Raw genomic sequence first — 57,671 nt, 5'->3', positions numbered from 1 at the left:
TCGACATCGGCTTTGCGTTCGCCGGCGGCGGCATAGACCTGCTCCGCCAGCGCATCCAGCAATTCATAGCGGCGACGATACTCAGCCCGCTTCTTACTGGCAATTTCCTCCAGCGTTTTGCGCGGCAGGCTCAGCGGCAGGATAAACATCCCATCCCTGCGCGCCTCGCCACTCAGCGACAGCCAGAACTCACTGTAGCTGGCAAAGAACTTATCTCCTTTGCTGTGGCGGTAACGCAGGCTGCGGAAGACATGAGTCTCATCGCCTACCGCCAGAATATTCTCCACACCGCACTGCTTCGCCACAATAAATACCGCTTCCATTAACAGGCGTTTCGGAAAGAGACCCTGCGCCGCCTTGGTCGCCTCGCGGATCACCTCATTATTGATATGTTTCCGCGGACCCTGTAATCCGCCAATTAATAATGTGCGCTGGTTATTTTCATTGAGAATTGAAAATGAAAGTGAAGCAATAATTTCGTCGTTATAACGTAATACCAGCGTCACTTCCCCTTCCCGATCGAAATAACCGGAACTGCAGGAAAGTAAAAAGGTTTCGCCATTTTTACCGGTCAGCGTAGCCAGCGGATTATCCGTGGCGCTTTGCAGCAGCTGACGCAGCGCAGGGTTCTCCAGATTATTCATCAGGCTGTAATGATCAAGTATCGCCTGCGCGCGCGCAGCAATGCTCAACCCTGAGCGCAGATAGGGCCGGTGCAGCTTGGCTGGCAGCAATCCCTGCGTACTCATCAACAGAGGGAGTTGCGGTAAATGCGACAGCTCATCCAGATAACGCAGCGTAGTCAGCGGCGATATTAAGGTTCTTAACACAAATTTCAGCCGGAAACGTTTACTTATCCAGAGTTTATTTGGAACGTATTTTCCGCTAATTAACTGAAAAAAAAGCGATGCAGAAGAATCGGTCGTGGTTTCGTGAGTAGTTATAATTGACATAATCATCGACACACAGTGAGCAGGAATGTCACTGAGCATAAGACAACGAGTATCAACGGCGTGTTAATGTGGCAGAAGGTTAAAAGCGCGGCGGTTAAAAAGCGAGATCCGTTTATTTTTGGTTTAATCTGGGACAACAAAGTTTAAAGATAAAAAAACCGGCGAAATAAATTCCACCGGTTTATCGTTATCACGTTAACACTGGGTTAACTTACTGGGCAGCTGCGAAGCGGGCTGCTGCTTCGTCCCAGTTGACCACGTTCCAGAATGCTTTGATGTAATCAGGACGTTTGTTCTGATACTTCAGGTAGTAGGCGTGTTCCCACACGTCCAGACCGATGATTGGGAAGCCAGAAACGCCAGCAACCGCTTCACCCATCAGCGGGTTGTCCTGGTTTGCGGTAGATACCACAGCCAGTTTGTCGCCTTTTTTAACCAGCCACGCCCAGCCTGAGCCGAAACGGGTCGCAGCCGCTTTCTCGAACTCTTCCTGGAATTTTTCCACGCTACCGAAATCTTTCTCGATAGCCGCTTTCAGGTCGCCCTGCAGCGTGGTGCCGGTTTTCAGGCCTTTCCAGAACAGGCTATGGTTAGCGTGGCCGCCTGCGTTGTTACGCAGTGGGCCTTTTTTGTCTGCTGGCAGCTGATCCAGTTTGGTGATCAGCTCTTCTACCGGCAGATTGGCAAATTCAGTGCCTTCCAGCGCCGCGTTAGCGTTGTTCACGTAGGTCTGGTGATGTTTGGTGTGATGGATTTCCATCGTCTGCTTGTCGAAATGCGGTTCCAGTGCGTCGTATGCGTAAGGCAGGGATGGCAGTGAATAACTCATGTTCTTCCTCTCCATTTAGTTTGAGCAGCACGACGAATTCGGGACGTGCCGCGTAAGCAGTCGAATCATTATAGTTAAATTCATGTAGCGTAAAAGGGTAATCAATGCCCTATTAACCATAAGGATTTGAGAAATCTGGCAAAAGCAACCTGTTGTTTTTACAGCTTGCTGCTGCTGACTCCGCCTTTTCAGCTTTATCAGACAGGGAGAGCGAAGCACTCTGCCAGCACCACCAGCAGGCACTCATCTCGCCCGAACGCCGCATCTGCCCTGCCCTGCGCGTTACCTGCCGAGTTCGCGCAGCCCACTGTCGAGCGCGCCGACCAGCCAGTCGATATCACCTTCCTGGAACGCCAGTGGCGGACGCAGTTTCAGCACATTCCCATACGGGCCGGCGACCGAGGTCAGCACGCGATGTTCACGCAGCTTCTCGATTAAATCCAGCGCCAGCGTTTTGTCCGGCGTTTTGCTGTGACGATCGGTGACCAGCTCAAAACCGATAAACAGTCCGGCACCGCGCACATCCCCCACGCACTCATAGCGATCCATCAGGGTTCGCAACTCCGCCAGCAGCTTCGCGCCGACCACGCGGCTGTGTTCCTGTAACCCCTCTTCGGTGATCACTTTCAGTACCGCCTGCGCCGCCGCCATCGCGACCGGATTACCACCAAAGGTATTGAAGTAGGGAATTGAGTCGCTGAAGGCGGCCAGCACTTCACTTTTTGCCAGCAGGCCGGAAACCGGAATGCCGTTGCCCATTGGCTTGCCGGTGGTAATGATGTCAGGCACCACATCGTGGCGGCCAAAGCCCCAGAACGCGTCGCCGGTACGGCCAAAACCAGGCTGCACTTCATCAGCAATAAAGATGCCGCCGTTGGCATGCACCACCTCGACCGCTTTTTTCAGGAAGCCGCGCGGATCGGGCAACACGCCGTCCGAGGAGAAGATTGAGTCCGCCAGGAAACCGGCAAATTTAATGCCGTGCGCCGCCATATCATCAATCTGCTGCTGAATCTGGTCAGCGAACCAGTCGCCCAGGTCAGGCGCATCCACACGATACGCATCCGGTGGCATCACCAGCCGCGTGGTGGGCGCAAGCGGCTGGCCACTGCCCAACGCCGGAGAAGCGCCGGATGTCAGCTCACTGGTGCCGTGATAGGCCTCTTTACTGACAATAATCCCGCTGCCGCCGCTAAAGGCGCGCGCCACGCGAATCGCCAGGTCGTTAGCTTCCGATCCGGTGCACATATACATCGCGCGATCGATCGCCGTGGGCGTAGTCGCCAGCAGCGCTTCACTGTAGTCCAGAATATTTTCATGCAGATAACGGGTGTGGGTGTTCAGCATTTTCATCTGCTGCGTCACCGCCTCAGTCACGGCCGGATGGCAATGACCGATGCTCGCCACGTTATTGTAGACGTCGAGATATTTATCGCCCGCCGCATCCCACAGATATTGCCCCTCACCCCGCACCAGATGCACCGGTTTGCGATAGAACAGGCGATAAGATTCGCCAAGCACTTTGCTGCGTTTATCGGTCAGTTTGCGCGTCTCGCTGTCGAGCGCATCGGCATGTTCGGCGCGGAAACTGTTGGTATCCATAATAGTGGAACGCGTGGCCATAATGACTCCCGTTACAAGGATGAAGGAGGAAGAGCTGACGCCTTTATCATGCCTGCCTGAATCTAAAATGCAACCAAATACACAAATACAATAAAATACACATGACGCAGGCAGATCGCCGCGCTAAGCTTGCTCTCTGATTCAGACGGAATCTTTCGCTTCACAGGCGTATCATCCGTGCTCTTCGCGCTTTATAAGGAAACCTTTATGCTGCAGGAAACGCGCCTTCATCGCATCCGTGCCTTACTGACCCGGCTTAACCAGGTGAGTACCGAGCGCATTATCAGGGAGCTGGGGGTCTCACGCGAAACCGCGCGCCGCGATATCATTGAGCTGGAAGCCCTGGGTCTGGCACGCCGCGTTCACGGCGGGCTGGTGGCGATTGAAACGCGGACTGAACCGCCGCTGACGGAACGCCGCAGTAATCAGGCCCGGGAGAAGCGCGCCATCGCCCGCGCCGCTGCGCAGTTGCTGCAGCCCGGACAGACGCTGTTTCTGGATGCGGGCAGCACCACCACGCTGCTGGCAGAGGAGTTGCACGCCCTTTCCGGCCTGACGATTGTGACCAACAGCCTGCAGGCCGCGCTGGCGCTGAGCGCCGGAGAAGAAGATCAGCCGCTGAATAATCAGATTATTTTGCTGGGCGGGACGATGTCGGCGGGCGCACAACAGACGCGCGGCGAAATTACCGTGGGTGAGATTATCCGCTACCGCGCCGATGTGGCGCTGCTGTCGCCGGTCGGCATTGAGGCGGGTTGTGGTGCCAGCAGTTTTCATCCGCACGAAGCGGCCATCGCCAGGGCGATGGTGCAGCAATCCACTTCCTGCTATCTGCTGGCCGATCACACTAAACTGGGCGTAGTCAGCCGCACGGTTTACGCGCCGTCACCGGCGATCAACCTGCTGATTACGGATAGTGGCGGCGACAACAGTGCCGCCCTTGAGGCGTTGCAGCAGACGCTGCCAGAGGTGATGGTGGTTTAACGCAGTCGCTGAGGATGGCTGTAAACCGTAGCGCGTCCAGGTTTACTGAATCCGACCAGCGTCAGATTGCAGCGCTCAGCCACCTCAACCGCCAGGCGGGTTGCTGCCGAGACTGCGAACAGGATCTCAACCCCGCACATGGCAGACTTCTGCACCATCTCATAGCTGGCACGGCTGGAGACCAGCACCGCGCCTGGCCCCCACTCAGCCTGGCTGCGATAGCCCAGCAGCTTATCCAGTGCCACATGGCGACCCACATCTTCACAGCCACCGGCCAGCTGACCATCGGGCTGGATCCACGCGGCGGCGTGGGTGCAGCCGGTTCTCTGTCCGACCGGCTGATACGCTTTCAGCTGGCCCAGCGCCCGATCCAGCTGATCCAGCGCAAAGGTCTGGGTAAACGGCAACGGAGAGAGCGGCTTGCCAATCTGGTCCAGCTGTTCAACACCGCATACGCCGCAACCAGTACGGCCTGCCAGCGCACGACGCTGCTCTTTCAGCGCCATAAAACGGCGGCTGGAAAGCTCAATCTGAACCTCAATGCCGTGACAGCCCGGCACGATGTCCATGCCGAAAATGTCACCTGGCGCGTCGATAATGCCCTCTGACAGCGAAAAACCCAGCGCAAACGCCTCCAGATCTTTAGGCGTGGTCATCATCACCACGTGAGAGATGCCGTTGTAAACCAGTGCCACCGGCACCTCGTCCGCCAGCCAGTCAGATTCTGCTGCGGTCAAATCGGCACGCTGCCATACCTGCGTTCTGCTGACGCCGGCCTGAATTGTTAAATCTTCGCCTGAGTCAGGCTGAATAGCTTTCAAAAATTACGACCTGTTGTTAATAAATAATGAAATGCGACAGTCAGTACGGCTGCACAGCGGCGATCAGACGCAGACTAATTTTGCCTTCTGGCCCGGTGCGGCGCAAATAAACAGCGGGGCAATTCATGCGGTTTTCTCATCGGAAAAGGCGCAGCCACGCCTGCTGGCGGGACGCATGCGAATAGGTATCTTTCAGGCTTTAACATCGGTAAGCATAAAACAACAGTAATTATCTGCCGCTACGGGAAATCTGCTTGCGCCGGGGATCCGTTGCCGAGGATTTTTAACAAAATTTAGAAAAAGAATTACTAATGACTAACCTGTTGACCCTGGTCAACTTACAGGCAGATAGGGCTGCTATTTTGCAAGGCTTCGCAATGGAGCCAATAAAGAAGAACGATAAAATGCAAATTAACAGACGGAGTTTTTTCAAAATCTGTGCTGGCGGGTTGGCGGGCACCAGCGCGGCGTTACTCGGTTTTGCCCCCACCACAGCCTTAGCCAGCGTCAGAGAGTTCAAACTCATACGCGCCAGAGAAACCCGTAATAACTGCACCTACTGCTCAGTCGGCTGCGGCATGCTGATTTACAGCCTGGGTGATGGAGCTAAAAATGCCCGCGCCTCGATTTACCATATTGAAGGCGACCCTGACCATCCGGTCAGTCGCGGATCGCTCTGCCCCAAAGGCGCGGGCGTGCTCGACTTTATTCACAGTGAACAGCGACTGAAATACCCGGAATACCGCGCGCCAGGCTCGGATAAATGGCAGCGCATCAGCTGGGATGAGGCATTTGACCGTATTGCCCGTCTGATGAAGCAGGATCGCGATGCCAATTTCCAGGCCACCAACGCCGCTGGCGTCACGGTAAACCGCTGGCCGACTACCGCCATGCTCTGCTCTTCCGCCGCCAGTAATGAAACCGGCCTGCTCGATCAGAAATTTGCCCGCTCGCTGGGTATTCTGGCGCTGGAAAACCAGGCGCGCCTGTGTCATGGCCCGACCGTGGCCGCGCTGGCCCCCAGCTTTGGTCGTGGTGCAATGACCAATAACTGGAACGACATCAAAAACGCCAATGTGGTGATGATCATGGGCGGCAACCCCGCCGAGGCGCATCCGGTTGGCTTTAAATGGGTGATTGAAGCCAAAACCCATAACAATGCGCAGGTCATCGTGGTCGATCCACGCTTTAACCGCTCTGCGGCGGTCGCCGATCTCTACGCGCCACTGCGTGCGGGCAGCGACGTGGTTTTCCTGATGGGGGTGATCAACTATCTGCTGCAACACAATCAGATTCAGCAGGAGTATGTTCGCGCCTTCACCAATGCCGCCCTGATTGTCAGCGAAGGCTTCAGCTTCAGCGACGGTTTGTTCAGCGGCTACGATGCTGAAACCCGTCAGTACGATCGTCAGAGCTGGCACTATGAGCTGGATGAAAACGGCCATGCGAAACGCGATGAGAGCTTCACTCACCCACGCTGCGTGCTGAACCTGCTGAAAACCCATGCCAGCCGTTACACTCCGGAAATGGTGACGCGCCTGTGCGGCACTTCGCAGGACGCCTTTATTACGGTGTGCGAGCAGCTCGCTTCCACCTGTGTGCCGAATCGCACCGCGACTATTCTCTATGCGCTGGGCTGGACTCACCACACCAACGGTTCGCAGATTATCCGCACGGCGGCAATGATTCAGCTGCTGCTGGGTAATATCGGTATGCCAGGCGGCGGTATTAACGCGCTGCGCGGCCACTCCAATGTGCAGGGCTATACCGATCTCGGCCTGCTGGCGCAGAGTCTGCCGGGCTATCTGCCACTGCCCTCAGAGAAGATGACCACCCTGGCAACCTACCTGCAGCAGGCCACGCCGGTTGCGACACTGCCGGATCAGGTCAACTACTGGCAGAACACCGACAAATTTTTCGTCAGCCTGATGAAGAGCTTCTACGGCGATAAAGCCACAGCGGAAAACCAGTGGGGCTACGACTGGCTGCCGAAGTGGGATAAGAGCTACGACTGCATGGCGCAGGCGGAGATGATGGAACAGGGCGCGCTGAACGGCTGTCTGATTCAGGGCTTCAACCTGCTGGCCGCCTTCCCGGACAAAAATAAAGCGGTCCGGGCACTGTCCCGCCTCAAATATATGGTGGTGATCGATCCGCTGCGCACTGAAACCGCCAGCTTCTGGCAGCATCACGACGAGTTTAATGACGTCGATCCGTCGACAATCCAGACCGAAGTGTTCCGTCTGCCCTCTTCCTGCTTCGCTGAAGAGTCGGGATCGGTGGCTAACTCGTCACGCTGGCTGCAGTGGCACTGGGCGGCCGCGGAGCCGCCCGCTGAAGCGCTGCACGACGGTAAAATTCTCGGCAATCTGTTCATGCGTCTGCGCGCGCTCTATCGCCTGGAAGGCGGTGCAGCCCCAGAGCCGCTGATGGCAATGCGCTGGGACTACCGCGATCCGTCTAATCCTGAGCCGGAAGAGGTGGCGCAGGAGAACAACGGTCAGGCGCTGGCCGACATTTACGATGCCAGCGGCAAGCTGTTGCTGAAAAAAGGCCAGCAGCTCAACGGCTTCTCAGAGCTGCGTAACGACGGCACCACCGCCAGCGCCTGCTGGATCTACAGCGGCAGCTGGACGCCGGAAGGCAACCAGATGGCACGACGCGACAACGCCGACCCATCGGGGCTGGGCGCGGTCTCCGGCTGGGCCTGGGCGTGGCCGGCTAACCGCCGCATTCTCTATAACCGCGCCTCCGCCGATGCGCAGGGTAAAGCCTGGGATCCGCAGCGCCGCCTGATTGAGTGGGATGGCACTCGCTGGCACGGCATCGACGTGCCGGATTATCCGGTAACGCTGTCGCCGCAGCAGCAGGCCGGTCCGTTTATCATGCAGCCCGATGGTCTTGGCCACCTGTTTGCGCTCGATAAGATGGCCGACGGCCCCTTCCCGGAACATTACGAACCGATGGAAAGCCCGCTCGCCGACAATCCTATGAATCCGCAGCAGCGTCATAGTCCGGTCGTTCGACTGTTCAGCAGCGACGCCGCGCAACTGGGCGAGGCCGCTGACTATCCCTGCGTCGCCACCACCTATTCCATCACCGAACTGTTCCGCCACTGGACCAAACATGCCCTGCTGAACGCGATTGCGCAGCCGGAGCAGTTTGTTGAAATCGGCACCGAACTGGCAGAGGAGAAAGGCATCAAGGCCGGAGACAGCGTCAAAGTCTCGTCGCGCCGTGGCTATATCAAAGCCAAAGCGGTGGTAACACGTCGTCTGCAGCGTCTGATGATTGACGGCAAGCCGGTTGATACCGTGGGTATTCCCTGTCACTGGGGCTTTGAAGGCACCACGCGTAAAGGCTTCCTCGCCAATACGCTGACGCCGTCGGTTGGCGATGCCAACTCGCAGACCCCGGAGTACAAGGGATTTTTAGTGAAAGTGGAAAAAGCGTAACGGTAGATGACAATGGCTTATCAATCACAAGATATTATCCGTCGCTCAGCGACCAACAGCTTTACCCCACCGCCACAGGCGCGCGATCACCAGCGTGAAGTCGCGAAGCTGATCGACGTCACCACCTGTATTGGCTGCAAAGGCTGTCAGGTCGCCTGCTCCGAATGGAACGACATCCGCGATGAAGTCGGTCATAACATCGGGATCTATGACAACCCTACCGATTTGACCGCCAAATCATGGACGGTGATGCGTTTCTCGGAAGTTGAAGAGAACGGCAAGCTGGCCTGGCTGATTCGCAAAGATGGCTGCATGCACTGCGCCGATCCCGGCTGCCTGAAAGCCTGTCCGTCGGCAGGTGCCATTATTCAGTACGCCAACGGCATCGTCGATTTTCAGTCTGAGCAGTGTATCGGCTGCGGCTACTGCATTGCGGGTTGCCCGTTCAACGTGCCCCGGCTCAATAAAGAGGATAACCGCGCCTACAAATGCACCCTGTGCGTGGATCGCGTCAGCGTCGGCCAGGAGCCTGCCTGTGTGAAGACCTGTCCGACCGGTGCCATTCATTTCGGCAGCAAAAGCGACATGCTGACGCTGGCGGAGGAACGTGTAGCGGAGCTGAAGTCGCGCGGCTTTGCGCAGGCTGGCCTCTACAACCCGGAAGGCGTGGGCGGCACCCATGTAATGTATGTGCTGCATCATGCCGACAAGCCTCAGCTCTATCACGGGCTGCCTGCTGACCCAGGCATCAGCCCGACGGTGACCTTCTGGAAGGGGATCTGGAAACCGCTGGCGGCGGTGGGTTTTGCCGCTACGTTCGCCGCCTCTATTTTTCACTATGTTGGCGTTGGCCCGAATCGCGTCACTGAAGAGCACGACGACAACGACGATCACCCTGAGGAGCGCAAATAATGAAAAAGCCCGATCATCTGGTGCGTTACCGCGCCCCCGAACGCATCAATCACTGGATTGTCGCGATTTGCTTTGTCATGGCCGCATTAAGTGGATTAGGGTTTTTCTTTCCGTCGTTCAACTGGCTGATGCAGATATTTGGCACACCACAGCTGGCGCGTATCCTGCATCCTTTTGTCGGTGTGGTGATGTTCGTTGCTTTTATGCTGATGTTTTTGCGTTACTGGAAACACAACCTGATTAATCGCGATGACCTTTACTGGGCCAGAAACATTCACCGGATTGCGCTGAATGAAGAAGTAGGTGATACCGGTAAATATAACTTTGGTCAGAAGTGTGTGTTCTGGGCTGCTATTATCAGCTTAGTGTTGCTGCTTGCCAGTGGCATCGTGATCTGGCGACCTTACTTTGCCGATGCCTTCGCCATTCCGCTGATTCGTCTGGCGTTGGTGGTACATTCGGTGTCAGCGGTGGCGCTGATCATCGTCATTATGGTGCACATTTATGCTGCGTTGTGGGTCAAAGGCACACTGACCGCGATGGTGGAAGGCTGGGTCAGCGCCGAATGGGCCAGGCAGCACCATCCTCGCTGGTATCGTGAGCAGCGTAATCCGCCAATAAAACAGGAAAAACGCCCCTGATGAGTATTCGCATAATCCCGCAAGATCAGCTGGAGAAAGGCGAAAAGACAACGGCGGAGATGATTCCGCCGTTACTTTTTCCACGGCTGAAAAATTTATACAGCCGTCGTGCTGCGCGACTGCGTGACCTGGCGGCGAAAAACCCACTCGGCGACTACCTGCGCTTTGCGGCGGTGATCGCTGAAGCGCAGGAGATTGTGCTGTATGACCATCCGCTGCACATCGACCTGCATGCCCGCCTGACGCAGAGCGCCAGCGAGGGCAAGCCGCCGCTGAATATTCATACCCTGCCGCGCGATCCCCACTGGCAAAGACTGCTGCATTCACTGATTGCCGAGCTGAAGCCGGAGATGAGCGGTCAGGCACTGGCGGTGCTGGAGAATCTGGAGAAGGCGTCCGCCACCGAGCTGGAGACGCTGGCCAGTGCGCTGTTTACCGGCGAGTATGCGCTGGTCAGCAGCGACAAAGCGCCCTTTATCTGGGCAGCACTCTCGCTCTACTGGGCGCAGATGGCGGCCCTGATCCCAGGCAAAGCCCGCGCTGAGATGGGCGATCAGCGCCAGTTCTGTCCGGTCTGCGCTAGTATGCCGGTCGCCAGCGTGGTGCATATGGGCAGTCATGAAGGCGCGCGCTATCTGCACTGTAATCTGTGCGAAAGTGAATGGCATGTGGTGCGCAGCAAATGTACCCAGTGCGAACAGTCCCGTGATCTGCACTACTGGTCAATCGACAGCGAACGGGCGGCGGTGAAAGCAGAGAGCTGTGGCGACTGCGGCACTTACCTGAAGATGCTCTATCAGGAGAAAGATCCGGCCATTGAACCGGTGGCAGATGACCTGGCATCGCTGATACTGGATGCCAGAATGGAGCAGGAAGGCTTCGCACGCAGCAGTCTCAATCCCTTTATGTTTCCTGGCGAATAGTCACTGACTCTGGAGAACCCGATGAAACTGATTGGCAGCTATACCAGCCCGTTTGTGCGTAAGATTTCGATTATCATGCTGGAAAAAGGCATTATTTTTGAATTCGTTAACGCATCGCCTTACAGCGATGACAGCCATGTGCCGCACTACAATCCGCTGGGCAAAGTCCCGGCGCTGGTCGCTGACGATAAGCAAATCTGGTTCGATTCCAGCATCATTGCGGAGTTTCTGGAACTGCGTGGCGTGGAGCCTGCTCTGCTGCCTGCCGATCTGCTTGAATCGCTTAACATCCGTCAGCTGGAGAAGCTGGCGGATGGCGTCAGCGATGCCGCGCTGGTGATCGTGCGCGAGCAGATGCGTCCGGGGGATTTGCAGTCGGAAGAGGTGCTGCTGCGCAATCGTGAAAAGATTCAGCGCAGCCTCGACATGCTGGAAGCGAAGGCGGCAGAGGGGAAATGGCTTAACAACGGCCAGCTCAATCTGGCGGATATCGCCACCGGTTGCATGATCGGCTACCTCAATTTCCGCCGCGTAGTGCCGAACTGGTGTGTTGAACGACCGGCGCTGGTGAAGCTGGCGGAAACGCTGTTTCAGCGCGAGAGCTTTGCGCGGACGACGCCGCCTGCGGCGTGATGGGTGCTGTGGCTGGCAGGTGACAAGGTTAACGAGATTCGGTTTTGGGGCTAATTGTCTAATCCAGCTCTGAAGCGTGCCGTTCTGTCTGACGACGTTCTTATGCCTGACAATCTGATGCTGGATGAACAGGCTAACTATCTTTGATAGCGGCCTGATATTTTCCGGGATGTATGAAGTACCCGCAGGATGCGAACGCCATCTGTTTCGGCAACATAGATGATGATGAACGGAAAGCGTGGCACCACCAGTTTATATTGTTTTTCTGTGCCGACTTTTGTTCCGGCCCGCGGGTTTTCGCTAAGCAGACTGGCCATACGGGTAAACTTATCGTCTGTTGCACTGGCTACCAGCAGGCCAGCCTCACGATACAGATAACGAAATATCGTCTCCCTGTCTGCCTGCGCCTGTTTTTCCCATTGAACGGCTGATATCACAACATTCCCCGCGCGGCCTGCGCTTTCAGTTCTTCCATGCGGGCATTCATTTCATCGTTACTGATGAACTCGCTATCACCGGCTTCATAACGACTGAATGCCGCCGTGATTTGCTCTTCCAGCCATGCATCATGTTGGCCATCCTGATATTGCCGCTCTTCAGCAGCCAGCTCTTCCGCTCGCTGACGCATAACCTCTGTCAGCGTCATCTTCTGGCGCTCTGCTGCCCGCATCGCCAGCCGTTTAACCTCCTCATCAATCCTGAAGTGGATAGTACTCATAACCTGACTCTCGCGTGGTGTCATTTGTGGTGTCATCATGCCTGTCATCCTTTTCCCTGTCATCATCATTTCACTCTTATGCGATGCCGGAAATCGCCATACCCATATAAACAAATGGCTGGCTGCAGATGCTGAAGAGAGTATTGAGAAGAGGATGTAAACGAAATAGTAAATGGAAAAAACAATCCGTTTTTCAGAGGCGCCTCGCAGTTTTTTACCTGGCTTTTTGGGATTAAAGGTTATTGTTTTCAGGCAAATTTTTACCCACCTGCATACCCACCACCGCATGCACAATCAGGTTTGCTTCAGTATTTCACCACATCTTTTCTGTCAGCCCCTTTCGTGATAGTCAGCGTATGTATCTGCTCTGCAGGATAGGGTGCCGCTGCGGCGTGAGAGCTTTATAAGCCAGCCCACTTAAGAAGGACAATGGTGTCTGGCACGGCAGGACGCTTTATCTGCTGGTCAGCAGCAGAGCTGATCAGAGGAGGCGATACAGCAGTCGGGAGCATGATAACCGTGCGTACGAACAGGTTCTTTCAACTCGATCACCGATACGGATTCCTGAAATTTCATCTCACGCTTGCCCAATAAATTCCTTCGGATTATCTCTTTAAAAATACGCTCAGGGATATTCTCAGCATCGGATGTTTTATCATCATGAACAATGATGTGGCTTGCGTTTTCATAGCCTGGCGCCCACATATTATTATTAGGCGCATTTTTGTAAACGGCGATAAGAGGTTTTTTCCACGCAGCAGAGATATGTACAATTGATGTATCTGGCGTTATCACCACGTCCGATTCTTTAATTAATGCCATCACATGATGCAAAGTATAAAAGGGATTTTTCACAACATTTCCAGGAAGCGGCACCGCTATTTCATTACGATGATCCAGAATGATGACTTTCACCTCTCTGCTGTTATTATTAATCATATTAATAATTTCCAGCAATTGCTGTTGTGAGAAGTTCCTTTCCGGCGTGCCAGCAAAAGCATTAATAACAATTTTTTTCTTATTTTCCCACGGACTAAGAAAGTGCCTCACCTCATCAAGCACAACATCAGGAAAATGAAGACTGTAAGAGAAATTGCCTGTCGCTTTAACGCCAATGCTTTTACTTATCAAAGAAAGTAACTCTGTAACATGCTGCTTTTCATTTTTATAGGGAACCGAAACTGTGTAATGGCTGATGTCAGATTTCTTATTTAGGCCAATAACGAATCTGGCATTGATATCCCGAAATAACTTCATCCGATGCACCGGCGTTTCGGATAAGCAAGGATCGATAATCAGATCATACTTATTTCTATTTAGCTTCTTCATCGTTGCTTTTGAAACGGTATGATAAAAAGACTTCAGGTAATGGTTATAACTGCAATCTGCTGCCTTATAGATATGTCTGATAAAAGGGCTGTATTTTATTACGTCGTAACAGGCTTCAGTTACCAGCAAATCTACTGCATAGCCATCCTGATGAAGCGACCTGATGAGTGGCATCGAAACGATGATATCACCCAGCTTACCTTCATTGCGAACAAGCAGTATAGTTTTCACGGAGTCAGGTTCAAAGGAGACTTTTTTCCGTTTATCCCACAGAAGCTTTGCAATAGACTTTCTTGCCTCGAGTTTCACCTCTTTGAGATAGTAGTTTTTTCTTCGATTCCATTCGCGTATTTTTTTGAATGGTCCCTTTGATACGGTGATCCTCACATCCTTATTCATTTCACCCTTCCTGCTTCCTGAGCAGATCATTCATTTGATACAAAAAAATCACTTGAACCAATCGTCTTTTATTTATATTAACCTTTAAATAATCGTGTGATTCTACAACATCCTGAAACGCTTACGCTATACAATAATATTTAATCGTTCTGCAGGATCATCATTCAATTAACATCACTGATTGGATTTTTGCTAAAAATACCCAGCCATTATCGTTCCCATTAACCTTACTGCATCATACGCCGCGATATGACAACTCAGGTTGCTAAATATAAGTTATTCACTGAAATTTCACTAATGGTAAGCTCTGATAAATAATCCACTCAAAGGTAATCATAGAATAGAATCAACTATTTTTAACATTACTTCCCGAATACTTATTACGGACATAGCGCCAGGATAAACGCTTTCAGGGATAATGGCGAGTTGATTATTGACGGGAAAGCCTGTTTTTTATGTGGGCCGTTCAACCTGATCCACTTTGGGGTCCCGGGGCGAAGCCCAGACCAGGTTATTTTGTCATTACCGCCACGGCATGGCGGTAATGACAAAACATTTCCTGTCCTTCACTTTACCTACGATTGAAGATACCAGTTGGTCGATATCGGTATGGTGAATAGATGATGGATGGCGACTGGATCATCGAGTCCGATATTACCGACGCTGAACAACAGGAGGTCACCGCTGCACCCGGCGCACGTCGGTCATGGCGGCGGGAGGATGGGGTTTTTAGGGCGTAAAAGCACAAATCCCGGCCAACTGGCCGGGATTTTTGTACTAATTCCATTCCACATTAAAATCAGCTAACTGATTATCTAGGAACTGTCTTTTCTCAAACCAATAATCAAAAACCTCAGCCTCTCCGCTACTTAAAATTAGGTAGAACCCTCCTGTTTCACCCTCTGTATCATCGACAATTTGGATTTCCCATCCAGCATATTCGCCATCATTAACGATGCCTTTCTTTAAGAGCATTTTGCTTCCTTAGTCTTTATAAGGAACATGGTTGTTCGAAATATACTTGCCTGTTGTAGGATTTTTTACACCAAAATGTACGTGTGGAACTCCCGGCGCATGGGCACCACCAATTGAACCTGAGTCAATCCTAAATTCTTTTGTCCCATCAGCACTATGGTAAACACCAGATCCTGGTTTTCCAATCTCTTTATATCCCGTTCCTAAGAATTTTAAACCAGCAGCTAACGCTTCATCTGAACTCAAAGTTGTTGAACTGGTGAAGTTTTTCTTACCAGATAAGGTCTCATTAATGACAGTATCTATCTTGCTGTTTGAATTCTCTGAAAGATAAACTATGTCTTTCTTCGTGAGAGGATCGGCTCCCGGATTGACTAAGATATTCCCAACAGTATCAGGTTTTCCTTCCGTATTACCGGTATTAGTAGCTCCCTGTCCTGAAGCCTGATTATTACCAGTGTTGGTCGGCGTATCATTTGGATCTAACTGCTGATTTCCACCTGTGTTGGCTGGACCTGACCCAGCTATCTGGTCACCACCGGTATGAACAGGCGCGTATTTATCATGAAGCGAACTGAGATACTTTCTTGTGTTCTCGTCGTTACCCATCATTTGCAGGGTAACAAGATGCTCCAGTTCGTCGGAGGTCATTTTATCAGCTACATCTTTAATGGCCAGTCCGGCAAGCCCTGTGATTCCGGCTTTCGCCCCGATTTCCAGCAGCTGCTCTGCAACCTTATTCCGGCACGGTGAAAGTGCGGCACAACCACGCGCAACCAGTGCAAGATTATTGTTTTCAACCGCGTTCTTACCCGCCTGAGCCCCCGCAACAATATCCGCCGTGCTGTCACCAACCACGCCGCCCGCCAGACCCGCCGCCAGCGTTCCCAGCGCACTTATCGTCTGGCGCTGCTCCTCAGACAGGTCTTTACGTTTAACGCCCGGATACAGCTGCTGCGCGATGTACTCGCCCATCACCGCGCCCGAGGCGCCCGCCAGCGCAGCATTGCCCGCCGCGTACGAGGTTACCGCACCCAGCACCGCATGCGCCATCAGGTTCGCTTCAGTGTTCACCTTACCCGTTATCGGATCCGTGGTCAGCTCGTGTATCTTTTCCGCCAGATACGGCGCTGCCGCACCGCTCAGCGCCTGCGCCAGGTTCCCGCCCGACAGGCCCTGCACCGCCGCCGTCACCGCGCTGATGGCACGCTGCACCTTACCGCCGGTCCCGAACGGTTTCTGCGCCGTGTCGTAAGCCTGCTTCGCCACCTCATCAGCGGTCGGATTCAGTTTTCCTTTTCCGGCCAGCTCTTCTCTCGCCGCCTGAAGCGCCGCCGGGTCCTGCTGCGCCTTCAGGCCCGCTATCTGGCCCTGCGTCCGGGCGATATCCCCCGCCTGAGCCCCGATTTCCCCGATAAGCTGCGCCGCCTTCAGCCGGTTCTGCTCCTTCTCCTTGTCGAAGATGACGTCCAGCCCCGGATTGGCGTTCGCCACGTCGCGGCTTAAACCGGCAACGTCCTGCTTCTGCTTTTCCTTATCGCGGATAACTATCGTGCCTTCACTCACAGCGGATTTCGTGGTGCTGTCCGCGCTGCCGCTGTCGTTCAGACCCGCCAGCATCCCGTTTGCCATGTTCCCGGCGAACTGACCGCCGATGCTGCCGCCGGTGCTCATGCCCGCGCTCTGGTGCTCCACCTCATATTCCGCGTGGTTCTCTATGTCGCCGAAGCCCAGCGTGCCGGTGTCGAGCCGGTTTTTATCCGCCGTCGCCGTCGAGCTGATGACTGCACCGTTCAGCTGCGTGTGCTCACCCACCGTGACGTCAAAGCCGCCCTTCCCGGCAAAGATACCGGTCTGCTCGGCCACGCTCTGCCAGGTGCTGTGCATCTTATCCCGGCTCACGTTCACGTTCGCCGACCCGGTCATTGAGCCGAAGGTGAAGCTGCCGCCCGCGCTGGCGCTCTGCTGTTTGCTGTCGTAGCGGTCGCTGTCCTGCTCTGAGGTCAGCGTCAGGTTGCGGCCCGCGTCCACCTTCACGCTCTCACCGCTCGCCTGCGCGCCCGTGAGCGTCGTGTCGCGCCCGCTGGTCAGGCTGAGTCGGTTGCCCGCGTCCAGCGTGGTCTCGCTGTGCGTCAGCCCGTTGCCTTTTTCGCTGCCCTTCGCCGCGTTGACGCTCGCCGACACGCTGATGCCGTAGCCGCCCGACCCCACGCCGATGCCGACACCGACGCTGCCGCCCTTGCTGCTGTTTTTCCCATCGGTGCTCTGCGTGTTCTGCGCCGACTGCAGCAGGATGTCCCGTGACGCATCCAGGCTCAGGTCGCCGCCCGCCTTCAGCTGGCTGCCGGTGATGCTGATGTCGCCGCTCTGCGCCGTGCCGTTTTTGCCGGTTGCCGTGACGGTCAGATTCCGGCCCGCCGTCAGCGTACTGCCCTGCGACTGACTGCTCTCAGTACGCGCTTCGCTTTTCGACGACTGGCTGCCGTACGAGGCGCTGACGCCGATGGTGTTGGTCGATCCCGCCTGATAGCCGTCCTGCCCGGGCTTCAGGTCGCCGGCTGCATTGTGCGCGTCCGCGGCGGCAGTGTTCAGCCCGTCCATCTGATACGCCTGCGCCGCCTGCACCCCGTTCAGCGCCGCCTGGGTGTTCTGCAGCGCGCTGACCCGCCCGTCACCCGACTTCCTGGCCTGCTGCGCGGTGCTGACCGCCGTGTTGAGCGCGCTGCCTGCCGTGCCTGACAGGGCGATGCTAAGACCGCTCTGTTTCTGCTCGAAGGTTTCCTTACGGCTGCGTGAATCAAAGCCCGGGTCGATAGTTACGCTGTCGCCCGTCAGGTTCATGTCTTTACCCGCCACCAGGTCTGCGCCGCCGACGTGCAGCCGGTTGCCCGCCGTGATGTCCACGCTGCCCTGGCTGCTGCCGATGGTGCTGACGCTCTGGCTCTGGGTGGTGCCTTTCTCATCAATTTCGTGCCGCGTGGACTGCTTGCCGACGGTGAAGCCGATGCCGCCGCTGCTCATCAGCCCGCTTTTTTTCTTTTCTTTCAGCTGGTAGTGGCTGTCGGTCTCGGTCGCCGCGCCGATCTCCACGTCGCGCCCGGCCCGGAGATTGACGTCCTGGTCGGCAGCCACCGCCGATCCGGTCACCGTCAGGTCGCGTCCGGCGATGACCGTGACGCTTTCGCCGCTCAGCAGGCTACCGTTCTCACGCGTGGTGACGTCCCGCGTCACGCTGTGACCGCTGCTTTTGTTCAGCAGACCTTTATTCTCTGAGCGTTCTTCACTGTAGAGCGACTCACGTTCGGTGGCGGTGTTCAGTACCACGTCCTGTTTTGCCTGCAACCCGACCGCGCCCTGTTCGCTGTGCAGCGTACTGCCGGTAACGGTGACGTCGCCCTCGCGCCCGATCACCGTCACGCCCAGCTGCCCGCTGAAGGTGCTGCCGGTGCTGCTCTCACGTGCAGTTTCCTCTTCACGGTGGGTGCGGGTATTACCCTCGCGCTTGTTTTCGCTGTCCTGAGCTACCAGGCTGGCGCGTGCGTCTTTAATGGTAACGTTCTGCGCGCTGACGCCAATGCGGCCCTCTGTACTGTCAACCTGCGCGCCTTCGGCCAGCAGGTTATTACCCGCCACCAGCGTCACACCCTGAGCGCCGCTCAGGGTGCTGAGCAACAGACGATCTTCCTGGCGACTATTGCTGACCGACGAGGTCCGGCTGTCGGCCTCAAGATGGGTGGTATTGGTGGTGGTTTCAGCACCGATGCGAATGTCTCCGCCAGCCTGAACCCGGGCGGAGCCGGAGGCGCTGGCCTGACTACCGGTCAGCGTCAGATCACGACCGGCCGAGAGCAGAAGATTGCCACCGGCGTTAAGCTCGCTGCCCTGCGCCTGCTGCCACTCGCCGCTGACCTGGGCCATGCGCCTGCCCGCTTCTTCCATGCCGCTGCTGGTGCGGTTACCCATCGCCCCGGAGATAACGCTCAGACTGCCGCTGTGGCTGCTTTTTGCCGCGCTAATCGACAGGTCGTTGCGCGCACTCAGGCTAAGGTTACTGGTGGCATTGAGCTTCGCGCCCTGTAGCCGGATATCAGTGCCGCTGAGGCTGATATCCTCAGCGCTCATCGTCGCCTGACGCAGGGCATTCTGCAGATCGGTACTGATCGTCAGCGTCTCCGTCTTCACATCAATGCTGCCCGCCGTGATGTCGCCGCCCAGGTGCTGAAACTGCCCGCTGTCGATGGAGAGCGCCTGGTCCGCAAAGAGGTTACCGGCATTGGTCACGCTGTCTGCCGAGAGCTGCAAAGTACCGCCGCCAATCACCGCGCCCGCGCCGGTCAGGCGCAGCGTGGTCTGAGCCAGATAAACCTTCGGCACCCACACCGTCTGAGGGCCGTCTGCCGTATCAACCGTTTCGCTGACCAGCCAGACGATATCCTGTTGCAGCGCCGCAATCTGTTGCGGCGTCAACGCCACGCCCGGCACCAGATGGAAATCCTGCGCCACTTTAGAGCCGTTGTTCATTAGCTCCTGATACTGCGCCATCGCATCCCAGCCGTTAACGGAAGGCCTGCCAGTCAGTTTCAGGACCTGCTCGCGAACCAGACGCTGCTCATAAAAACCGTCGCCCAGGCGTTTATGCACCTGTGACGGATCGTAACCCACCCGTTCAAGCAGATAGTCGCTGCTGATAAATTTGCTCTGACTGGTAAAGCGCTCGTCAGTCACAATCAGGAACGGACTACCCGCAGCAGTGTGCTGGCTGAACAGACCATTATTGGGGATGGTTGTGGCGACCTTCTCCAGCTATTGTAGAGCCGTCAGAGCCAGTTCAGCCGGTAACAGTGGGCGACCCGATGTGTTATCACCCGTCGTAAGTTCTGTGTCGCCGTCATGACGGGCGACGCCGTCTACGGCAAAGGCCAGGCCACACGGTATTAGCTGGTCAATGATTGAGAATATTAAATACCCTTGTTAAAACCCCTATTACCAAACTGATGCCCAAAACATTTTCCGGTTTTCATATCGACGTAAATATTCACGGGAGTAGAGGTCTCAATCTCCATCCATGACTTGTTTTCTACATCTTCGCTAGAAGTCTCAACGATATAGCATTCAACACCATCATAAAAAGCCGTTTGAATGAAAGTAAATTTCTCACTCCATCCCATTTTATGCCGGGATGCGTAGTCACGAGCGGCGTCCTTAGCGTCTTCTAAGCTTATCATTGCTGAATTCCATAATAGACATTGTACATAGCACCGCCTACAACAACCGGCCCAAGAAGTACGCCAGCTGCTTCATGTCGAAGTGCGGTAAAGGTAATCTCATAGTTATTGGTTAACGGGAATTTGAAACCATTAATAACATAACGTGGTGACATTCCTTTCGCTCTCATTAGCCCAACCATCTCGGCAAATGCTTCTTCCAGATACCGTAAAATATATGACCTGTTGTAGGAGCTAGTATGCATAAAGGCTCTAAGCTCTCGAAGCAGATAAAACTTTGGCGCAATGGAGGAATGTACCCGCTCATGATATATGGCCGCCAGAACATCCTCAGCCGCTTGTTCCGCTGTTTTTACTGTACGGTCGTAGGCTCTGCCAATAGTAATGTCACCCCATAAATTAGTTGAACCTAACCCGGCATTTTGCCTATCAGTAAAGCGGATTTTTGGGCGATACCGCCAGGATGAAGAAGTGTTTCGGGGGCCATTCATTGCGCGGCCCACTGATGCGCTGTATTTAGGCATACGTATATTTCTGTATGAATGCCTGAAGGCGTCGCGAGGGTTCTTTTTCAGTAAAATCGCCATCACAGTATCTACGCCAATCATGGTAATGGCTGCCGCTAAACAGGCAGCCGCATCATCAAGATTACTTTCGGTCCTGGCTTTGTATGTGGTCTTACTGAATTCGTAGAGCTTTTTTGAAGCCTCAACAGCCACACCACCTACGGCAACCCAACCCGCCACAATCAGAATGAGGTCAGCTAACTCACCAATACCAAAAAAGTGTGCACCAGCCCATAAACCAGTTATTGCAGCCATTGTGGCCAATGCCTGAGGGGTCAGCATTGCCAACAACTGTTGACCGACATCACCAGGCAGAATTTTTGCAGCCTTAGTGATGGAAAGTTCAAGTTTTTGCTGCATATCCATATTTGAGACATTCATCTAAACACCTTTTAGGATTATTTTCACGCGTCTGCTGACGCAGTTGCTCGCGGGCATCAATCGCCTGGCCTTCTTCACGGGGATTATCGGCTGGCGGGGCTGCCATCACCGGGAAAGCAGAGCAGAGCAGCGCGCCTGCCACCATGGCGAGCAGACGCACTGGCGGATGCCAGAGCAATAAACAAATCCTTTTCATGAAAATTCCATTTCACTAACTGTAACTGGGTGTAAATTCTGGCGAATTATCCATCAGGAAAGGGGGAAAACAAGAGGGTTGGCTATTTTTCGGGCGGTTTCTTAACCTCCGGATTTTGAAAAAATCTTAGGGTATTCCAGGAAAAAATCAGAAATTAACCATTTGATATATATTCAATATTTATCAAGTGGCGCATCAACACAGCCGATTTTTGATGACCGGCAATGGCAGTTTGAGCACTTTATCGTATTCATTTGCACCCTAAAAAATGGCCGCTATAGCGGTCACACTCAGGTATGAGTTGAAGACATCAGGCCAAAAAATCCCATAAAAAAAGGGACGATTGCTCGTCCCTTTTCCGCACAACAAATAGCATTACTGCAGCAGCGAGATATCCGCGACCTGCAGGAACAGCTCACGCAGTTTTGACAGCAGCGTCAGGCGATTAACCCGCACCGCCTGATCGTCGGCGTTAACCATCACTTTATCGAAGAAGTTGTCTACCGCAGTACGCAGCTGTGCCAGTTCGACCAGCGCATCCTGATAGCGGCCTTCAGCAAAGTAAGGCTGCAGCTTGCTGCTCAGCGCAGTGACGAAGGTCGCCAGCTGGATCTCTTCGTTCTCTTTCAGCAGCGACGCCTGCACGCTTTCATTCAGCGTTTCGGTCGATTTCGCCAGAATGTTAGAGACGCGCTTGTTCGCCGCCGCCAGTGCTGCGGCTGCTTCCAGCGTACGGAAGTGCGACACCGCTTTCATGCGTGCATCAAAGTCAGCCGGACGGGTCGGACGACGCGCCAGAACCGCCTGCAGCGTGTCGATGCTGTGACCCTCTTCCTGATACCAGGCGCGGAAGCGACCCAGCATAAAGTCGATCACATCATCCACCACGCGGGCGTTGCTCAGCTTGCTGCCATACAGGCGCACCGCTTCTTCGGTCAGAGTCTGCAGATCGAGCGGCAGGTTCTTCTCAACGATGATACGCAGTACGCCCAGCGCCGCACGACGCAGTGCGAACGGATCTTTGTCGCCTTTTGGATGCTGACCAATGCCGAAAATACCGGCCAGCGTATCCATTTTATCGGCAATCGCCAGCGCACAGGCGACCGGGCTGGACGGCAGATCGTCACCGGCAAAGCGCGGCTGATACTGCTCATTCAGCGCCACCGCCACATCTTCGGCTTCGCCGTCGTGACGCGCGTAGTGCATGCCCATCACGCCCTGGGTGTCGGTGAACTCGAAGACCATGTTGGTCATCAGGTCACACTTCGACAGCAGGCCCGCGCGGGTGGCGTGATTCACATCTGCGCCAATTTCACCGGCAATCCAGCCCGCGAGGGCCTGAATGCGATCGGTTTTATCACGCAGCGTGCCCAGCTCTTTCTGGAACAGCACCGTCTCCAGACGCGGCAGGTGATCTTCCAGACGCTTTTTGCGGTCGGTATTAAAGAAGAATTCCGCATCGGCCAGGCGTGGACGTACCACTTTTTCGTTGCCGGAGATAATCTGGCGCGGATCGCTGGATTCGATGTTGGTGACGAAAATGAAGTTCGGCATCAGGTTGCCGTCATTGTCATACACCGGGAAATACTTCTGATCGCCTTTCATGGTGTAGACCAGCGCTTCCGCAGGCACCTTGAGGAATTTCTCTTCAAAGGTCGCGGTCAGGACCACCGGCCACTCCACCAGCGATGTCACCTCTTCCAGCAGGCTGTTGCTGATATCAGCGTTGCCGCCTAAACGGCGTGCTGCCGCTTCAGCATCGGCTTTGATCATCGCTTTGCGGACCTGATAGTCGGCAATGACCTGGCCGCGTTTTTCCAGCACATCAGGGTATTGATCGGCGCTTTCGAGCGTGATTTCGCTTTCACCCATAAAGCGGTGACCACGAATAATCCGGTCTGACGCGATGCCCAGAATGGTGCCTGGGATCAGCTCATCGCCCAGCAGCATCGTCACGGTGTGAACCGGACGAACGAACTGCACATCGCTGTTGCCCCAGCGCATCAGTTTTGGCACCGGCAGCTTGCTGAGCGCGGTAGCGATCATTGCGGGCAGTAGCGCCTGGGCCGCTTCGCCTTTGACCTGAGCGCGATAAACCAGCCATTCGCCTTTATCGGTGGCGAGACGTTCAGCCTGATCGACGGTAATGCCGTTGCCACGCGCCCAGCCTTCAGCGGCTTTGGTCGCGTTGCCGTCAGCGTCAAACGCAGCAGAGATCGCCGGTCCGCGCTTCTCTACTTCCCGATCGGGTTGTGAGGCGCTCAGGTTTGCGACTTTCAGCGCCAGACGACGCGGCGCAGCAAACCAGCTGACCTCGCCGTGGCTCAGGTTAGCGGCATCCAGTTCAGCAGTGACCTGCGCGGCAAAGGCTTCTGCCAGGCTGCGCAGGGCTTTTGGTGGCAGCTCTTCGGTGCCGATCTCCACCAGGAAGGTTTGTTCAGTCATGGCTGCCTCTTACTTTTTGTTATTGCACATCGGGAAGCCCATTGCCTCGCGAGAGGCGTAGTAAGCTTCAGCCACGGCTTTGGTCAGGGTACGAATGCGCAGAATATAGCGCTGACGCTCTGTTACCGAGATCGCTTTGCGGGCATCCAGCAGGTTGAAGCTGTGTGCCGCTTTCAGAATGCGTTCGTAGGCGGGCAGTGGCAGCGGTTTTTCCAGCGCCAGCAGATGCTGCGCCTCTTTCTCATACTGCTCGAAGCAGGTAAAGAGGAAATCAACGTCGGCGTATTCGAAGTTATAGGTGGATTGCTCCACTTCGTTCTGATGGAACACGTCGCCGTAGGTGGTTTTGCCCAGCGGACCGTCGCTCCACACCAGATCGTAAACGCTGTCGACGCCCTGGATGTACATCGCCAGACGCTCCAGACCGTAGGTGATCTCGCCGGTCACCGGCTTACACTCCATGCCGCCAACCTGCTGGAAGTAGGTGAACTGCGTCACTTCCATGCCGTTGAGCCACACTTCCCAGCCGAGTCCCCAGGCACCCAGCGTCGGGTTTTCCCAGTTATCTTCCACGAAGCGAATGTCATGCACCGTCGGGTCCATACCCAGCTCTTTCAGCGAGCCAAGATAGAGCTCCTGAATGTTGTCCGGTGAGGGTTTGATGATCACCTGGAACTGGTAATAGTGTTGCAGACGGTTCGGGTTTTCACCGTAGCGGCCATCGGTGGGACGGCGTGATGGCTGCACGTAAGCGGCGGCGATCGGCTCCGGGCCGAGTGCGCGCAGGCAGGTCATCGGGTGTGAAGTGCCAGCGCCCACTTCCATGTCCAGCGGTTGGACAATGGTGCAGCCCTGACGCGCCCAGTAATCCTGCAAGGTCAGGATCAGCCCCTGAAAGGTTTTGGTATCAAACTTTTGCATGTTGAGTGTGCACGCGCTTCGGTTAGATTAAAAAAAGAGGCCGACAGTATACCCTTTGACCGCGCGATGTGCAGCCGTAAATCCCAGGCGCTACCGGCGCGTTTTCGCAGTGATTCAGTGCGCTGGCATACAGATGGCTCCGAATCCTGCTGGCAGCAGTTGTTGCTCTGGTCGCATTTGGCTACCCTTTTGCGCACGGACGCTATGCGCAAGAGGATGCCATGCCGCAGAAGATTTACTGGATCGATAATTTACGCGCGGTTGCCTGTCTGATGGTGATCGTGATTCATACCACCACCTGGTATATCACCGGGCCGATGGCGGTGACTGGCATCACCTGGGATGCGGCTAATCTGCTGAACTCAGCATCACGCGTCTGTGTTCCGCTGTTCTTTATGATCTCCGGCTATCTGTTTTTCGGCGAACGCAGCGCCCAGCCGCGCCATATGCTCCGGCTGGTGCTCTGTCTGTTGTTCTACAGCGCGGTATCGCTGGCCTATATCACCTGGCTGACCCCCATCAGCGAAGGGCGATCAATCCTGAAGATGCTGCAGAAGCCGGTGTTTTATCACCTGTGGTTCTTCTTTGCGCTGATCGGCATCTATCTGCTGTCGCCCCTGATCCAGGTAAAAACCGTGCAGGCGCGCTACGTGGCGCTGCTGGTGCTGGTGCTGGTGGTGCTCGCCAATCCCAATACGGTCAGCCAGTCGCTGGGGCCATTTCACTTTCTGCCGGTTAATCTCTATGTCAGCGGTGACAGTATCTACTACCTGCTCTATGCGCTGCTGGGACGGGCTATCGGCACGATGGAGACGACCCGGCGCGGCCTGACGCCGCTGGCTGCCGGACTGTTTATCGCCTGTGTGATTGGCATTACATTGGGGACGAAACAGGCGCTGATCGTCAATGGGGCGTTTAATGACACCTGGTATCTCTACTGCGGACCGCTGGTATTTATTGCCGCGATCAGCCTGCTGATCGTGTTTAAAAACAGCCTGAACCAGCGCACGCTGCCGGGTTTAACGGTGATTGCACGCTATTCACTGCCGATCTACGGCTTTCATGCGCTGTTCATTCACTACCTGCGAACGCATCATTACGATGATATGTCACGTCCGTGGCTCGACCTGCCCTGGGTGTTCGGGCTGACGCTGGGCGGCAGCCTGCTGCTGGGTATGGCACTGAAACGCGTCGATACCCGTCACTTTGTCAGCTGATCGGCTTCACGCTGGCGGGCGCGCCGTAGCTGGCGCGCCGATGAAAACCCCGCCGCCAGCGCCGCTTTTTCGGCAGATTCACCCTGCTGCTGACGCTGGCGTGCCACGCCAACCCGCAGCTGCTCATGGTATTCACGCACGCTAATCCCCAGATGCTGGCGAAACAGCCGCGCCAGATGGCGGCTACTGACATGCGTGCGTCCGGCCAGCTCGGTCAGGGTCCAGCCGTGCTCAGGATGGGCAATCATCAGATCCTGCGCCCGATGAATGGCCGGATGCATGTGGTTGCGGTAACGCAGCCACGGCGAAAGTTGCGGATCGTCACCGGCACGGCGAAACCAGACCACCATCTCCCGTGCTACCGCCAGCGCGGTTTGCGTATCACAGAGCTGATTAATCAGATGCAGCGCCAGATCGATTCCCGCCGTGATGCCTGCGCTGGTCCAGATATTCTCATGCCCGACAAACACCCGGTTCTCCTGCACCCGTGCGCGCGGGGCCGCGGCTTTCAGGCGGGCAATCACATCATGATGGGTGGTGCAGAGCACGTCATCCAGCATGCCTGCCTGCGCCGCCAGCAGCGCTCCCGAGCAGACGCAGACCAGCATAAAGGTCTGCGCGCGCAGCGCGGCGTGCTGGCGCATCAGCCAGTCGCGAGCCTCTCCGGCCTGCGGCGTGGCGTAACAGACCTGGGAGTCATAGACGCCTGGCACCACCAGCAGACTCCCGGCGGGCAACTTTTCAGGTAACGGTTCGATGCCGCCAATGGTCATGCCGGTGGAGCAGACCACCTCCGGCTGCGGGCCGATGTAGCGCAGCGTAAAGTGTTCGCCCGCCAGCTTCAGCGTCTCGGCCGGGCCGGTGAGATCCAGCGCCATCACGCCGGGCAGGGTTAAAAACCAGACGGTATGTGTCATGCTGGCCCGGGCTACACCAGATCCCAGCCACGGGCGCGCCACAGCGCAGGCAGTTGCGCCATATCATCGAAGCGCGTCACCAGGGGGTGATCCAGTTCAGGGTTGTGCGGGTCAGCGCAGTAGTAATAGACCGGAATGCCGGCGGCGATACCGGCGCGGGCGCCCGCTTCGGAGTCATCCACCAGAATGCAGCGCTCAATCGGCACCTGCATCTGTTCCGCCGCGTGGTACATCAGTTCCGGATCGGGCTTCCAGTGCAGAATGTCATAGCCGCTGTAGAGGTGCTCCGCAAACAGCGGCAGCATGCCGGTTAAGCCCAGCGAGTGCTGCATCTTTTTTACCGTCCCGTTTGAAACCACGCACATCGGCACCTTTATCTGCTCAACCAGCGCTTTCGCGCCCGGGATGGGCTGCAGTTGCTGATCAAACAGCCGCGCGACCTCTGCGCGATAGGCGGTCTCCACCTCTTCCATCGGTAGCGTCACCTGATGCGCGTCGCCAACGTCACGAATAATGTCGTAGAGTTTGACGCCCTTATACTTCTCAAACATCTGCTGCAGCGACAGTTCCAGGCCGTAACGGGCAAAGGTGTTGACGTAGGCCTGGGTACAGAGCAACTCACTGTCCACCAGCGTGCCATCGCAATCAAAAAAGACGCATTCTACTGACATCAGACTCTATCCTTCGATTCAGGGGTATGCTCCACACTCTACCGCACTCAGCGCAGATTGCGAGACTGGCAATCGGTTGCGAAAAATCATTGTATTGCCCCGGTAAAATCGCCAGGATACGCGCCGATGATTTTTTCTTCTGGATGGATGGCATGAGCAAGCAAGGCGTTTTGCAGCGCATCTTCAGGCTGCAGGAACATGGCACCACGGTGCGCACCGAAGTGATCGCGGGTATCACCACCTTTCTGACGATGGTCTACATCGTCTTCGTCAATCCGCAGATCCTCGGCGTCGCCGGCATGGATACCCAGGCGGTGTTTGTGACCACCTGTCTGATTGCCGCCTTTGGCAGCATTCTGATGGGACTGTTTGCCAATCTGCCGGTGGCGCTGGCGCCCGCAATGGGGCTGAACGCCTTTTTCGCCTTTGTGGTGGTTGGCGCGATGGGCTATTCGTGGCAGGTGGGTATGGGCGCGATCTTCTGGGGTGCGGTCGGCCTGCTGATCCTGACGCTGCTGCGGGTTCGCTACTGGATGATTGCTAATATCCCGCTGAGCCTGCGCGTCGGCATTACCGCCGGTATCGGCCTGTTTATCGCCATGATGGGGCTGAAGAATGCCGGTATTATCGTGCCGAATCCCGATACCCTGGTGGCCGTGGGGAACCTGACCTCGCACAGCGTACTGCTGGGCGCGCTGGGCTTCTTTATCATCGCTATTCTGGCATCACGCAATATCCACGCGGCAGTGCTGATCTCGATGGTGGTTACCACTGCTATCGGCTGGATGCTGGGTGACGTGAAGTTTGTCGGCCTTTTCTCTGCGCCGCCTTCCATTACTTCTGTGGTTGGCCAGGTGGATATCAAAGGCGCGTTCAACATCGGCATGGCGGGCGTGATCTTCTCCTTTATGCTGGTTAATCTGTTCGACTCCTCCGGCACGCTGATCGGCGTCACCGATAAAGCGGGACTGACTGATGAAACCGGCACTTTCCCGCGCATGCAGCAGGCGCTCTATGTCGACAGCATCAGTTCAGTGAGTGGCGCGCTGGCGGGCACCTCATCCGTGACCGCCTATATCGAAAGCACCTCGGGCGTGGCGATTGGTGGCCGTACCGGCCTGATGGCCGTGGTCACCGGCCTGCTGTTCCTGCTGGTGACCTTCCTGTCACCGCTGGCCGCGATGGTGCCATCCTACGCCGCTGCGGGCGCGCTGATTTACGTTGGGGTATTAATGACTGCCAGCCTGTCGCGCGTACGCTGGGATGATTTGACCGAAGCCGTTCCGGCGTTTGTGACCGCCGCCATGATGCCCTTCAGCTTTTCCATCACCGAAGGCATTGCGCTGGGATTCATCGCTTACTGCGTCATGAAGCTGGGTACTGGCCGCTGGCGTGAAATCAGCCCCTGCGTAGTGATTGTTGCTCTGCTGTTTGTGCTGAAGATTGTTTTTGTAGACGCGCACTAAGCGCATTCAGGGCCGCAACCTTCGGGTTGCGGCTTTTTACATTTCAGGATGCAGGCTGCGCTCGCTGGGCAGGCTGGTCAGCCGCAAAGCATGAGGCCCGATGTTGGGCTTACCCATCTCTATTTCGCGTAATGCGTGCCACTGAAAGGCGTTATCCATCTCCCACAGATGCAGACGCTGAGTCGCAGACGACAGCGCACACGACCAGACCAGCATGGGCTCCGCGTCGCACACCACCTGAATATCGGGATAGAGTGAAGATCGCAGCCGACCCGCACCGGGCAACAGGCGCAGCGAATCCAGTCCCCGATCGCCCTCTCCCGTCAGCTTGAGAATGCTCTGGCGTAATGTCCAGATCTGCGTCACCGCCTCCATGGCATCCTGCTGGGCATTGATCCAGGCGATCTCGCCCGAGGTTAATCCCTGAATCAGCTGCTCCTGAGTCTGACGGCTTCTGGCATGCACAATCTCCATATCCAGACCGGCACGTCCACCCTCTTCGGCCAGCAGCACACCCACCGTATTGCCCGCATAGGCGATGCTGAAATCGGGCAGATCGCTGTCAGCAAAAACGGGGCGTCCGTTGCCCTGAATAAGCAGGCGCGGCAGTTCACCAATGCCATAAACCCGTAGCATCAGTTGTGCCAGCAGGGTACGCGCGGCCAGAAATCGCCCACGGCGTTTGTCAGCAAACTGCTGTGCCGTGTCGGTGATAGCCTGGGGAATGCGTAAATCATTAGCCGGGAAGCCGGGATCGCCCGTCCAGCGTACAAAATGACCAGCCATCTGTCGCTCCGTGAAAATGGTCAGATAATCATCAGAAGCATTGTAGGAATTTTCTTACCTTAATGCACCTGGCAACGCACAGATAGGGGTAAATTCGGAATAGGATGAGCAGAATCGCGAGGGAGAGCTGACCGGCCAGGAACATCACAATGCCCACCTTCAACAGCTTAAAAGAATTATTGCCGCTGCCTGTCAGCACAGAATAACAGGAGGGTCAGCCATGTTGCTGGACGAAATGGTGAAACGAGAGCGCAGCCTGCACAGTGCCAGGCGACGGGAACTGGCGTGGCTGGAGCAGATACTCCATCCTGACTTTTATGAGATAACCCGTTCAGGACGCTTTGTGACTCGCGCGCAGACCATCGCGGCGCTGATAAAAGAAGATGCGATTCCCGATATGCTTAGTAGTAACTTTCAGCTGGTGAGCACGGGCGAGATGAGTCTGATACTGCACTACCAGAGCTGTGATGCCGATGGCAGCCGGGCCGCACTGCGCGCCTCACACTGGCTGTGCGAAGGTCAGAACTGGCGAATGGTGTTTCATCAGGGGACGCCTGCAGAAAATGCTGCGCCGCTGTGACACGCTGTTTATAAGGTCATCCGCGTCGCGATTCGAATCGCGACGCGGGCAGCATCAGGCGAAACGGCTCGCCTGCTCAAAGCTCAGTCGCGGCAGGCGCGGATGCAGTTTTGATGCATCACCATAGCCGAGGTTAATCAGCAGGTTAACCTGATACTGACCGTCGGGGAAAAAGGCGTCATTGATTTTGGCCGGATCAAATCCGGACATCGGACCGGCATCCAGACCCAGCGAACGCGCCGCCAGAATCAGGTAGCCCGCCTGCAGGCTGCTGTTACGGAAAGCGGTCTCTTTTGCCGCTTCCGGGCTGCCGGTAAACCAGCTGCGCGCATCAGCATGCGGGAACAGGGCGGGCAGCTGCTCATAGAACTCACGGTCCCAGGCCACAATCACTGTGACCGGCGCGCTCATGGTTTTTTCCAGATTGCCGGAAGAGAGTGCCGGTTTCAGCTTCTCTTTGCCTTCCGCCGAGGTCACGAAAACAAATCGCGCAGGCGAGCAGTTCGCCGAGGTCGGGCCCAGTGCCGTCAGGGCATAGAGCTGCTCCAGCAGGGCGTTATCGACGGGCTTAGCCTGCCAGTAACTGTGGGTGCGGGCATCATTAAACAGCGTGTCCAGTGCGGCAGTGTCGAGCGGTGTACTCATGCAACTCTCCTGTTTCAGGCGAAAAAGTTCGACCAACGGTGTTCACGTAGTGGGTTTGCGTCCGGTCCGACGCGGCGGGATGAGGCGGGGATTATTCACCGCAATCCGTCGCCGCATGTCAGATCGGCGCTTCAACCGTTATACGGCAATGCCGTGCCGCCGCAAAATAACATATCAGCAAGAATCAACGCAGAGGCGGGAATAACAGGGGAGCAGCGTGGCAGGAAATCTGGCCTGACAGCAGGACGCTATCAGGCCAGCACGGTTATTTACCGATACAGAAGCTGGAGAAGATGCGACCCAGCAGATCGTCAGAAGTGAACTCGCCGGTGATCTCGCTTAACGCCTGCTGGGCAAGACGCAACTCTTCCGCCAGTAACTCACCGGCCCAGGCACCGAGCAGCTGCGCTTTACCCTGCTGTAAGTGCGTTGCCGCCAGCTCCAGCGCCTGCAGATGACGGCGACGCGCCAGGAAGCCACCTTCCATATTGCCGGCGAAGCCCATGCTCTGCTTCAGGTGATCGCGCAGCTCATCCACGCCCGCGCTGGTGCGTGCCGACAGGCGAATCAGTGAGTGACCATTTACTTCTGTCAGACCGAGAGACTCCCCGGTGACATCCGCCTTGTTGCGGACCACGGTAATCGGCAGTTCGGGCGGCAGACGGGAGACGAAATCGGGCCAGATAGCCGCCGCTTCGGTGGCATCGGTCGTCGTGCCGTCCACCATAAACAGCACGCGGTCAGCCTGTTCGATCTCCTGCCAGGCGCGCTCAATCCCGATGCGCTCCACTTCGTCGCTGGCCTCACGCAGACCGGCGGTGTCGATGATATGCAGCGGCATGCCATCAATATGAATATGCTCACGCAGCACGTCACGGGTGGTGCCTGCAATATCCGTGACGATGGCAGCGTCACGGCCTGCCAGCGCATTCAGCAGGCTCGATTTGCCCGCATTAGGCCGGCCCGCAATCACCACTTTCATCCCTTCACGCAGCAGGCTGCCCTGACGCGCTTCGGCACGAACGGCATCCAGATCGCCGATCACCGTATTCAGCTGCGCTTCGATTCTGCCGTCAGAGAGGAAATCGATCTCCTCATCCGGGAAGTCGATAGCGGCTTCGACATAGATCCGCAGGTGAGTGAGTGCTTCCACAAGATGATTGATACGGGTGGAGAAGACGCCCTGCAGGGAGTTCACGGCCGAACGCGCCGCCTGCTCAGAGCTGGCATCAATCAGGTCAGCAATCGCTTCGGCCTGCGCCAGATCGAGCTTGTCATTCAGAAACGCACGCTCTGAAAACTCACCCGGCTGGGCGATACGCACACCCGGCAGCGCCACGATGCGCTTCAGCAGCAGATCGAGGATCACCGGGCCGCCGTGGCCCTGCAGCTCCAGCACATCTTCACCGGTAAAAGAGTTAGGACCAGGAAACCACAGCGCAATGCCCTGATCCAGCACGCGGCCATCGCTATCGGTGAACGGCAGATAATCGGCGTAACGCGGCTTAGGCAGTTTGCCCAGCAGCTGGCGGGCAACCTCTGCCGCCTGGGCGCCAGAGACGCGCAGAATGCCTACGCCGCCGCGTCCGGGCGGCGTCGCCTGGGCAACAATGGTATCGCTGTGGCTCATAAATTTTCTCTCGCTACAAAAAACACAGGCGGTCGCTTTGACCGCCTGAGAATAGACTATTTTAGGGCGGGATTGCTCCCGCTCTGGATCGCTTACGCTTTCTTCTTGTCGCGGCTATGCAGACCACGTTTTTCCAGGCCGCGATAAATCAGCTGCTGCTGGAGAATGGTGACCAGGTTGCTGACGATGTAGTACAGCACCAGACCTGACGGGAACCACAGGAAGAACACGGTGAAAATCACCGGCATATACGTCATGATCTTCTGCTGCATCGGATCGGTCACGGTGGTCGGTGACATCTTCTGAATGAAGAACATGGTGATGCCCATCAGAATCGGCAGGATGTAGTACGGGTCCTGCGCTGACAGGTCATGGATCCACAGAATAAATGGCGCATGACGCAGTTCAACCGAGCCTGACAGCATGTAGTAGAGCGCCAGGAAGATTGGCATCTGAATCACCAGCGGCAGACAGCCACCCAGCGGATTCACTTTCTCTGCTTTATACAGCGCCATCATTTCCTGGCTCTGCTTCTGCTTGTCATCACCCAGACGCTCACGCATCGCCTGAATTTTCGGCTGCAGCATGCGCATCTTCGCCATCGAGGTGTACTGCGCTTTGGTCAGCGGGTACATGATGCCGCGCACGATGAAGGTGATCACGATAATGGAGAAGCCCCAGTTACCGATGAAGCTGTGAATAAATTTCAGCAGTTTGAACAGCGGCTGAGAGATAAACCACAACCAGCCGTAATCCACGGTCAGATCAAGGTGCGGCGCAATCGCTGCCATCTTGTCCTGAATTTCCGGACCGACCCACAGCGTTGCACCCAGATTCTGCTGTGCGCCCGCGGCAATGGTGACCGGTGCAGATTTATAGCCAATCGCCGCCACGCCATTACCCAGGTTGCTGGTGTAAAGGGTGTTGGTGCCTTCGGTACGCGGAACCCATGCCGTTGCAAAGTACTGCTGCAGCATCGCAACCCAGCCATTGCTGGTGGTGGCGTTCAGGTTCTCGTTATCCGCGATGGTGTCGAATTTATACTTCTCATATTTCGACTCGCTGGTGGAGTAGGCCGCGCCACGGAAGGTGTGCAGAGCAAAGTTGTTGCTGCCGGTATCACGATGCTTAGGCAGATCGATGGTCTGCTTCAACTGGCCAAACAGCGACACTTCCAGCGGCTGCTGGGTGGTGTTGTTGACATGATAATCGACATTAACGGCATATTCGCCACGCTTGAAGATGAAGGTTTTGGTGTAAACCACGCCATTTTCAGCGGTGTAGGTCATCGGCACACGCAGTTCGGACTGGCCATCAGCCATCTCGAAGTGATCCTGCGCAGCGTTGAACAGCGGACGCGCGCCGTTGTTCGGGTTATCCGGGCCATTACGACCGGTCAAACCACTCTGTGCCTGATAAAGGAACGCTGGCGTTGTTTCAAGCAGCTGGAACGGCTGGTTAGAACCCAGTTTGTCCGGGAAAGTCAGCAGCTGTGCTTGTTCAACATCACCGCCTCGGGTGTTGATATTCAATGACAGGACATCAGTCTTAACGGTGATCGTCTGGCCCTGACCGCTGGCCGGTACACCCTGACTGGCGGTATCACCCGCTACGCTGTTTGTGCCTTGTGTGGTCTGCGTCTGCTGTGGCTGCGGAGCGTGGTCCGTCTGCCAGGCTTGCCAGATCATAAAGGTCACGAACAGAAAAGCGATGAGAAAGAGATTGCGTTGCGAATCCATCGTTAATGTTCTCTGGTATCAAAGGTTTTTGGCGGCACAGGATCGTCACCACCCGGGTTCAAGGGGTGGCATTTTAATACGCGTTTTAATGTCAACCAACTGCCTTTTATCAGGCCGAACCTGCGTAATGCCTCAATTCCGTAATGAGAGCAGGTCGGGTGAAACCGACAGTGTGGTCCCAGTAATGGACTGATGCCGCGTTGATAGACGCGTATCAGGACGATCAGGAGCCGCGCGCCAGGCGACAGTGACGACGCCATAATTTCTCCAACGCTTCCGCCAGCATACGGTTATCCAGATCGGCAACCCCCTTCTTCGCGACCACCACGAAGTCCATCGACGGCAGTTCATGTTGACGCAGACGAAAGCTTTCGCGGGTCAATCGCTTGATCCGGTTGCGTTCATGAGCGCGTTTCACATGTTTTTTAGCGACGGTGAGACCGATGCGGGGATGCCCCAGCGCGTTAAGGCGGCCGAGAATAGTAATTTGCGGCGTGCCAGCCCGTTGTGGCTGCTGGAAGACGAAAGTGAAATGAGTGGGAGTTAACAAACGTAACTCCCTGGGAAATGCGAGCTTACCCATCAGGGCTTGCTTTATTACTTAGAAACGGTCAGACGAGAACGGCCTTTAGCACGACGACGTGCCAGAACCTGACGACCATTTTTTGTTGCCATACGAGCACGGAAACCGTGTGAACGGTTGCGCTTCAGTACGGACGGTTGAAAAGTGCGTTTCATGGCGGTTTCTACCTAAACTTGAAAATTTTCACTGGGTGACGCGTTTCGGGCCAGAAAATCGACCTACGCCTCAATGTGTCTTTAATAAAGAGGCGGGATTGTAATAATTGTACAGTCCCGAGTCAATTTACTTCGCGTGTCATAGTGCCTGAAAACCCGCATACAGCCCGCAGAGTCCCGACTTTGCGCCTGATGGCTCAATGTCGGGTGGAGAATTATACGGGCTCCGCACTAAAGCGCAAGGATCGCACGGGATCTTATTGCGATCGGCTTGCCGGATCCTGGGGATAAAATGAGATGTCGCCCGAAATTTTAATGGATTGCGCCAGATCCCTGCTGGTTTTTCCCGCAACTGGCGTAAACTTCTTTGCGCGCCTCTGGCCTGTGGATAAAAAGGATCAAAACTGTGTAGAAAGGGAAGATCTCTGCCTCGCTTTGCGCTATGATCCGCCCTTCCGCTGACGATCCTCCGGTGATTGCAGGACGGAAAACCGCTGATAGCGGTCGCAGGCGCTTTCTTAGCGTCTGTGTCAAAAATGAACGTTTCTTAGAGTAACGCCTACTATTCTTTTCGAATTTGTACGAGTGGAGTCCGCCGTGTCACTTACGCTTTGGCAACAGTGTCTTGCCCGTTTGCAGGATGAGCTTCCTGCCACCGAATTCAGCATGTGGATCCGTCCACTACAGGCTGAGTTAAACGACAATACGCTTGCCTTGTATGCTCCAAATCGCTTCGTACTCGACTGGGTTCGGGACAAATACCTTAATAGTATCAATGCACTGCTGAATGAATTCTGCGGTCCAAACGTGCCCGCCCTGCGTTTTGAAGTGGGAACGCGCCCGGTTCAGCAGCAGGCGGCAGCGGTCAGCCAGCCCGTAATGGCCAGCGTCAGCGCGCCCGTGATGCCCGTACAGAGCCATATTCGTCCGGCCCCGACGCAGATCATGCGTCCCAGCTGGGATAATGTCCCGGCTCCGGCCGACGTCACCTATCGCTCAAATGTGAACAACCGTCATAACTTCGATAACTTCGTCGAGGGTAAATCTAACCAGCTGGCGCGCGCGGCGGCACGTCAGGTGGCGGATAATCCAGGCGGCGCTTATAACCCGCTTTTTCTGTATGGCGGCACCGGTCTCGGTAAAACGCACCTGTTGCATGCGGTGGGCAACGGCATCATTGCCCGTAAACCCAATGCAAAAGTGGTTTATATGCACTCCGAGCGCTTCGTACAGGACATGGTTAAAGCACTGCAGAACAATGCGATTGAAGAGTTCAAACGCTACTACCGTTCGGTAGATGCGCTGCTGATCGATGACATTCAGTTCTTTGCTAATAAAGAGCGATCGCAGGAAGAGTTCTTCCACACCTTTAATGCCTTATTAGAGGGCAACCAGCAGATCATCCTCACCTCAGATCGCTATCCAAAAGAGATCAACGGGGTGGAAGATCGTCTTAAATCACGTTTCGGCTGGGGTTTAACGGTGGCAATCGAGCCGCCTGAGCTGGAAACGCGTGTGGCGATCCTGATGAAAAAAGCGGATGAGAACGACATCCGTCTGCCGGGTGAAGTCGCCTTCTTTATTGCCAAGCGGTTACGCTCTAACGTGCGTGAGCTGGAAGGCGCGCTGAATCGCGTGATCGCCAATGCCAACTTTACTGGCCGGGCGATTACCATCGACTTCGTGCGCGAAGCGCTGCGCGATCTGCTGGCGCTGCAGGAAAAGCTGGTCACCATCGATAATATTCAGAAGACCGTGGCTGAGTACTACAAAATTAAGGTGGCGGATCTGCTTTCCAAGCGCCGTTCGCGCTCGGTGGCACGTCCGCGCCAGATGGCGATGGCGATGGCGAAAGAGTTAACCAACCATAGCTTGCCAGAAATTGGCGATGCTTTTGGGGGTCGCGACCATACGACGGTGCTTCATGCCTGCCGCAAGATTGAGCAGCTGCGTGAAGAGAGCCACGATATCAAAGAAGATTTCTCTAATCTCATCAGAACATTATCTTCCTGACGCTATGAAATTTATTGTTGAACGTGAGCAGCTGCTGAAGCCGCTGCAACAAGTAAGTGGCCCCCTGGGTGGTCGTCCGACGCTGCCGATCCTCGGAAACCTGCTGCTGCAGGTAACTGAAGGTTCGCTGTTGCTGACCGGTACCGATCTTGAAATGGAGATGGTCGCACGCGTGGCGCTGACTCAGGCACATGAGCCTGGATCCACCACCGTTCCGGCGCGTAAATTCCTCGATATCTGTCGCGGATTGCCGGATGGCGCAGAAATTACTCTGGCACTGGAAGGCGATCGCATGCTGGTGCGCTCTGGCCGCAGCCGTTTTTCGCTGTCGACCCTGCCCGCCAGTGACTTCCCGAATCTTGACGACTGGCAGAGTGAAGTTGAATTTACCCTGCCGCAGGCAACGCTGAAACGGCTGATTGAAGCGACCCAGTTTTCGATGGCGCATCAGGATGTGCGTTACTACCTCAACGGCATGATGTTCGAAACCGAAGGGGAAGAGCTGCGCACCGTGGCCACTGACGGTCACCGTCTGGCTGTCTGCTCCATGCCGATTGGTCAGGCGCTGCCGAGTCATTCGGTGATTGTGCCGCGTAAAGGCGTGATTGAACTGCTGCGTCTGCTGGATGGCGGCGATACCCCGCTGCAGGTTCAGATTGGCGGCAGCAATATCCGTGCGCATGTCGGCGACTACATCTTTACCTCTAAGCTGGTTGATGGCCGTTTCCCCGATTATCGTCGCGTATTGCCGAAGAATCCGGACAAAGCACTGGAAGCGGGCTGCGATCTGCTCAAACAGGCCTTTGCCCGCGCCGCTATCCTCTCTAACGAGAAGTTCCGCGGTGTTCGCCTCTATATCACCGAAAATCAGCTGAAGATCACCGCCAATAACCCTGAACAGGAAGAAGCGGAAGAGATGCTGGATGTCAGCTACAACGGCACAGAACTGGAGATTGGCTTCAACGTCAGTTACGTGCTGGATGTGCTGAACGCGCTGAAGTGCGAAAACGTCCGTCTGCTGCTGACCGATTCGGTGTCAAGCGTGCAGATTGAGGATGTGGCGAGCCCGGCAGCGGCCTATGTCGTCATGCCCATGCGCTTGTAGAATATATCGGCCTGGCTTACTTGCCATTCTGATTCCGGGCAGTGCTCACCCCTGGTCACATACTTCAGTATGCTCCCAGGGCCTGCGCGCTGGCCGGAACCAGACTGGCGGCGACGCCGACGGCCTGGTGACTGGGGTATCGGGCAAACCTGCTTTGCCGTTGACGCCCTGGATCGCCAGGCCAAAAACTTTATTGCCCTTCACGCTGGATTGATTCATGGCTTTAACCCGCCTTCTTATCAAAGATTTTCGTAATATTGAGCAGGCTGACCTGCAGCTGGCACCCGGCTTTAATTTCCTGGTCGGCGCCAACGGCAGTGGTAAAACCAGCGTTTTAGAGGCGATTCATACTCTGGGGCATGGCCGTTCGTTTCGCAGCCTGCAGGCGGGGCGCGTGATTCGTCACGATGAGGCGGCGTTTGTGCTGCATGGACGTCTGGAAAACAAAGAGCGGGAAATTTCAGTCGGGCTGACAAAAAACCGGGCCGGTGACAGCAAAGTGCGCATTGATGGCAGCGATGGTCACAAGGTCGCGGAGCTGGCGCAGCTGTTGCCGATGCAGTTAATCACCCCTGAAGGCTTTAGTTTGCTGAATGGCGGCCCCAAATATCGCAGAGCCTATGTCGACTGGGGCTGCTTTCATAACACCCCCGGCTTTTTTAACGCCTGGAACAACATGCGCCGCCTGCTTAAACAGCGGAACGCGGCGCTGCGCCAGGTCTCACGCTACAGCCAGATTCGTCCCTGGGATCAGGAGCTGGTCCCGCTGGCTGAACAGATCAGCCAGTGGCGGGCGGAATACAGTGCGGCGATTTCCGCGGAAATCACCGCCACCTGTGGCCAGTTTCTGCCGGAATTTGAGCTGCGCTTCTCATTCCAGCGTGGCTGGGACAAAGAGAGCGACTACGCCGAACTGCTGGAACGTAACTTCGAGCGCGATCGCGCACTGACCTATACCGCCAGCGGCCCCCATAAAGCGGATTTTCGTATTCGGGCTGAGGGGACGCCGGTAGAAGATTTACTCTCACGCGGGCAGTTAAAACTGCTGATGTGTGCATTGCGTCTGGCACAGGGCGAGTTCCTGACAAGCCAGAGCGGACGCCGCTGTATTTACCTCATTGATGACTTTGCTTCTGAGCTGGATGAGAGCCGCCGACGCCTGTTGGCGGAACGGTTAAAAGCCACTCAGGCTCAGGTGTTTGTCAGCGCAATTTCTGCCGGACATGTAATCGACATGACCGACGAAAAGGGCAAGATGTTCCGCGTGGAACAGGGTAAAATAGCGGTTCAACCTGAAGATTAAAATGAGCGAGAAACGTTGATGTCGAATTCTTATGACTCCTCAAGTATTAAAGTCCTGAAAGGACTTGATGCGGTACGCAAACGCCCGGGCATGTATATCGGCGATACCGATGACGGTACCGGTCTGCATCACATGGTATTCGAGGTCGTGGATAACGCAATCGACGAAGCGCTCGCTGGTCACTGTAGTGACATTGTGGTCACCATCCATGCCGATAACTCCGTATCGGTGCAGGATGATGGACGCGGCATTCCTACCGGTATTCACGAAGAAGAGGGCATCTCTGCCGCTGAAGTGATCATGACCGTGCTGCATGCTGGCGGTAAGTTCGATGATAACTCCTATAAAGTCTCCGGCGGCCTGCACGGCGTGGGCGTCTCCGTGGTTAACGCCCTGTCGCAGAAGCTGGAGCTGACCATTCGTCGCGAAGGCAAAGTGCATCAGCAGATTTACGTCCATGGCGTACCGCAGGCACCGCTGGCGGTGACGGGTGAGACCGACATTACCGGGACCCGTGTGCGTTTCTGGCCGAGCCACGAAACCTTTACCAACGTGCGCGATTTTGAGTATGACATCCTGGCGAAACGCCTGCGTGAACTCTCATTCCTGAACTCCGGCGTGTCGATTCGTCTGGATGATAAGCGTGATGGTAAAAGTGATCACTTCCACTATGAAGGCGGTATCCGGGCGTTTGTTGAGTACCTCAACAAAAACAAAACCCCGATTCACCCTACCGTATTCTATTTCTCTACCGAGAAAGATGGCATTGGTGTGGAAGTGGCGCTGCAGTGGAACGACGGCTTCCAGGAAAATATCTACTGCTTTACCAACAACATCCCACAGCGCGATGGCGGTACACACCTCGCCGGTTTCCGTTCAGCGATGACCCGTACCCTCAATGCCTATATGGAAAAAGAGGGTTACAGCAAGAAGGCTAAAGTCAGCGCCACCGGTGATGATGCCCGTGAAGGTCTGATCGCTGTGGTTTCGGTGAAAGTGCCGGATCCTAAATTCTCCTCGCAGACCAAAGATAAACTGGTCTCCTCCGAGGTGAAAACAGCAGTTGAGCAGCAGATGAATGAACTGCTGGCTGAATACCTGCTGGAAAACCCATCAGACGCCAAAATTGTAGTCGGCAAAATCATCGACGCCGCCCGTGCCCGTGAAGCGGCACGCCGTGCCCGTGAAATGACCCGCCGTAAAGGCGCGCTGGACCTGGCGGGTCTGCCAGGCAAACTGGCGGATTGCCAGGAGCGCGACCCGGCGCTGTCTGAAATCTACCTGGTGGAGGGTGACTCCGCAGGCGGCTCGGCCAAACAGGGCCGTAACCGTAAAAACCAGGCGATTCTGCCGCTGAAAGGTAAGATTCTTAACGTTGAGAAAGCGCGTTTCGACAAGATGCTCGCCTCCCAGGAAGTGGCCACGCTGATCACCGCGCTGGGCTGCGGTATTGGTCGCGACGAGTACAACCCGGACAAACTGCGCTATCACAGCATCATCATCATGACCGATGCCGACGTCGATGGTTCGCACATCCGTACCCTGCTGCTGACCTTCTTCTATCGTCAGATGCCTGAAATCATTGAGCGCGGCCACGTTTATATCGCCCAGCCGCCACTCTATAAAGTGAAGAAAGGCAAGCAGGAGCAGTACATCAAAGATGATGAAGCGATGGATCAATACCAGATCGCTATCGCCCTTGATGGTGCGACGCTGCACACCAATGCCAGCGCGCCGGCGCTGGGCGGTGAGCCGCTGGAGACGCTGGTCACTGACTTCAACAGCACCCAGAAGATGATCAAGCGTATGGAGCGCCGTTATCCGATGGCCATGCTGCGTGCGATGATTTATCACGACACGCTGAGCGACCTGAGCAATGAAGCGGAGGTTACAACCTGGCTGAATGGTCTGGTGAGCTATCTGACTGAACGCGAAGCGCATGGCAGCACCTATCTGGCACAGGTGCGTGAAAACCGCGAATCAAACCTGTTCGAGCCGGTACTGCGCGTCCGTACCCACGGTGTAGATACTGACTATCCGCTGGATGCTGATTTCATTCAGGGTCCTGAGTACCGCAAAATCTGCGCCCTGGGCGGCAAACTGCGTGGTCTGCTGGAAGAAGATGCTTACATCGAGCGTGGCGAGCGTCGTCAGCCAGTGGCAAGCTTCGAACAGGCGATTGAGTGGCTGATTAAAGAGTCGCGTCGCGGCCTCTCGGTCCAGCGTTACAAAGGTCTGGGCGAGATGAACCCGGAGCAGCTGTGGGAAACCACCATGGATCCAGACAGCCGTCGCATGCTGCGCGTCACCATTAAAGATGCGATTGGCGCTGATCAGCTGTTCACTACCCTGATGGGCGATGCGGTCGAACCGCGCCGCGCCTTCATCGAAGAAAATGCGCTGAAAGCCGCCAATATCGATATTTAACCGGCATCAGAGATGAAAGGCCATCACCCAGGTGATGGCCTTTTTTTTGTGCCGTACGAGCGGAAACCTGCCAGGCCGCGTCCTGCTGCCCACAGGCTGCGATCAAGATCACGTTTTAACCCGGTCAGCTCCCTTACTCTTGCCCCTCTTTGCGCATTTACCGCGCACCATTCAACACAGGGAGTTACACCATGATTGTTTGCGATCGTCACGACTGGGACAGAGAACGTCACGCCTTTCATCCGGTGGTCGATCAGGCGATAAGCTGGATTGCCAGCACAGATTTCAGCCAGCTGGAAACCGGCAAATATGAGATCCTGCCCGACAACAAAATGTTCTGTCTGGTGCAGGAGATGATGACCGAACCGGCCAGCGCACGCAAAGCGGAGTCCCACTTCAACTACATCGATATTCAGTATCTGCTGGCAGGCACCGAAAATATTGGCGTGGCCCGCGCCCATCCCGACCAGCAAATCACCGAAGATTTTGCCCAGCAGCGAGACGTCGTTTTTTATCAGAAGATATTGAATGAGTCAGTGATTACGCTGATGCCCGGCATGTTCGCGCTCTTTTTCCCGCACGATATTCATCGTCCCTGCTGCGCCCCTGGCGAACCCGCAACAATCCGAAAAGCCGTGATTAAAATCCACCGCGATCTCTTTACCGCCTGAAGCTGGCTATCAGCTGGCCGTTCTCGCCTGCCATGAAACTGGTCAATGTGCGCTGAATCGCGCTAGCATTGAATAAAACCCAGACGCTACGAGGACTCTATGGCTATTAAATTGATCGCTATCGACATGGATGGCACCCTGCTCAACCCGCAACATGAGATCACACCGGCGGTGAAATCCGCCCTGGATCGCGCCCGTCAGCAAGGGGTGTCGATTGTTCTGACCACCGGCCGGCCATTTGTGGGTATCCAGCGCTATCTCATGGAACTGGATATGCAGACGCCCGGCCAGTACGCGATCAGCAACAATGGTGCGCTGGTTCATCAGGCCGAAGATGGTGAGTGCGTGGCGGAAGTGACGCTGACCTTTGACGACTACCTCTACATCGAGAACCTGGCACGTGAGCTTGGCGTACATTTCCAGGCATTCGACAAAACCCATCTCTATACCCCTAACAAAGACATCAGCGAATACACCATCCATGAAGCGAGCCTGACCGGCATTCCGGTGCGCTACCGCGCGGTGGAGGAGATGGATCGTGCCATGCGCTTCCCGAAACTGATGATGATCGACCGGCCCGCTCTGCTCGACGCGGCAATTGCCCGCCTGCCCGGGCATGCTCAGCAGACCTACACCATCCTGAAGAGCGCGCCTTATTACCTCGAAATCCTCGATCGTCGGGTGAATAAAGGCCAGGGCGTTAAAATGCTGGCTGAGAAGCTCGGCCTGAAGCAGGAAGAAGTGATGGCGATTGGCGATCAGGAGAATGACCTGGCGATGATTGAATACGCAGGAACGGGTGTCGCAATGGGGAATGCCATTGACTCTGTTAAGAAAATTGCTCAGTTCATCACCAAAACCAATATGGAAGATGGCGTCGCGCATGCCATCGAAGAGTTAGTGCTGTAACGGCCCGTTCTCTGCCGGGCCACTACGGCCCGGCTCCCTTAACCCGGCAAAAAAGCTGCACCGCAAAACAGAATCGCGTAATTTGTCGGGCAACTCTTTCTCCGCGGGTTTCATCATGTCAGAAAAACAGATCACCTTTGCTGCCCGTCAGCATCAGCTCACCAATATTAATGTCTGGACTGCCGACAGTCAGTGGCTGGCGTTTGACGTTCGTCCATCGGGCGCGTCGTTTACCAGCCAGACCATTGAGCGGGTCAATGTGATGACCGGTGAGGTGGAGGTGCTCTATCAGGCCCGGCATGGTGCCCATGTCGGCGTCGTCACGGTCAGTCCCGATCTGCCACCGCGCTACGTCTGCATTCATGGCCCGGAACATCCCGATGCCAGCTGGCGGTATGACTTCCACCACCGGCGCGGGGTGATCGTTCAGAGCGGTGTGGCGGTGAATCTGGATGCCTGCGATATCACGCCACCGTTTACTCCTGGCGCGCTGCGTGGCGGCTCGCATGTACATGTCTTCAGTCCCGACGGTTCTCGCCTGAGCTTTACCTACAATGACCACGTGATGCACGAACTGGATAGCCGGCTCGATCTGCGCAACGTCGGCATCGCGGTGCCCCTTTGCGCTGTAACGCCTGAAAAGCAGCATCCGCGCGAATATGACGGCACCTTTTTTTGCCTGCTGGTGAGCCAGACGCATGCGGAACCGCTGCCAGGCAGTGACCAGATTAATCGTGCCTGTGAGGAGTGCTGGGTCGGTGAGCGTGGCTACCAGAAGCCGGACGGCAGCTGGCAGCGCTGGGCGATCGCCTTTATTGGCGACACGCTGACGGCGCAGGGTGAAAAACGGCCTGAAGTTTTTATTGTTGATCTGCCTGATGCGCTGGAGGATTACGCCCGCGCCGGAGAGATGCCGCTGGAGGGCAGCAGCCAGCAGCTACCTGCGCCACCGGCTGGCGTGCAGCAGCGTCGCCTGACGCACAGCCGTGGTGTGGCTCTGCAACCTCGCCACTGGCTGCGCACCGCACCGGATGGCAGCCAGATAGCATTTCTGATGGCGGATGCCGCAGAGGTGATCCAGCTCTGGACGGTCTCCCCCAACGGCGGCGAACCGCGTCAGATCACCCGACTCAGCCACAGCATTCAGTCCGCCTTTAGCTGGCATCCTGACGGCCAGGCGATCGCTTTTATCTGCGATAACAGCGTGATGCGATGTGACGTTGAGAGCGGCGCATGTCAGCGTCTGACCCGCAGAACGGAAGAGGCGCCATCAGGTGACGCGGTGGTCTGGTCACCTGATGGTACACAGATTGCTTATATGCGTGAGGTGAATGGCTGGCGGCAACTCTTTACGGTTGCGGCAGTGACCGCATAGGAGGCATAGGCTGCGCCTGCGCCAGGCTTTCCTGCGTATGCGCCAGCCTTTCGCTCTGCAGGATGCGTTCACGTGGAGAGTCGAGAGATTTATCTTTGTCGCTGCGGTAGTAGTCCCACGGCAGCAGCAGCGTATCCAGCACGGCAGAGAAAGGAAGATCGATTAACGCCAGCGGCTTCAGCGCCCAGCTGGTATCACCATCGGACAGCATATCAGCACTGGCACGGGTGCCTGGATAGTAGCCCTGACTCGCACCTGTGTGAGACATCACGCTGGAACAGCCGGTTGTTGCCATTGCGCAGCACACCACTCCAGCCAGAGGTAAGGTCTTCATCAATTTCATCATCATCATCCCTTCAGTCATGGCATAAGCCTGGCTGAGTTTGCTTGCCAGACAACGTCAACACTCTGGGGCGAAGTCCGTCTGGGTCTGGCAAAAGTAGTCCTGAGTGTATGCCATTTCCACAATTTGGCGAAAAAAATTGCATTTCGCCCTCTTGAAAATGGTCTTGTGGCACCCATTTTTAGTTTACGGACGCACTCACCGTTGCCGCAAGGGACAGTGGGGTGCCGTATCCAGCCTGTCCAGTAGTGGAAGGTTGCCAAAACTTGCTGAAATTCAGGAGTCTTAATATGCGTAATTTTGATCTCACCCCACTTTATCGCTCTGCTATCGGTTTTGATCGCCTGTTTAACCTGCTCGAATCTAATCAGAATCAGAGCAATGGCGGCTATCCTCCCTATAACGTTGAACTGGTCGATGAAAATCACTATCGCATTACTATTGCGGTGGCCGGTTTTGCTCAGAGCGAACTGGATATCACGGCGCACGATAACGTGCTGATCGTGCGGGGTGCCCATCCTGAAGAGCAGACCGAGCGTAAATACCTGTATCAGGGTATCGCCGAGCGTAACTTCGAGCGTAAATTCCAGCTCGCCGACCACATTGTGGTGCGCGATGCCCGTCTCGAAAATGGTCTGCTGAGCATCGATCTTGAACGCCTGGTGCCGGAAGAGGCGAAACCACGCCGTATTGAGATTCTGAAGTAACCATGACAAACGCCGCGTTAGCGGCGTTTTTTTTGCCCTTATATCTGAAGGCGGACTTGTCCTTACGACTGCGTTCGCATCGCTAAGCGCTGACCCAGCACGCCACCAAACACATTGACCAGCAGCCCCAGTATAATCACCACCGCACCCAGCATCTGCTGCCCGGAGAGATGCTCATCCAGCACCAGCGCGGCGGTAATAATCCCCACCACCGGCACCAGCAGCGACAGCGGCGCGACGCGCCAGGTTTCGTAGCGACTCAGCAGATTCCCCCAGATAGCGTAACCCACAATGGTGGCGACAAACGCCAGATAGAACAGCGCCAGCACGGTCTGCAGGCCGATATGCAGCAGGCTGTTAACGATGGCGGCCTGACCATCAAACAGCAGCGAACAGGCAAAGAAAGGAACGATCGGCACCAGCGCACTCCAGACCACCAGTGACATGATCGGTACGCTACGGTTTCGCATAATAATCTTATTGGTGATATTACCCAGCCCCCATGAGAGCGCCGCCGACAGCGTCAGCATCATGGTGGTCAGCGTAATACCGGCGCTGGTCTGCCCTTCCATGCCTGCCGTCGCCAGCAAAAACATCCCCAGCGTAGCGATGATAATCCCGACGATATGATTCCAGCGCAGCTTCTCCGCCAGCAACAGCGCGCCCAGCAACAGGGTAAAGAATGCCTGCGCCTGCAGCACCAGTGAGGCCAGACCGGCAGGCATGCCGAGCTTGATCGCCAGGAACAGAAAGGCGAACTGACCAAAACTGATGGTCATGCCATAAACCACCAGCCAGCGCAGCGGAATCGGCGGGCGGCGCACAAAGAAAATGGCGGGAAAGGCGACCAGGGTAAAACGCAGCCCGGCGAGCAAAAAAGGCGGCATACCCTGTAGCCCCAGCTTAATCACCACAAAATTGACGCCCCACGCCACCACCACGCACAGCGCTAACAGCATATCTTTTACCGACATCAGAAACTCCTTGTCCTGCCGTCAGGCGGTGACCGCAATCGGGGTCGCGATATCGGCACAGCAGCCTTCACCCACGATGCGAAAATAATCATCTACAGCCAGCGCGATCGACTTATCCAGCTCGCCCGCGTTAAACCATAACGTTCCGACCTGTTGCAGCCGGGTATCCACCCGCAGCGCCAGCCGGTCATCAAAACTAAATGGCGGCACCGCGCCCATCACACAGCCCGTCAGCGCCTGCGCCAGCTCCGGAGCGGCGAAAGAGGATTTTTTGCCGCCGATGGCGCGCGCCGCACTTTTGAAATTGATCCGGCAGTCGCCCGGCACTATCGCCAGCAGCTGACGCGACGGCGCACCATCCGGCATGCTGACTTCCAGCACCATCGCTTTGGCCGCCTGACCCAGCAGGTTACCGCGTATCTGGCTGATCTGTTCGGTCTGCCCTATCGCCTCATGTTCCACCACGCGGTAGCTGGCCTGCTGCTGATCCAGCAGCGCAGTGATTTTTTCAAACGTCGTCATTCCCTTCTCCTGTTCTGGCACAGCCCGGCTTAGCTCCAGGCGATAGCGTGTTTCATTTTTTTATCGGTCAGCCCGAAAAAGAAACCCATGGTGATACGGGTATCGCCTTCGACCCGATCGATCTCATGATAAAACGCAGGATTAAACAGATAGATATCGCCACTGCGTGGTGAAAATTCGCAGATCTCGCTGTTTTCGATCACCCCACTGCGATAACCCAGCTCCCCGACGGTTTTGAACTGCTCATCCTCCGGCGACCACTTTTTGTTGTAGATACGCAGTGCCCCACCCGCGTTGCACTCCTGCAGGCAGACCACGCAGCTGAGCTGATGCAGGATTTGCGTCACCACCAGCGAAGTCTCTGCGGCGTCGCGCACGATATTGTCGTTATGCAGCGGGTTCGCGACGCCATTGGCATGAAAGCGCACGATAGAACCGGCGTAGTCTCCACAACCCGGTTCGTGGGCGATGCGTAAGCTTTCCAGCCGCAGCGCATGCTGAACCCAGCGGTAAATCTGTTCGCGCAGCGTATTCAGCGATGGCGGCAACGCCGGCTGGATATCGCGCAGCTCAGTAAAGTAGTTATCGGGAGCCGCAGTATGACGCGCCAGATAGGGGCCGAGCGTGGTCAGCGCGCCATTGGGATAGTGGGAGACACGGATCTTTTCCCGGCAGCTCTGCAGGTCAGTCACCACCGCTTCCCGCACCTCTGGCGTCAGGAAATTACGCAGCACCAGCAGCGGCACCCGTGCGGTGACGATGTCATCCAGCCAGGTCGATTCCACAAACATGTTGGGATTAATCACGCGGAACTGATTGAAAATTGCCATGTTTATCACTCCCTAAACGGTATTTCATAGAGTTCATGATTGTTCATTCGCCGCCAGTTGCCAGCGCTGCCTGGTATTGCCACGGGTTCAGAGGCGATCAGCGTGCAACCATCCTGTTGCTGAAAATGCATCGTAAAATAGTCGGGCCAGGGCGTGTCGTGCGGATACCACTGCCACGCCCAGGCTTTGTCACGGGTGACGAAAATGGCATTCCCTGCGCTGCCGCCCGGCTCTACCTGCGCCATCTTTGCGCGCAGATAGTCGCGGGTGAAATCGGCGGGCGTGGTCTGATCAACCAGATAATGCAGATACTCTTCTGAATCGAAGCGCGATTCCGCCAGACCGAGCTGGCGGTAAATCGTCGGCAGAAAGCCGTTATGCATCATGTACCACTGATGTCCGGCGCTGTTGCGCCACAGCGGATGAGAAAACGCCAGTCCCTGATTTTTACTCAGCGTGGCGTGCCGCACATGCACCGCCAGAAACCGGCTGTGCAGGCGATCCACATCGATACCCGGCAGCGCTTCTGCGAACGCGCCGGTGCCGTGCAGGGTACGAATCTCACCCTCTTCGAGCCACAGACAGCCCCAGCCGTTAGGGTGTGATTTGATCGGGCCATCGTGTTCGGCGCTTTCACCGCAGCTCATGGCGCGCGCCGCCTCCAGAATCTCTGCGCTGTCGAACCGGCCATGCGCCAGAATCATCCTGCACATACTTTATCTCTCCTGGCCGCCACCGGCTGCGCGGCAATCACCTGCTGGAAAATGGTCATAATCGGCTCACGCGCTGTGGCCGTCAGGCTGAAAGTGGCCAGAATGCCCGCGTGACGCGTCAGGTCGGCATAGAGCGATGAGCGTGACGAAACCTGTAACGCAGGCAATCTGAGTGGCGGTAACAGCGCGCCCTGCTGATGCTGATCGATCCAGCGTTCGGCAGCCTGCAGCTGCGCCGGTTGCCGCAACCGCAGCTGGCCGACCGCACCGGGTGTGGTTAAGGCAAACGCGGGCAATGCGCCACCCGCCTCCAGCCGGAAGGTGACTTCCGCCCAGTTGATGCCCGTCGCCTCCTGCACCAGCGTCGCCACGCCCATGCCGGAGAGCCGGAACCCCATCTCCAGGAAATGCGGCACGCCGTTGACCACAATAAAATCGATATGAAATGCACCCTGACGGTAGCCAAAGGTTTCGCAACAGAATGTCATCAGGCTGCTGAACGAGGCCGGCAGGGCCGCTGCCGCCATCGCCACATGCCCCGACTCATAAAAGCTGACGCAGCCCTCAGCATCCCGGTGCTGCTCAATCACCTTCTGGCAGCAGGTCAGTGCCTGGGGGTGTCCCTGATGCACCACGCCCTGCAACGAAAACTCATCGCCGATCAGGGCGCTTTCCACAATAAAGCCGCTGAAGCCGCGGCCGCCGTAGTTCATGGTCTGTACCAGCTGTTTCACCACGCTATGCAGCTGATCGGCATGCTCAATCAGCCAGATGCCCAGGCCGCCGCCGCCATCCACCGGCTTCACAACGCAGGGATAGATCAGCGCCTCTCCGGCATCCAGAATGCTGAGCGGCGAGGCGAAAAAGCGGAACTCCGGCTGCGGGAAGCGCGGCCAGGCTTTCTTCAGCGCCATGCGCTGCGCATATTTATCCAGCGGAATAAAGGCAGCGGGCGCATCCGGCCCGGCCAGCATCTCGCGCAGTCGTCCGGCGCTAGCGTTGTAGGCTTCAAAGCCCGCCAGCACCACCAGCGGATGCGCCAGTAAACCGGCGTGCAGATAGGCCTGCATCACCTCCCACGGATTCTCAGGGCGATCGAGGCGAATGATCAGATCAAACGGCAGAGCCAGGCTTAACGACTGGTAATCGACAAAATCACCCATTTCAGCCAGCACGGTAAAATAGCCGTCGCGCTTCGCCACCGCGCAGTAAGGATTTTGCCCGTCGCGGGTGGCGCCAATTTGCAGAAAAATCTTTTTCATCGCCTCGCCTTACCGGGTTATCGCCCGGAAATGATTTCTGTCACGATGTCATTGAGCACACCGTTATTGACCTGAATCACCGCTTTGTGGGGATCAAAACGCAGCACGCGCGACAGCGGATCGGCACTTTTGCCCTCCAGCAGCGAACTGACCGGCTTGCTCTGCCAGCAGTGCCGCATCTGCGTCAGCGTCATGCCGGAGAGCCGGGTTAACTGCTGTGCCAGCGCGCTATCCTCGCTGCGTTGCTCAAGCAGATCGCGGACGGCCGCCTCATCCAGCGTAATCTGCTGCTGCATCAGCCAGTGTCCGAGCTGCTCTCCCTGCGCCAGGAACGGGGAGTAGATCATGCAGATCAGCTGATCTTCGCTGAGGTCAAACGCCTGTATGGCAAAGTCTGCTGCGCGCTGCCGCTGCTGCTGGATCGCGGCGTCATCCTGATAGCGCGCCGCCATCTCATCGATTAGCGCGGGTGGAAAATCTTTCTTCACCATCAGTCCCAGCGCAAAGCGCACATATTCGCGGATCCCTTCGGCATAGTGGCGTTGCAGCAGCGTTTCTGCCCGCAATCCGCGCAGGTGTGCCATCAGCGTCGGATTACCGCAGTCGGACTCGGAGAAGCTGAACATCAGCGCATCAAAACGGAAGCGCATAAATTCGCTGAGCAGCGCCCAGTGCGCGCCCGCTTCATAGGCGGTGTCCTGATAGATGTTGAAGAACAGTGGATTGCGCGCCAGCTGGTGGGTGATGCGGTGCGCAGGCGTCAGCTGATCGGCGCCATAAACATCGCTGAAGTAGCGCTCTGCCACGCCATCCAGCGTCTGCAGAAACCCGCTGAAGCCCCGGTTTTTATCCGCCACCGGAGCATCAAACAGCCGTGAGAGGTGCCGCGCCCAGGCGACATAGGCGGCCTGCTCCTGTGGCGAGTCGCCGGTGATAATCAGATCCACGCCACCGTTGTAGTCTGCCGCCAGGCCAAAGGAGTTCACCATGCTGAGATTACAGGCATTGCAGAAGGTCGAGCGCGCGTCGGCGCGAAACCGGTGGCCATTCATCAGCACATCATTACGGTTCTGCTGCCGCACGCTCTCCGGCATCGGCAGGTCGCGGTCAAACGGTCGGATAAGCAGGCCATCCACCACCAGGCACTCCACCCGTTCATCGTCATGCATCGCCAGCGACTGATAAACGCGGTGAATATTCTCCATTACGCTCTGATTCATCGCCGTATGACGGTTGGTGCTGATCCGCAGATGAAAGGTGCTGCCCTGCTGCTGCCAGATCAGTCCCTGGATGTAACGCACGTAAGCCACCATGTAGCTGCTGTCTTTTCCCCCGCCATAGGCGAGCAGCACACGGTTATTCTCCAGTTGCTGCTGATCCGGCAACGCTGCCAGCAGGCGAAGAGAGCAGCGCTGAGCGGACTCAATGATGGCGGGTGACAGATACGCTTCCATCTCCTTCATCATGGCGGGCAGATTATTCATTTCTCACGTATTCCTCAGGTGAACAGAATCACTTTATGGTCTGAAGCCCGGCGGCTGACGGGGTCTGCGGGCCGTTTAGCGTTATGAATAATTAAGAGATGCAGCCTAAAGTACTTTGAATGTACTCTGTTGAATATGCACAGATCAGCGCGATATGGGGTGGAACAGATGGCCGATATTATCGGGGAACAGGAGAGTCAGCGCAGTCGTTACCGCCAGATCGCAGAACAGATCAAGCAGGCCATTCATGCCGGTTCACTGGCACCTGACAGCCGTCTGCCGTCGGTGCGCACGCTGGCGACGCAGTACAATGTCAGCCTCACCACCGCCCTGAAGACACTGCGCACGCTGGAAGATGAGCGCTACGCCGTTGCCCGCCCCAAATCGGGCTTTTTTGTTGCGCCGCAGCGGCCTTCTTCCCGTCAGCTGCCCGCCGTCAGCGAACAGCCGCGCGCCATCGCGCCGCTTGATGAGCAGACAGAACTTCATCTGGCGATGCTTGGCTCAGACTGCCGGGTGCGTCTCGATCTGGCCAACGGCGACAGCGCACTCTATCCGGTCAAGCGCATCGGCCTGCTGATGCGTCAGATGGGCTACAGCAAACCGGCCCTGCTCGGGAATACGGTGAAGGGCACCGGTTATGCGCCGCTGAAAACAGAGATTGCCCGTCGGGCAGTGGGTTACGGCTGCAATATCAGCGCTGACGATATTCTGATCACCAACGGCTGCATTGAGGCGATCTCGCTGTCGCTGCGCGCCACGACCCAGCCGGGCGATGTGGTCGCCGTGGAATCACCCTGCTATTTCGTGCTGCTGCAGATGCTGCATAACCTCAATTTACGGGTGATTGAAGTGGAAGCCGGGCCGGAAGGGTATGTCGATGTCGCGAAGCTCACCGGGCTGTTTCAGCGCAAGGCAGTGCGGGTCTTTCTCACCCTGTGCAACGTCAACAATCCGCTGGGCAAGAGCATTCCCAACGAGCATAAGGCCTATATTGCGCGGCAGGCGGATGAAAACGATGTGGTGATCATCGAGGATGATATTTTTGGCGATACCGCTTTTGGTGAACGCCGCCCTTTCCCGATGCGCGCCTTCAGCCCCAACGCCATTCTCTGCAGCGGCTTCTCTAAAACCGTGGCGCCAGGCATTCGTATCGGCTGGGTTCACAGCGTCAACTACATGCGCAAAATCGCCTCACTGAAATATACCTCAACCATGGGCACCTCGGTGTTGTCGCAGGCGGCGGTGGCGGAACTGCTGCGCAGCGGCGGCTATGATGCTCATCTGCGTAAGCTGCGGCGTGAGCTGGCACGACAAATCCGTGAAATGCGTCAGTCGGTGTTACGAGAATTTCCGGTGGGAACCCGGGTGTCCGATCCGGAAGGAGGCTATGTGCTGTGGGTTGAGATGCCCCGACAGGCGCTGAACGTGCGCGAGCTGTTTCTGAAAGCGCGTAATGCGGGCATCGGCATCGCGCCGGGCCATATTTTTGCCACCGATCAGCGCTACGATCACTGCTTCCGGCTGAATGCCGGTTTTGGCTGGAATGCGGAAGTGGAACAGGCGATTCAGCAGCTGGCACAGTGGTGCCAGCTGTCGTTAACCGATTCGCAGGATTAGCTGTCGCGCCAGGCGTTCTCAACCTCTTCCGCCAGAATCTGCACCGCCCGCTCGATGTTCTCTGCGTCCGGCACGTAATTCATCCGCATACATTGATGGGTGTGCGGCCACGCCTGTTCCAGTCCCGGGAAGAAGAAGTGTCCCGGCACCATCAGCACGCCGCGCGCTTTCAGCCGCTGATAAAGCAATTCGGTGGTGATCGGCAGATCGCGGAACCAGAGCCAGAGGAAAATCGCCCCTTCCGGCTTGTGGATCAGGCAACGGTCTTCCGGCAGATAGCGCCGCAGGATCGCAATGGTCTGCTGCACCTTCTGCTGATAGAACGGCTTAATCACCTCTTCGGAGAGCCGCAACAGATCGCCGCGACGGATCATCTCATTGGCAATGGCCGGACCGATACTGCCGGGCGCCAGACTGATGATGCCGTTCATATTGCTCAGCGCGGTGATGGTATTCTCGTCAGCGATAATGATGCCGCAACGCGCACCCGGCAGGCCGAGCTTCGACAGACTCATGCAGAGAATGATGTTGGGATTCCACAGCGGGCGCACCTCGCTGAAGATGATACCGGGGAACGGCACGCCATAGGCATTGTCGATCAGCAGCGGCACATCATGCTGCTGTGCCAGCGCATCGAGCTGCATCAGCTCATCATCGGTGATCACGTTGCCGGTGGGGTTGGTCGGACGCGATACGCAGATCAGCCCGACCTCCTCGTTCATCGGCAGATGCTCGAAATCGACATGATATTTAAACTGACCTTCCGGCAGCAGCTCAATGTTCGGCTTCGCCGATACAAACAGCCCCTCTTCCAGGCCGGCATCCGCATAGCCAAGATACTCAGGCGCCAGCGGGAACAGCACACGCTTCTTGCTGCCATCGGCCCGGCGACCCGCATACAGGTTAAACAGATAGAAGAAGGCGCTCTGGCTGCCGTTGGTCAGCGCAATGTTCTGTGCGGTGATGGGCCAGCCAAGCTGATCGCTCAGCAGCCCGGCCAGCGACGCCAGCAGCGTCGCTTTACCGCGCGGGCCATCGTAATTGCACAGCGCCTCGCTGAGTTTGCCTTCCTCATGCATCTGCTGCAGCAGTTGCTGAAAGTAGTCGTTCATGGCCGGGATCTGCGCCGGATTACCGCCGCCCAGCATGATGGTGCCGGGCGTTCGCAGGCCCGCGCCCATATCTTCCATCAGACGTGAGATGCCGGAATGTTGGGTAAATTTGTCGCCGAACTGAGAAAAAGACATAGCGGTTAAATATTTGTGATAGCGAATCGGGGGTCCACCATAACGCCCGCCATGGGCGGGCGCAATGGAAAGGCGAGGGGATTACTTCAGCGCCTGCGGGTTCACGCAGTTTTTCTCGACGCTTCCGCCGAGTGCAGCAAGGAGATTTTCTACCGCATCCTGCATCATGCCGTAGCGGGTTTCATGGGTGGCAGAACCGATATGCGGCAGCGTCACCACATTGGGTAGCGACAGCAGCGGAGAGTCGGCAGAGACCGGCTCCTGCTCAAACACATCCAGCCCGGCGGCATGCAGTTTGCCCGCCTGCAACGCGGCGATCAGCGCATTCTCATCCACCACCGGCCCGCGGCCGGCGTTGATCAGCACCGCATCCGGCTTCATCAGTTCAAGCTCGGCGGCACCGATCAGATGGTGCGTCTCTTCAGTCAGCGGCAAACTGATGCAGACGAAATCACTCTGCTTTAGCAGCGCCTCCAGCTCACAGCGCTGTGCGCCAAAGCGCGACTGTGCCTCTTTATGCTCGCGGCGGGCGTTGTAGAGGATTTTCATGCCGAAGCCAAAGTGGGCGCGCTGCGCCAGTGCCATCCCGATACGTCCCATGCCGAGAATACCCAGCGTTTTATGGTGCACGTCGATGCCGAACTGCGCCGGACCGATGCTCTTCTGCCAGTTGCCCGCTTTGACCCAGGCATCCAGTTCCGGCACCCGACGGGCGGTGCTCAGTACCAGCGCCATCATGGTGTCCGCCACGGTTTCGGTCAGCACGGTCGGCGTGTGCATCAGCACCACGTGACGCTGATTCAGCGCATCCACATCAAAATTGTCATAACCTACAGAGACGCTGGAGCAGACGCGCAGATTGGGCATCTTCGCCAGCAGCTCGCCATTCACTTTACCGCCCGATCCCAGCAGACCTTCTGCCTGCCGGAACGCCGCAGCATGTTCCTGCTGGCTTTCCGGCGAGAGATCGCTGATTTCCGTCACGTCACACTGTTCAGCCAGGCGAGCATAGAGATCGTCGGGCAGTTTTTTATAGAGAATTACAGCGGGTTTCATTCGGTGGCTCCCGGTCAATAAGTAGCGGGCGGCTTGCAGGCCGCCCGGAGAAATAGAGGCTAACGTTTACGCTTTCAGGCGGGTTTTGCACCCTGCAGCGGCGGCGCTTTGTTCTGCGCCGGTTTCACAATCAGCGTCAGCCACACCGAAACCAGCAGGGCCGATCCCATAAAGATGTAGGACGCGGACGGACTGCCGGTGGCTCCATTAAGATAGCCGACAATCCATGAACCGATAAACGACCCCAGCGCACCCATACTGTTGATCAGCGCCATTGCGCCACCGGCGACATTGCGTGGCAGCATTTCAGGAATAATGGCGAAGAACGGCCCGTAAGGCGCATACATCGCGGCACCGGCAATCACTAACAGGGTGTAGGACATCCAGAAATTGTTCGATCCCACCAGATAAGAGCCGAGGAACGCCAGCGCGCCCACCAGCAGCAGCGGCCAGACGAACAGCTTACGGTTCTGGGTTTTATCCGACGCCCACGAGACCACCACCATCGCAATGGTCGCTGCCAGATAAGGCACCGCGGAGAGCCAGCCCGCCTCTACCATGCCCATCTGCGTGCCGTTACGCAGAATCGACGGCAGCCACAGCACAAAGCCATAGACGCCGATGCTCCAGGCAAAATATTGCAGGCAGAGAATGATCACGTTGCGGTTACGGAACGCTTCGCTGTAGTTGCGCACCGCTTTAATATTTTCCTGCTCTTTCTGCAGTTCGGCCTGCAATGCCGCTTTCTCGGCATCGCTCATCCAGCGCGCCTGCGCCGGCTTATCCTGCACCAGGAACCACCAGGCGATCGCCCAGACCACCGCCGGAATGCCTTCGAAGATAAACATCTCACGCCAGCCAAACGATTCGATCAGATAGCCTGACACGACCGACATCCACAACACCGTGACCGGATTACCCAGAATCAGAAAGGTGTTGGCGCGTGAACGTTCCGATTTGGTAAACCAGTTGCTGATGTAGATCAGCATCGCGGGCATCACCGCGGCTTCCACCACGCCCAGAATAAAGCGAATGGCCGCCAGCATCGGAATGTTGCTGACCACGCCGGTCAGTGAGGCACAGCCACCCCACAGGATCAGGCACCAGAAGATCAGTTTCTTGACGCTGCGCCGTTCGGCGTAAATTGCACCCGGGATCTGGAAAAAGAAGTAACCCAGGAAGAACAGCGCACCCAGCAGCGAGGACATGCCTTTGGTGATGCCGAGATCGTCATTAATCCCGGCAGCAGAAGCGAAGCTAAAATTTGCACGATCGAGATACGCCAGGCTGTAGGTGATAAACACGATGGGCATGATGAACCACCAGCGTTTTGGCGCGATTGTCTGCTTTTTCATCGGGAACTCCTGTGACTGTAGAGGGGCGCGAACTACACGTCGCCCAGTTGCTGACGCGTCGGCAGACCTTCGCTGTCACCAATGACCTGAATCGCCATCGAACCAATTTTGTTGCCGCGACGAATCGCCTGCGGCAGCGACTGACCTTCCAGCAGGGCGCTGATGACGCCAACGGCAAAGCCGTCTCCGGCGCCCACGGTATCCACCACGTTGTCGACTTTGATCGCCTCAACCTGGCCCTGCTCGCCCTGCGCCGTTTTATACCAGGCACCGTCACAACCGGTTTTAATCACGACCGCTTTCACGCCCTTATCGAGATAGAAATCCGCGATCGCTTCTGGCTGACGATAGCCGGTCAGAATCAGCCCCTCTTTTTCGCCCGGCAGTACCCAGTCGGCATACTCCGCCAGCAGATTGAGCTGCTTACGCATCTCCTC

At 56.3% G+C, this 57,671-nt stretch carries 52 protein-coding genes (2 of these 52 cut by a window edge); 18 read left to right on the top strand and 34 right to left on the bottom strand.

Annotated elements, in window-relative coordinates:
- From EPG66_RS16790 to EPG66_RS16780, 3 genes are all read right to left on the bottom strand, one after another.
- A protein-coding gene (locus tag EPG66_RS16790) for a VirK/YbjX family protein (RefSeq protein WP_031593514.1) crosses the window boundary here: on the bottom strand, positions 1-953 show its 5' portion. Its footprint begins 16 nt before the window's first position; only the first 953 of its 969 coding nucleotides appear in the window; it begins with the start codon at positions 951-953; its stop codon lies beyond the left edge, outside the window.
- A gap of 211 nt (positions 954-1,164) precedes the next feature.
- Positions 1,165-1,782 carry a superoxide dismutase [Mn] gene (gene sodA, locus EPG66_RS16785; protein ID WP_008926407.1) on the bottom strand — a complete coding sequence of 206 codons (618 nt, stop codon included), beginning with the start codon at positions 1,780-1,782 and terminating at the stop codon, positions 1,165-1,167.
- Between the two features lie 282 nt (positions 1,783-2,064).
- On the bottom strand, positions 2,065-3,405 hold the full coding sequence (locus tag EPG66_RS16780) for an aspartate aminotransferase family protein (RefSeq protein ID WP_052270948.1): 1,341 nt from the start codon (positions 3,403-3,405) through the stop codon (positions 2,065-2,067).
- A 207-nt stretch (positions 3,406-3,612) separates the two neighbouring features.
- On the opposite strand from EPG66_RS16780, the gene EPG66_RS16775 reads away from it, so the two are divergent.
- A complete protein-coding gene (locus tag EPG66_RS16775; RefSeq protein ID WP_182687584.1) occupies positions 3,613-4,389 on the top strand; it encodes a DeoR/GlpR family DNA-binding transcription regulator in 777 nt (258 codons plus the stop codon).
- Here the strand turns inward: EPG66_RS16775 and fdhD are convergent.
- Complete coding sequence (gene fdhD / locus EPG66_RS16770; protein WP_182687583.1) at positions 4,386-5,210, bottom strand: formate dehydrogenase accessory sulfurtransferase FdhD; 825 nt, start codon at positions 5,208-5,210, stop codon at positions 4,386-4,388. The two genes, EPG66_RS16775 and fdhD, sit on opposite strands and share 4 nt — an antisense overlap.
- 404 nt (positions 5,211-5,614) lie before the next feature.
- On the opposite strand from fdhD, the gene fdnG reads away from it, so the two are divergent.
- The 5 genes from fdnG to EPG66_RS16745 are packed head-to-tail and all read left to right on the top strand — an operon-like array spanning position 5,615 to position 11,774.
- On the top strand, positions 5,615-8,665 hold the full coding sequence (fdnG, locus tag EPG66_RS16765; protein ID WP_182687581.1) for a formate dehydrogenase-N subunit alpha: 3,051 nt from the start codon (positions 5,615-5,617) through the stop codon (positions 8,663-8,665).
- A 12-nt stretch (positions 8,666-8,677) separates the two neighbouring features.
- Positions 8,678-9,577, top strand: a complete 900-nt coding sequence (gene fdxH, locus EPG66_RS16760; protein ID WP_069025572.1) for a formate dehydrogenase subunit beta — start codon at positions 8,678-8,680, stop codon at positions 9,575-9,577.
- Positions 9,577-10,218 carry a formate dehydrogenase cytochrome b556 subunit gene (gene fdoI / locus EPG66_RS16755; RefSeq protein ID WP_010257478.1) on the top strand — a complete coding sequence of 214 codons (642 nt, stop codon included), beginning with the start codon at positions 9,577-9,579 and terminating at the stop codon, positions 10,216-10,218. Before fdxH ends, fdoI begins: the two co-directional genes overlap by 1 nt.
- The gene (gene fdhE, locus EPG66_RS16750) at positions 10,218-11,141 is read left to right on the top strand and encodes a formate dehydrogenase accessory protein FdhE (RefSeq protein WP_010257482.1); all 924 of its coding nucleotides are present in this window, start codon (positions 10,218-10,220) and stop codon (positions 11,139-11,141) included. Before fdoI ends, fdhE begins: the two co-directional genes overlap by 1 nt.
- A 21-nt stretch (positions 11,142-11,162) precedes the next feature.
- Positions 11,163-11,774 (top strand): glutathione S-transferase, encoded by a 612-nt coding sequence (locus tag EPG66_RS16745; RefSeq protein ID WP_182687579.1) that lies wholly within the window; start codon positions 11,163-11,165, stop codon positions 11,772-11,774.
- Positions 11,775-11,911: 137 nt separating this feature from the next.
- Here EPG66_RS16745 and EPG66_RS16740 read toward each other — a convergent pair whose 3' ends face one another.
- The 10 genes from EPG66_RS16740 to glyQ form a co-directional block, all read right to left on the bottom strand.
- Positions 11,912-12,211: a type II toxin-antitoxin system RelE/ParE family toxin gene (locus tag EPG66_RS16740; RefSeq protein WP_182687577.1), complete on the bottom strand. Its 300-nt coding sequence runs from the start codon at positions 12,209-12,211 to the stop codon at positions 11,912-11,914.
- Positions 12,208-12,492 carry a damage-inducible protein J gene (locus EPG66_RS16735; RefSeq protein WP_182687649.1) on the bottom strand — a complete coding sequence of 95 codons (285 nt, stop codon included), beginning with the start codon at positions 12,490-12,492 and terminating at the stop codon, positions 12,208-12,210. The genes EPG66_RS16740 and EPG66_RS16735 overlap by 4 nt, the downstream gene beginning before the upstream one ends.
- 465 nt (positions 12,493-12,957) lie before the next feature.
- The gene (locus tag EPG66_RS16730) at positions 12,958-14,220 is read right to left on the bottom strand and encodes a glycosyltransferase family 9 protein (protein WP_182687575.1); all 1,263 of its coding nucleotides are present in this window, start codon (positions 14,218-14,220) and stop codon (positions 12,958-12,960) included.
- 777 nt (positions 14,221-14,997) lie between these two features.
- On the bottom strand, positions 14,998-15,195 hold the full coding sequence (locus tag EPG66_RS16725) for a hypothetical protein (RefSeq protein WP_033759390.1): 198 nt from the start codon (positions 15,193-15,195) through the stop codon (positions 14,998-15,000).
- 9 nt (positions 15,196-15,204) lie between these two features.
- A complete protein-coding gene (locus EPG66_RS16720) occupies positions 15,205-19,920 on the bottom strand; it encodes a hemagglutinin repeat-containing protein (RefSeq protein WP_343055267.1) in 4,716 nt (1,571 codons plus the stop codon).
- Between the two features lie 233 nt (positions 19,921-20,153).
- The gene (locus tag EPG66_RS16715) at positions 20,154-20,420 is read right to left on the bottom strand and encodes a hypothetical protein (RefSeq protein WP_031593498.1); all 267 of its coding nucleotides are present in this window, start codon (positions 20,418-20,420) and stop codon (positions 20,154-20,156) included.
- Positions 20,417-21,367: a hypothetical protein gene (locus tag EPG66_RS16710; RefSeq protein ID WP_182687573.1), complete on the bottom strand. Its 951-nt coding sequence runs from the start codon at positions 21,365-21,367 to the stop codon at positions 20,417-20,419. Before EPG66_RS16710 ends, EPG66_RS16715 begins: the two co-directional genes overlap by 4 nt.
- Positions 21,330-21,563, bottom strand: a complete 234-nt coding sequence (locus EPG66_RS16705; RefSeq protein ID WP_227024349.1) for a hypothetical protein — start codon at positions 21,561-21,563, stop codon at positions 21,330-21,332. The genes EPG66_RS16710 and EPG66_RS16705 overlap by 38 nt, the downstream gene beginning before the upstream one ends.
- 375 nt (positions 21,564-21,938) lie before the next feature.
- A complete protein-coding gene (gene glyS, locus EPG66_RS16700) occupies positions 21,939-24,008 on the bottom strand; it encodes a glycine--tRNA ligase subunit beta (protein ID WP_182687571.1) in 2,070 nt (689 codons plus the stop codon).
- Positions 24,009-24,017: 9 nt separating this feature from the next.
- Positions 24,018-24,929, bottom strand: a complete 912-nt coding sequence (gene glyQ / locus EPG66_RS16695; RefSeq protein WP_010258942.1) for a glycine--tRNA ligase subunit alpha — start codon at positions 24,927-24,929, stop codon at positions 24,018-24,020.
- A 221-nt stretch (positions 24,930-25,150) separates the two neighbouring features.
- Between glyQ and EPG66_RS16690 the strand changes: the two genes are divergently transcribed.
- A complete protein-coding gene (locus EPG66_RS16690) occupies positions 25,151-26,146 on the top strand; it encodes an acyltransferase (protein WP_083070440.1) in 996 nt (331 codons plus the stop codon).
- Here the strand turns inward: EPG66_RS16690 and EPG66_RS16685 are convergent.
- Positions 26,131-27,063: a GlxA family transcriptional regulator gene (locus tag EPG66_RS16685; protein ID WP_143991295.1), complete on the bottom strand. Its 933-nt coding sequence runs from the start codon at positions 27,061-27,063 to the stop codon at positions 26,131-26,133. The genes EPG66_RS16690 and EPG66_RS16685 overlap by 16 nt on opposite strands.
- Before the next feature lie 11 nt (positions 27,064-27,074).
- Positions 27,075-27,734: a 6-phosphogluconate phosphatase gene (gene yieH / locus EPG66_RS16680; protein WP_010258939.1), complete on the bottom strand. Its 660-nt coding sequence runs from the start codon at positions 27,732-27,734 to the stop codon at positions 27,075-27,077.
- Positions 27,735-27,886: 152 nt separating this feature from the next.
- Here yieH and EPG66_RS16675 point away from each other — a divergent pair, with 152 nt between their 5' ends.
- Positions 27,887-29,200 (top strand): NCS2 family permease, encoded by a 1,314-nt coding sequence (locus tag EPG66_RS16675; RefSeq protein ID WP_010258938.1) that lies wholly within the window; start codon positions 27,887-27,889, stop codon positions 29,198-29,200.
- A gap of 36 nt (positions 29,201-29,236) precedes the next feature.
- On the opposite strand, the gene EPG66_RS16670 is transcribed toward EPG66_RS16675, so the two are convergent.
- A complete protein-coding gene (locus tag EPG66_RS16670; RefSeq protein ID WP_039390391.1) occupies positions 29,237-29,986 on the bottom strand; it encodes a 4'-phosphopantetheinyl transferase family protein in 750 nt (249 codons plus the stop codon).
- A 220-nt stretch (positions 29,987-30,206) separates the two neighbouring features.
- Between EPG66_RS16670 and EPG66_RS16665 the strand changes: the two genes are divergently transcribed.
- Positions 30,207-30,566, top strand: coding sequence for a nuclear transport factor 2 family protein (locus EPG66_RS16665; protein ID WP_182687570.1), 360 nt, complete (start codon positions 30,207-30,209; stop codon positions 30,564-30,566).
- A gap of 54 nt (positions 30,567-30,620) precedes the next feature.
- Here EPG66_RS16665 and EPG66_RS16660 read toward each other — a convergent pair whose 3' ends face one another.
- From EPG66_RS16660 to rpmH, 6 genes are all read right to left on the bottom strand, one after another.
- A complete protein-coding gene (locus EPG66_RS16660) occupies positions 30,621-31,211 on the bottom strand; it encodes a malonic semialdehyde reductase (protein WP_031591047.1) in 591 nt (196 codons plus the stop codon).
- Positions 31,212-31,476: 265 nt separating this feature from the next.
- On the bottom strand, positions 31,477-32,841 hold the full coding sequence (gene mnmE, locus EPG66_RS16655) for a tRNA uridine-5-carboxymethylaminomethyl(34) synthesis GTPase MnmE (RefSeq protein ID WP_010258935.1): 1,365 nt from the start codon (positions 32,839-32,841) through the stop codon (positions 31,477-31,479).
- Between the two features lie 92 nt (positions 32,842-32,933).
- Positions 32,934-34,580: a membrane protein insertase YidC gene (gene yidC, locus EPG66_RS16650; RefSeq protein ID WP_010258933.1), complete on the bottom strand. Its 1,647-nt coding sequence runs from the start codon at positions 34,578-34,580 to the stop codon at positions 32,934-32,936.
- A gap of 2 nt (positions 34,581-34,582) precedes the next feature.
- Positions 34,583-34,840, bottom strand: coding sequence for a membrane protein insertion efficiency factor YidD (gene yidD, locus EPG66_RS16645; protein WP_008926397.1), 258 nt, complete (start codon positions 34,838-34,840; stop codon positions 34,583-34,585).
- Positions 34,804-35,163 carry a ribonuclease P protein component gene (rnpA, locus tag EPG66_RS16640; protein WP_008926396.1) on the bottom strand — a complete coding sequence of 120 codons (360 nt, stop codon included), beginning with the start codon at positions 35,161-35,163 and terminating at the stop codon, positions 34,804-34,806. Before rnpA ends, yidD begins: the two co-directional genes overlap by 37 nt.
- A gap of 14 nt (positions 35,164-35,177) precedes the next feature.
- The gene (gene rpmH / locus EPG66_RS16635; protein WP_003849659.1) at positions 35,178-35,318 is read right to left on the bottom strand and encodes a 50S ribosomal protein L34; all 141 of its coding nucleotides are present in this window, start codon (positions 35,316-35,318) and stop codon (positions 35,178-35,180) included.
- Positions 35,319-35,915: 597 nt separating this feature from the next.
- Between rpmH and dnaA the strand changes: the two genes are divergently transcribed.
- From dnaA to EPG66_RS16600, 7 genes are all read left to right on the top strand, one after another.
- On the top strand, positions 35,916-37,331 hold the full coding sequence (gene dnaA, locus EPG66_RS16630; protein ID WP_031591042.1) for a chromosomal replication initiator protein DnaA: 1,416 nt from the start codon (positions 35,916-35,918) through the stop codon (positions 37,329-37,331).
- Between the two features lie 4 nt (positions 37,332-37,335).
- Positions 37,336-38,436: a DNA polymerase III subunit beta gene (gene dnaN / locus EPG66_RS16625; RefSeq protein ID WP_010258930.1), complete on the top strand. Its 1,101-nt coding sequence runs from the start codon at positions 37,336-37,338 to the stop codon at positions 38,434-38,436.
- Between the two features lie 217 nt (positions 38,437-38,653).
- Complete coding sequence (gene recF, locus EPG66_RS16620) at positions 38,654-39,739, top strand: DNA replication/repair protein RecF (protein ID WP_010258927.1); 1,086 nt, start codon at positions 38,654-38,656, stop codon at positions 39,737-39,739.
- An 18-nt stretch (positions 39,740-39,757) separates the two neighbouring features.
- The gene (gyrB, locus tag EPG66_RS16615) at positions 39,758-42,166 is read left to right on the top strand and encodes a DNA topoisomerase (ATP-hydrolyzing) subunit B (protein ID WP_031591038.1); all 2,409 of its coding nucleotides are present in this window, start codon (positions 39,758-39,760) and stop codon (positions 42,164-42,166) included.
- Between the two features lie 191 nt (positions 42,167-42,357).
- Positions 42,358-42,837, top strand: a complete 480-nt coding sequence (locus tag EPG66_RS16610) for a NanQ anomerase/TabA/YiaL family protein (RefSeq protein WP_031591036.1) — start codon at positions 42,358-42,360, stop codon at positions 42,835-42,837.
- A 99-nt stretch (positions 42,838-42,936) separates the two neighbouring features.
- Positions 42,937-43,746 (top strand): sugar-phosphatase, encoded by an 810-nt coding sequence (gene yidA / locus EPG66_RS16605; protein WP_010258924.1) that lies wholly within the window; start codon positions 42,937-42,939, stop codon positions 43,744-43,746.
- Positions 43,747-43,861: 115 nt separating this feature from the next.
- Positions 43,862-45,121: a YidR family protein gene (locus EPG66_RS16600; RefSeq protein ID WP_182687568.1), complete on the top strand. Its 1,260-nt coding sequence runs from the start codon at positions 43,862-43,864 to the stop codon at positions 45,119-45,121.
- Here EPG66_RS16600 and EPG66_RS16595 read toward each other — a convergent pair.
- Positions 45,096-45,464 carry a YceK/YidQ family lipoprotein gene (locus tag EPG66_RS16595; RefSeq protein WP_223564587.1) on the bottom strand — a complete coding sequence of 123 codons (369 nt, stop codon included), beginning with the start codon at positions 45,462-45,464 and terminating at the stop codon, positions 45,096-45,098. The two genes, EPG66_RS16600 and EPG66_RS16595, sit on opposite strands and share 26 nt — an antisense overlap.
- A gap of 290 nt (positions 45,465-45,754) precedes the next feature.
- Between EPG66_RS16595 and ibpA the strand changes: the two genes are divergently transcribed.
- Positions 45,755-46,171 (top strand): small heat shock chaperone IbpA, encoded by a 417-nt coding sequence (gene ibpA / locus EPG66_RS16590; RefSeq protein ID WP_010258920.1) that lies wholly within the window; start codon positions 45,755-45,757, stop codon positions 46,169-46,171.
- A 62-nt stretch (positions 46,172-46,233) separates the two neighbouring features.
- On the opposite strand, the gene EPG66_RS16585 is transcribed toward ibpA, so the two are convergent.
- From EPG66_RS16585 to EPG66_RS16560, 6 genes are read right to left on the bottom strand one after another with little or no spacing between them, the layout of a single operon-like run.
- Entirely contained in the window at positions 46,234-47,145 is a 912-nt protein-coding gene (locus tag EPG66_RS16585) for an EamA family transporter (protein ID WP_031591030.1), read from the bottom strand.
- Between the two features lie 21 nt (positions 47,146-47,166).
- Positions 47,167-47,667 carry a YbaK/EbsC family protein gene (locus tag EPG66_RS16580; protein ID WP_010258916.1) on the bottom strand — a complete coding sequence of 167 codons (501 nt, stop codon included), beginning with the start codon at positions 47,665-47,667 and terminating at the stop codon, positions 47,167-47,169.
- A 29-nt stretch (positions 47,668-47,696) separates the two neighbouring features.
- Positions 47,697-48,497: a 2OG-Fe(II)-dependent halogenase WelO5 family protein gene (locus EPG66_RS16575; protein ID WP_022624803.1), complete on the bottom strand. Its 801-nt coding sequence runs from the start codon at positions 48,495-48,497 to the stop codon at positions 47,697-47,699.
- Between the two features lie 5 nt (positions 48,498-48,502).
- Positions 48,503-49,210: a class II glutamine amidotransferase gene (locus tag EPG66_RS16570; RefSeq protein WP_182687566.1), complete on the bottom strand. Its 708-nt coding sequence runs from the start codon at positions 49,208-49,210 to the stop codon at positions 48,503-48,505.
- Positions 49,198-50,472, bottom strand: a complete 1,275-nt coding sequence (locus EPG66_RS16565; protein ID WP_182687564.1) for an ATP-grasp domain-containing protein — start codon at positions 50,470-50,472, stop codon at positions 49,198-49,200. Before EPG66_RS16565 ends, EPG66_RS16570 begins: the two co-directional genes overlap by 13 nt.
- A 17-nt stretch (positions 50,473-50,489) precedes the next feature.
- Entirely contained in the window at positions 50,490-51,956 is a 1,467-nt protein-coding gene (locus EPG66_RS16560; protein ID WP_182687562.1) for a hypothetical protein, read from the bottom strand.
- Positions 51,957-52,124: 168 nt separating this feature from the next.
- Here EPG66_RS16560 and EPG66_RS16555 point away from each other — a divergent pair, with 168 nt between their 5' ends.
- Positions 52,125-53,576 (top strand): aminotransferase-like domain-containing protein, encoded by a 1,452-nt coding sequence (locus EPG66_RS16555; RefSeq protein WP_182687560.1) that lies wholly within the window; start codon positions 52,125-52,127, stop codon positions 53,574-53,576.
- Here EPG66_RS16555 and EPG66_RS16550 read toward each other — a convergent pair.
- From EPG66_RS16550 to EPG66_RS16535, 4 genes are all read right to left on the bottom strand, one after another.
- Complete coding sequence (locus EPG66_RS16550; protein WP_182687558.1) at positions 53,573-54,823, bottom strand: valine--pyruvate transaminase; 1,251 nt, start codon at positions 54,821-54,823, stop codon at positions 53,573-53,575. The genes EPG66_RS16555 and EPG66_RS16550 overlap by 4 nt on opposite strands.
- Positions 54,824-54,904: 81 nt before the next feature.
- Positions 54,905-55,879, bottom strand: a complete 975-nt coding sequence (gene ghrB / locus EPG66_RS16545) for a glyoxylate/hydroxypyruvate reductase GhrB (RefSeq protein ID WP_163844462.1) — start codon at positions 55,877-55,879, stop codon at positions 54,905-54,907.
- A gap of 74 nt (positions 55,880-55,953) precedes the next feature.
- The gene (locus EPG66_RS16540) at positions 55,954-57,234 is read right to left on the bottom strand and encodes an MFS transporter (RefSeq protein WP_010258909.1); all 1,281 of its coding nucleotides are present in this window, start codon (positions 57,232-57,234) and stop codon (positions 55,954-55,956) included.
- A gap of 32 nt (positions 57,235-57,266) precedes the next feature.
- Positions 57,267-57,671, bottom strand: partial view of a sugar kinase gene (locus tag EPG66_RS16535; protein WP_010671602.1) — the 3' end only. It continues 561 nt past the right edge of the window; 405 of the gene's 966 nt are visible here — the last part of the coding sequence; its start codon lies beyond the right edge, outside the window — the gene reads right to left on this strand; its stop codon occupies positions 57,267-57,269.

Origin of the sequence: Pantoea pleuroti, assembly GCF_014156615.1 — a bacterium.
GTDB lineage: Bacteria > Pseudomonadota > Gammaproteobacteria > Enterobacterales > Enterobacteriaceae > Pantoea > Pantoea agglomerans.
The sequence above is the reverse complement of the archived record's forward strand: the minus strand, read 5'-3'. Positions and strand labels throughout refer to the sequence as shown.

Coding starts and splice junctions, on each gene's coding strand:
- sodA (WP_008926407.1), bottom strand. CDS start 1,782: ATGAGTTATTCACTGCCATCCCTGCCTTACGCATACGACGCACTGGAA.
- EPG66_RS16780 (WP_052270948.1), bottom strand. CDS start 3,405: ATGGCCACGCGTTCCACTATTATGGATACCAACAGTTTCCGCGCCGAA.
- EPG66_RS16775 (WP_182687584.1), top strand. CDS start 3,613: ATGCTGCAGGAAACGCGCCTTCATCGCATCCGTGCCTTACTGACCCGG.
- fdnG (WP_182687581.1), top strand. CDS start 5,615: ATGCAAATTAACAGACGGAGTTTTTTCAAAATCTGTGCTGGCGGGTTG.
- fdxH (WP_069025572.1), top strand. CDS start 8,678: ATGGCTTATCAATCACAAGATATTATCCGTCGCTCAGCGACCAACAGC.
- fdoI (WP_010257478.1), top strand. CDS start 9,577: ATGAAAAAGCCCGATCATCTGGTGCGTTACCGCGCCCCCGAACGCATC.
- fdhE (WP_010257482.1), top strand. CDS start 10,218: ATGAGTATTCGCATAATCCCGCAAGATCAGCTGGAGAAAGGCGAAAAG.
- EPG66_RS16745 (WP_182687579.1), top strand. CDS start 11,163: ATGAAACTGATTGGCAGCTATACCAGCCCGTTTGTGCGTAAGATTTCG.
- EPG66_RS16735 (WP_182687649.1), bottom strand. CDS start 12,492: ATGAGTACTATCCACTTCAGGATTGATGAGGAGGTTAAACGGCTGGCG.
- EPG66_RS16730 (WP_182687575.1), bottom strand. CDS start 14,220: ATGAATAAGGATGTGAGGATCACCGTATCAAAGGGACCATTCAAAAAA.
- EPG66_RS16725 (WP_033759390.1), bottom strand. CDS start 15,195: ATGCTCTTAAAGAAAGGCATCGTTAATGATGGCGAATATGCTGGATGG.
- EPG66_RS16715 (WP_031593498.1), bottom strand. CDS start 20,420: ATGATAAGCTTAGAAGACGCTAAGGACGCCGCTCGTGACTACGCATCC.
- EPG66_RS16710 (WP_182687573.1), bottom strand. CDS start 21,367: ATGAATGTCTCAAATATGGATATGCAGCAAAAACTTGAACTTTCCATC.
- EPG66_RS16705 (WP_227024349.1), bottom strand. CDS start 21,563: ATGAAAAGGATTTGTTTATTGCTCTGGCATCCGCCAGTGCGTCTGCTC.
- glyS (WP_182687571.1), bottom strand. CDS start 24,008: ATGACTGAACAAACCTTCCTGGTGGAGATCGGCACCGAAGAGCTGCCA.
- glyQ (WP_010258942.1), bottom strand. CDS start 24,929: ATGCAAAAGTTTGATACCAAAACCTTTCAGGGGCTGATCCTGACCTTG.
- EPG66_RS16690 (WP_083070440.1), top strand. CDS start 25,151: ATGCCGCAGAAGATTTACTGGATCGATAATTTACGCGCGGTTGCCTGT.
- EPG66_RS16685 (WP_143991295.1), bottom strand. CDS start 27,063: ATGACACATACCGTCTGGTTTTTAACCCTGCCCGGCGTGATGGCGCTG.
- yieH (WP_010258939.1), bottom strand. CDS start 27,734: ATGTCAGTAGAATGCGTCTTTTTTGATTGCGATGGCACGCTGGTGGAC.
- EPG66_RS16675 (WP_010258938.1), top strand. CDS start 27,887: ATGAGCAAGCAAGGCGTTTTGCAGCGCATCTTCAGGCTGCAGGAACAT.
- EPG66_RS16670 (WP_039390391.1), bottom strand. CDS start 29,986: ATGGCTGGTCATTTTGTACGCTGGACGGGCGATCCCGGCTTCCCGGCT.
- EPG66_RS16665 (WP_182687570.1), top strand. CDS start 30,207: ATGTTGCTGGACGAAATGGTGAAACGAGAGCGCAGCCTGCACAGTGCC.
- EPG66_RS16660 (WP_031591047.1), bottom strand. CDS start 31,211: ATGAGTACACCGCTCGACACTGCCGCACTGGACACGCTGTTTAATGAT.
- mnmE (WP_010258935.1), bottom strand. CDS start 32,841: ATGAGCCACAGCGATACCATTGTTGCCCAGGCGACGCCGCCCGGACGC.
- yidC (WP_010258933.1), bottom strand. CDS start 34,580: ATGGATTCGCAACGCAATCTCTTTCTCATCGCTTTTCTGTTCGTGACC.
- yidD (WP_008926397.1), bottom strand. CDS start 34,840: ATGGCGTCGTCACTGTCGCCTGGCGCGCGGCTCCTGATCGTCCTGATA.
- rnpA (WP_008926396.1), bottom strand. CDS start 35,163: ATGGGTAAGCTCGCATTTCCCAGGGAGTTACGTTTGTTAACTCCCACT.
- rpmH (WP_003849659.1), bottom strand. CDS start 35,318: ATGAAACGCACTTTTCAACCGTCCGTACTGAAGCGCAACCGTTCACAC.
- dnaN (WP_010258930.1), top strand. CDS start 37,336: ATGAAATTTATTGTTGAACGTGAGCAGCTGCTGAAGCCGCTGCAACAA.
- recF (WP_010258927.1), top strand. CDS start 38,654: ATGGCTTTAACCCGCCTTCTTATCAAAGATTTTCGTAATATTGAGCAG.
- gyrB (WP_031591038.1), top strand. CDS start 39,758: ATGTCGAATTCTTATGACTCCTCAAGTATTAAAGTCCTGAAAGGACTT.
- EPG66_RS16610 (WP_031591036.1), top strand. CDS start 42,358: ATGATTGTTTGCGATCGTCACGACTGGGACAGAGAACGTCACGCCTTT.
- yidA (WP_010258924.1), top strand. CDS start 42,937: ATGGCTATTAAATTGATCGCTATCGACATGGATGGCACCCTGCTCAAC.
- EPG66_RS16600 (WP_182687568.1), top strand. CDS start 43,862: ATGTCAGAAAAACAGATCACCTTTGCTGCCCGTCAGCATCAGCTCACC.
- EPG66_RS16595 (WP_223564587.1), bottom strand. CDS start 45,464: ATGAAATTGATGAAGACCTTACCTCTGGCTGGAGTGGTGTGCTGCGCA.
- ibpA (WP_010258920.1), top strand. CDS start 45,755: ATGCGTAATTTTGATCTCACCCCACTTTATCGCTCTGCTATCGGTTTT.
- EPG66_RS16585 (WP_031591030.1), bottom strand. CDS start 47,145: ATGTCGGTAAAAGATATGCTGTTAGCGCTGTGCGTGGTGGTGGCGTGG.
- EPG66_RS16580 (WP_010258916.1), bottom strand. CDS start 47,667: ATGACGACGTTTGAAAAAATCACTGCGCTGCTGGATCAGCAGCAGGCC.
- EPG66_RS16575 (WP_022624803.1), bottom strand. CDS start 48,497: ATGGCAATTTTCAATCAGTTCCGCGTGATTAATCCCAACATGTTTGTG.
- EPG66_RS16570 (WP_182687566.1), bottom strand. CDS start 49,210: ATGTGCAGGATGATTCTGGCGCATGGCCGGTTCGACAGCGCAGAGATT.
- EPG66_RS16565 (WP_182687564.1), bottom strand. CDS start 50,472: ATGAAAAAGATTTTTCTGCAAATTGGCGCCACCCGCGACGGGCAAAAT.
- EPG66_RS16560 (WP_182687562.1), bottom strand. CDS start 51,956: ATGAATAATCTGCCCGCCATGATGAAGGAGATGGAAGCGTATCTGTCA.
- EPG66_RS16555 (WP_182687560.1), top strand. CDS start 52,125: ATGGCCGATATTATCGGGGAACAGGAGAGTCAGCGCAGTCGTTACCGC.
- EPG66_RS16550 (WP_182687558.1), bottom strand. CDS start 54,823: ATGTCTTTTTCTCAGTTCGGCGACAAATTTACCCAACATTCCGGCATC.
- ghrB (WP_163844462.1), bottom strand. CDS start 55,879: ATGAAACCCGCTGTAATTCTCTATAAAAAACTGCCCGACGATCTCTAT.
- EPG66_RS16540 (WP_010258909.1), bottom strand. CDS start 57,234: ATGAAAAAGCAGACAATCGCGCCAAAACGCTGGTGGTTCATCATGCCC.